Genomic DNA, 57,671 nt, shown 5'->3' on the forward strand with positions numbered 1-57,671 from the left:
CAGGCCCGCCTGAGCCAAGGGACCCAGCCCCTGAGTCACGCTCATCAGCATAGGGAAGAAAATCGCGGCCGCGCTGCACATGAAAAAGGTGTTGCTGAGCCGGTAATGCAAAGATCGGTGACGATACACTTCCTCCAGATCGGCTTCACACATCATGCCCCAGCGATCCGGCGAGCCCGGCAGTTGAAAAGTCACCCCTTTGCCAATCACTGGAATGTGGCGATAGTCTGAATAGCCGGGATAGGACACGAACAGATTTTGTCCGTGCCGGATTGTCTCCCTGACCCCCGGATGCAGCTCTCCGGTGGCCGGATCGGTAAAGCGGATCTCAAACTCAGTATGCCGGTTGACCCTGACCGTGCCGTACTGGGTATGAATACCGGATTTCAGATTTTCGCCGTGGGAGAAGGTATCGTCTTCAAAACGTGAGCGTGACAGAGCCGTACCCGGCAGCAGTTGCGGATCAAACGCAGACTCCACCATGAAAATATAGTTATCGCCCGATTCAGGATAGATGTGTCCGGCTTCGCGCTGAATTAAATCACTGATGACATCATTTGGCAGCCTGGCACACAAGCACCCCTGAACCTGTGTGGTACCGTCTGCCAGCGTGACAGTTACCGGCTGATAGAACATCAGGGTCACTGCGTCATGAAAAGAAGAGGTGGTGCGACCCAGCCGCTCTGTCACTGGATCAACATAAGGGCCGTGCAGAAAACGCGCCCTGAGCCCGTTCTGCAGCGCCTTCTGCGCCACCAGTGTTTGCCCTTTGTGGCCCTGATGGGTCGAGGTGCTGACAAGGCCATGACTGTCAGTGATAAACAACTCAGAAAAGTGCGCCGCCCGTCCTTTAAGCCTGCGCAACGCGTCATCGCGTTCATCCTCGGGTTTGGTGGCCAGATACAAGGCCGCATCCTGTAAGAACAGCCATTGGTTCTCCACCCAGGTTTCTAAAATTCTCACCCGTGTCTGTGCCACACTGGTAAAGGTTTGTTGCAAATCATCCTGACGCTTGCGGTTGAGCCAGCAAGCCCGTCGCATTGCCAGTTTTCCCGAACGCCCCCAAACGGGTAACCAACGTTTTTCCTGAGCGGACAAATCCATGGTGCAAACTCCCTGCATCTTGTCTTTTTGTGTCGTGTCTGTCGTAACTTATTGTTGTTTATATCAACAGATTGCAATTTCAGTGCCACTGAAATTGATTGTTACAGAGGGGAATTGCTCGATATTTGCACGAACAATGCACCAATACAGTTCAACAAGAACAGCTGTGCATCTTTAGGGTGCAATACAATGATTTTATGGGGGAAAGGAAAAGGCAGACTCACTGAGTCTGCCTTGGGTCTTACACAGGTTAAAAGAAACGTGTGACTGCTAGAGAATTTTTGACAGAAATTGCGCCAGCCGCGGATGCTTGGGCGAATCAAAAAAGTTCTCGGGCGAGTCACTGACCAGCAACTCACCGTCTTCCATAAACAGCACCCGATCGGCCACTTCACGGGCAAAGCCCATCTCGTGCGTCACCACTACCATGGTCATGCCTTCTGCGGCCAGATCCTTCATCACATCCAGCACCTCGCCGACCATTTCAGGATCGAGCGCAGAGGTGGGTTCGTCGAACAGCATCACGTCCGGCCGCATAGCCAGAGCCCGGGCAATAGCGACGCGTTGTTGCTGACCACCGGATAACTGCGACGGATAGACATTCATTTTATCCGCCAGACCGACCCGCCTAAGCAGTTTTTCGGCTTCCGGCTCTACATCCGCTTTCGTGCGCCCCCTGACTTTCTGCGGTGCCAGCATCACATTGCCTTTTACCGTTTTATGGGGAAACAGATTAAACGACTGGAATACCATGCCAACGTTCGCACGCAATTCATTGATATTGGTGCTTTTGGCGTACATGTTCATGCCATCAATCTGAATCTGACCTGAGGTAATCACTTCCAGCTGGTTCAGCGTGCGCAGAAAGGTGGATTTACCCGAGCCAGACGGCCCGATGATGACCACCACCTCGCCACGTTTCACCGTTGCACTGACATCTTTCAGTGCATGGCACAGATTGGGGTAAATTTTATTGACCTTGTCGGCGACTATCATGTCATCGCCCTGATATGTATTAGTCACTGCTCGCCAACCTCTTCTCAATTCGCTGCACGGCCCACGACAGGCTGGTCGTCAGGAGCAAATACAGTCCTGCCACCACAAACCACACCTCAAACGTGGCGAAACTGCCGCTGATGACCTCGCGGCCGGCCTTGGTCAAATCGGTGATAGAAATAACCGACACCAGCGATGAATCTTTGATCAGCGTAATTAACTGACCCGCCATTGGTGGCAAAGTGCGTTTAAAGGCCTGCGGCAGGATGACATACATCATTGCCTTAGGGTAACTCATGCCCAGAGAGCGGGCTGCTTCCATCTGCCCCGGCGGAATCGACTGAATACCGGCCCGGATAATTTCCGCAATGTAAGCGCCGGTGAAAATGGACAGCGCCACCACACCCGCGGTAAAACGTTCCAGATCGAAAATCGTACCCAGGAAAAAGTACACGATGAAAATTTGCACCAGTAACGGTGTGCCGCGGATAATTTCGACGTACAGGAAAGCCAGATTTTTGGTTACAGGATTATGCGATATCCGCATCAATCCGGCCATCAGGCCCAGAATAATGGCGAAGAACAGTGACAGAACCGAGATTTTGAGGGTCACCCACAAGCCAAGAGTGACAGGACCAATGGTCCACTGATCGCTGCTGGCAATCACATCACCTTCAAAAACCAAATCGCCCTGTTGCACCAGGCGGGCATCATAAGCTGGGATCTGCTGAGGCACATTACTGTAGTCAAGGTTGATGGTAATTGAGTTATCAGCGTTAATTTGAACGGTACCATCCCCCTGCGCCCTGAACTCTTTAGGGGTGGTATCCACGATGAATGGCAAAACACGGTGCCATTGCCAGTTGTAATTGATGCTTTGCGAAGCCTGATACAGCCCCGTCATCAGCAGCGCCAGGATGACGACAAATACAGTTTGCCAGAGCCACCGGTTAGACGTCCTAATCATATACTTCTTCCTTAGGCGTGTCGGAATGAGAAAACAGCGGGAACGCACGGCTGGCCCAGCGGCCAGCCGTTATCAGGTTTTATTGCACCTGGCTCAGCCAGCTGTTGTCTTTAAACCACTTGTCGTAGATTCGCTCATAGGTTCCGTCGCCTTTGATCTGGCGCAGGAAGTTATTAAGGAAGTTCAGCATGTCCATATCGCCCTGGGCGACTGCCCAGCCTAATGGCTCATAGGTGAATGGCTGCTCAAGGTGAACCACTTTGCCTGAGTTCTGCGAGGCATAAATGGCGTTAAACGGCATGTCGTAAATAAAGGCATCCGCTTTGCCGTTTGCCACTTCCAGCACAGCATCAGACTGGGTTTCAAACACATTGAGCTTAGCTTTGCTGATCATACGCTTGATCGCTTGCTCACCTGTAGTGCCAAGCTTAGTCGCAATGGTGTACTTGCTGTCGTTCAGGTCTTTATAACTTTTGATCTTACCTTCAAGCTCAGGATTGAGCAGAATAGTCTGACCCACAATGATGTAGGGTTCTGCGAAGTTTACGCGCATATTACGTTGCGCGTTAATGGTCATACCCGCATTAATGATGTGACACTTACCGGTCAGAAGAGTGGGGATAATACCGTCCCAGGCGGTGTTGACCGGCACATATTTCACCCCCATCTGGCGGGCCATCATTTTACCGATATCAATATCAAAACCAACAAAAGAGCCGTTTTTGCTTTTCATTTCAAACGGCATATAACCTGCGTCAAAACACACGCGAAGTTCGCCGGTTTTCACAATATCGTCCATTACCGGGCCAGCAGTGGCAGACACTGACGTGCCTAACAATGCACAAGCTGCCACAATACCGCTTACGAATTTACGCATAGACATCCTTGTATCCTTATCGTTATCAAAATGCTGATGTATCGAACTAATACGAGGATGGTTATAGCAAATTAAATCTTGCAAACTCAATTGAGATTGAACAGAAAACAATCAGGGCAAATATCAGGATTCTGCCACTTTATGGCATAAACAAACGCAAATATGGCATTAATCAGCACTAAGTCACGACTGAAATCTGGAAAGGCAGCACAGATCGCGGAAGTCACAGCCAATCACAATGGATGATATTTTAGTTGATTATTTGACAGTGGGCTCATTATTAACAAATTTAACACCACAGATGACAGGAAAACCTAACGATACGGCAGACACATAAATAAGAATATTATAAATCCAGATATGTGACACACAGTTCATTAATATCAATACTGTCAGGCATTTCATTCAGCGTTTTAGCTACAGCTCTGTCCTGTATGCCTTCAATAATACGCAGACCCGAACCTTCATCCGCCCTCAGCGCATTCACACTGTCGTCACTTAAAAACAGCAGCCATAAAATACCATAGAATGTATGAATACGACTGACATCTTCTCTGGTATAAACCTCTTTACCCTCACCTTCAATCGTGACTTTACTGCGCACTTCAGACAGCCAGTAGGTCGGAAATAATCCTAAGGTATAAGTCGAAATAATACCGGAAATATTTTCATCAGCGTAGTCATTGACTGCGTCGGTATACACTTTCATTTCATAATAGGCCGGCGTATACCGGCATTGATCAATATAGGTATCAACAACGACATCTTCCAGGTCGCCTCCTACATAGCCGGCACAACCCTGAAGCATGAATAAAGTAGTGAGGCTGGACAGGGTCTTTTTCATATTAACTCTTCCCAACAGAAGCCGGGTCAGCAGATAAAAGTGTGTTGCATATCTTAACGATAGTTAAAAGCAGTGCAAATAAAAGCAGGTATGCTGGGAGGTTGTTCAAAAAAAAGCCGCATAACAACAGTGTCCGACATTCAGGAGCACCTCTTGCTGCGGCTTTTTCCAACAATAATGAGAAACTTACTTCTCTACACGGTTCATATATTTGTGTTCCAGTGTATTCACACGAATGCGATCACCGGTAGCAATATACTCTGGCACTTGAACCGATAAGCCAGTGCTCAGCACAGCAGGTTTTGTCCGGGCGCTGGCAGAAGCTCCTTTGATTGAAGGGTCGGTTTCTACAATTTCCAAATCGACTGTAGACGGCAATTCCAGCGCAACCGGCGCGCCATTGACCACCAACACATGCAGTCCCTGAATGTCTTCAGTAATGAACAGCAACTCTTCTTCAATCACATCTTTGTGGAAGTGATACGGGGTGTAATCCTCATTGTCCATGAAGACATACTCTTCACCGTCAATGTAAGAGAAAGACGCGGCATGGCGACTAAAGTCTGCCAGTGTGATGATGTCATCGGCTTTGAAGCTCACATCCGCTTTCGCGTTGGTTGCCACATCATACATACGCATACGGTAAAGGCTGCTACCTGCGCGGCCACTCGGTGTTAACTTGCTAATGTCTTTAACAAAGTACACCTTACCTTCGTGTTCAATAGCTGCAGACTTTTTAATATCACTTGCCTTTGGCATAGTCATAAACTCCAGATAGACATTTGTCGCGAGAAAATAGCACGAAACGGCATGAAGACAAGTAGGCAACGCAGAAAAAAGAGGAGCTTTTCAAAGAAAAATAGCCGCTTTGCCTGAGGGGAAAGCAAAGCGGCCGGTTAACCCTGTTATTGCTGAGCGCTTACGCCAGATTCATCACAATCCGGCCTGTGATTTCGCCTTTCACCATGTCGTCAAAAATCTCGTTAATGTCTTCCAGCGCCTTCACTTCAGTAATGGCTTTCACCTTGCCTTCCGCGGCAAATTGCAGGCATTCCTGTAAGTCCTGACGCGTGCCGACAATCGAGCCAATCACTTTAATGCCATTCAGTACGGTATCAAAGATAGGTATCGGCATGTCTTCAGGCGGCAGGCCCACCAGCACACAGCTGCCACCGCGGCGCACCGAACGGTAAGCTTCTTCAAACGCAGGCTTGGACACTGCCGTACACACAACACCATGCGCGCCTCCCACCAGTCGGTGAATCGCTTCGGACGGTTTTTCTTGCATAAAATCGATACAGTGCACAGCACCCAGTTCTTTCGCCAGCGCCATTTTCTCGGCGCCGGTATCCACCGCGATGACGTTCATTCCCATGGCTTTGGCATACTGAACCGCCAGATGACCTAAACCACCTACACCTATAATAGCAACCCACTGGCCAGGTTTGACCTCTGTCACTTTCAGCGCTTTGTAAGTGGTCACCCCCGCGCAGAACAAAGGCGCAGCATCAACATAAGACAGCCCGTCCGGAATTTTCACCACATACTCACCATGAGCCAGGCAGTACTCGGCATAGCCACCGTCGACAGAATAGCCGGCATTTTGCTGATCCAGGCATAAGGTTTCACGGCCAGATAAACAATACTCACAATGACCGCACGCCGAATACAGCCAGGGCACACCCACCCGATCACCTAACTTGAGATGATGAATTTCGCTGCCCACCTGGACAATTTCGCCGACCCCTTCATGGCCCGGCACCAGAGGCATTTTGGGTTTCACCGGCCAGTCGCCGTGACAGGCATGTAAATCGGTATGACACACCCCACAGGCATGAATTTTCACCAGTATGTCACGGGGTTTGACAGCAGGCAGGGGAATATCTTTGATTTCCAGTTTCCCTTTGAATTCATTCACAACAGCGGCTTTCATGACTGCGACTCCTTATGAGTGGTTAAGCAGCCATTGTTGGTGAAAAATTCACCCAGTTTATAGATCTGGATCAATATTCATCTAATTGAATAATGTTTTGTTGCCCAGGAGGACAAAAGTGTGAATGCTGACACCAGCTAATGAGCCCTGAACCGCGGTTTACTTTATTCCAGCTGATGACAAAAGTGTTTCAACGCGATACCGCAACATCATCAGGTTTTTGGTCTGTTTATCAGAACAAAACCCAAGCTTGCACGTGGGTTTCATCCCGCTATACCAACCCCGCTAACCCCCTGCTTTCAGTCATTACGTTGTAAATTTACAACAAACTGAATGACAGAGATCACAGCCGGCAACTCATATTGCCAGTTTTTTGTTTAACTTTCGGGTCAAATTTTCTTGTCTTGTAGGTCAGGTTTTGGTTAAATACTCTGGTTTTCGAGTTAATCTTAGTCATAGAGAAGTTGAATGTTGTCATTGAACCAAATTTCACATCTGAAGTTATTTTTCTTCACTGTGCTGATTAGCCTGTCATTCCCGATTGGCAGCTATATTATGGCTTCCATGGATCCACTTGTGGTGACTTGGGTACGTTACCTGCTGGCCAGCCTGCTGTTTGTCGGGTTTCTGGTCGCTAAAGGACAGTTCCGTATCCCCTCCGCGAAAGATTTGGGCCGATACACGCTGATCAGCTTGCCGCCACTGGGCTATTTTGTTGCCATGTTTATTGCTCTGCGCGACACCAGTCCGCTCGACGCCAGCGCCCTGTATACGACTGTGCCGTTAATGAGCGCCATTCTGGCTGCGTTCGTGTTCAAACGCAGTACCTCAATGTCTGTCACGCTGGCTTTGCTTGGCGGTATGCTGGGTGCCGGTCTGATTATTTTCCGTGGCGATCTGAGCGCTGCCGGTTCTATCGCGATGACAGCCTCTAACAAAATTTATCTGCTGGGCTGTCTGGGGATGGCGCTCAATCCGATCATTGTCAAAAAGTGTTACAGAGGCGAATCTTTCGTTCACCTGACCTGCTGGACACTGATCTGTGCAACAGGCTTGCTGACCGTCGCCACTGCGCCGCAACTGGTGCAAGTGCAATGGACACAAATTCCTGCTGATATCTGGCTGGGTATCGGGTATCTGGCGGTGTTCGCAACAGCTATCAGTTTCTTCCTGTTCCAGCAAGGCAGCGTTGCGCTGGCTCCCGAACAGGTATCGGCCTATACCTATCTGATCCCTGTGCTGGTACTACTGGTTAACCGATTCACCGGCAGCCTGGTTCCGTGGGAAGAAGTCAGCTATGGCGTGGTCACTGTCCTGCTATCAATGACGGTCATGATCCGCCGCGGCTCGCCCAGCACAAATGCAGTGGTTGCCAAACCCGAACAAGAAGCGCTGGCAAAATAATCTCAAGTAATCAAAAAATACCGCCTGAATGACTCGGGCGGTATTTTCATATCAAAGAATGCAAACTGATATTCCGGCTGCCGGGTGTCTGTTAACAGACCCGCTGCGGACTCAGTCTCAGCGCAACAAAATGCATCGGCATCGGCTTATTAAGCGCAAATGTGTCCCCTCAGCTAGATTTCTTTTGAGCATCAACAATACTGGTAATGGTATAGACGCTAATCCAGAAGAAGTTTATGACAACCCGACACGAGTTCCTGTGCCAACAAATCTGTCTTATTGATGGCGTAGTCCCCAACAGCGCTATTGTGCTCAACAAACACCAGAAAATGGCCTGGAGCCCGTTCCAGTTCTTCCGCGGCACCGCACAGCTGTTTTATGCCGATCTTGCTCAGGGGGTGTTGGTACTGCCCGACTTATTGCTGGCTAAACCCGGCCAGACTTTCATCATGGGTGACTGCCACCTGACTAACTTTGGCTTTCTGACCGAAGAAGGATCACAAGGTGATCAGGTTATCTTTTCTCCTGACGATTTTGATGATGCCTGTGTCGGGTATGGTGTCTGGGATCTGGCCCGCTACCTGACCAGCCTGGCACTGGCCAGCGATTTCGGCTGTGGGTTATTAGAAGGACGATATCTCACAGAAGAACTGGCTATCGACGACGATTTAAACGCAGTCAATAAAGACGACATCCATCAAGCTTGTGAAGCCTTCCTGTCGGCTTACTTAAAAACATTGCAGCTTGTCATTGAGGATAACGATGCCAGATACAATGTCCTGAAAAAATTCGATGATGATCATGTACTTGATAAATATTGCCGCAAAGCCACTAAGCGAGCCGCAGGCGGGAAAGACTTTCTGAGTAAAAGCCAGTTAGCCAAATCCACCACTTTTGAAGATGGCAGGCTTCGCTTTGCTGACAAGCCGTTAAAATACCAGCGCATTGATGCTGCTGACTATGAGGAGGCGGAGACAACATTCCGGCCTTATCTGGATGATGAGGTGCTGGATATAGTGATCCGTCTTGATGCCGGAACTGGCTCCAACAATGTCGGGCGTTATTATTTTCTGGTTGGCCCGAACGACGTCAGGAGTATCGATGACTTACCCCTGTGTCATATTGTTGAAGTGAAGCAGCAACGCCAAGCTGCCCCCATATTCGCGTTCCCTGAGGTCAGTCCCGTCAACTCGCTCAATCCGGCGCATCTGACCGCTGACTGCCAGCGTTTTATGCAACGTCGGCCTGATCTCATACTGGACGAGGTTATCTGGCGGGGTAAACACTGGCTGGTCCGTTCACGACACCATGCGCGTTTGTCGGTCAAACCCGAAGATCTGGTCTTAAATGACAAAGATCCCTGCTCCGCCTTTTGCCAGTATGCCTCCGCCTGCGGCGAGGCATTGGCGCTGGCCCATTCACGCGGCGACAGGCGCTCAGTGCGTTTCGAACAATTCATGAGCGAAAGCCTGCCCGGTAACGTGGACGCATTAATCACCGCCTGCCAGCAATACAGTGAGCAGGTTATTGAGGATTATAAAATCCATTGTGCGTTGCTCGAAAAATAAACACCATCATCACTCACAAATCAAACCCACACCAATGAGTCTGTAGCCTGCTCTCGCAGAAAAGAGAATACCTGAAACAGCCCCAGCACTTCACCTCCCCGACGGTATTTCAGTAGCAGTCCTCTGTCTCCCATTGACATAGCGCCATCAATATAAACCCGGTTACCGCTGACCTTAGGTTTCAGGCCTGACACTATATTGTGCCCCATCAACACCGCATCTATATGAGATACGACACTATGTTCATCCTGCGTGAAAACAGCCCGGTCCCAAACTGCAAAATGTTGATCTTCTTTGCTCAGAGTGTGCTCGTTACAGCACTGAGTGAACTGTTGCCAGTCATAGGGTGCTGGCACTGCGGCATGCACCAGGCCAATTCGGTGACCGTTGATCTGAAGGGTATAACAAAGTGGTAAACTTGCCGAAAAATTCAGCATTTTTCTGACCTCAGCAATGGCAACATCTTCATGCCAGCGGCCGCCATTCATGATCCATAAGGATCTGTCGGCATTATCCTCCAGGGCATTGAACGCCATTTGTTCATGGTTTCCCTGAATGGCATACATCGCCGGACAATCCTGCACGGTTTTTAATAACGCCATAGAATCCGGACCTCTATCTATCATATCGCCCAGAATAAACAGCCGATCCCGGATTTCACCATCAAGCGGGTAACGAAACCCCACCTCCTTGAGTACATCTTGCAGCAAAGCATTCTGTCCGTGCGGATCAGACAGAAAATAAATGTCGTAATGGGGGTCGAGCTGAAGGTATTCGTTCATGGAACCGCCCGGAATCATTGCCTGTTCTTAACTTAAGTTTAGCAAGGGACAATGTTGCCGGGCATAGTGCTTGCTTTGTCTTTTCTTTGCTCCCATGCCAAATCGTTACTTTTCTCGTTTTTCCGGCTCAGCATGATCAAGACAGCCTGCCAGCATAACGGTCGACACCTGAATGCAAAGAGTGGTCAGACAACTTACTGAGTCTGCTCCCCTTCCCGTGCAATCACTTTATAAATAGTTGCACCAATTACGGCTCCAACGATAGGTGCCAGCCAAAAGAGCCAAAGTTGCGCTATCGCCCAATCACCCACATAGACAGCAACCCCAGTACTTCGCGCAGGATTCACCGAGGTGTTAGTCACAGGAATAGAAATAAGATGAATCAAAGTCAGGCACAGCCCAATCGCAATGGGAGCAAAACCGGCCGGTGCACGTGAATCCGTCGCTCCCATAATGACAATCAGAAACATCATGGTCATCACCACTTCACAAACCAGTGCAGCTAGCAAAGAATATTGCCCGGGTGAATGATCACCATAACCGTTTGATGCGAAACCGGCAGATACATCGAAACCGGCCTGACCAGAGGCAATCACATATAGCACCCCACCTGCCACCAAGCCCCCCAAAACCTGAGCCACAATATAAGGTAATAGTTCAGTGGCAGGAAAACGCCCCCCAGCCCATAATCCGACAGACACAGCCGGGTTAAGATGGCAGCCTGATATATGACCAATCGCAAATGCCATGGTCAGCACCGTTAAACCAAATGCCAGAGAAACACCCAGTAAACCAATACCGACTTCTGGAAATGCAGCTGCCAAAACAGCGCTTCCGCAGCCGCCAAGCACCAGCCAAAAGGTACCGACAAACTCAGCCAAATACTTATTCATATCCTGTATCCTTCTTCTTTATTTACGATTTCTGAAGTTTATGCAGGTGTAAAAACAGATAACACAGCATGGGCTGTAAGCGGCATAAAGCACTGCAAACTGGATGGCTACCGGCTGCCGATTAATCACGTGCAGATTCTGTTTAAGGTTAAGTATATAAGAGTGCAGGAAAAAGAGGACTCAATGATCTTAGTTATCAATATTAAGTCAGGATCTTACTTGATAAGGTTATTCACCAGGACATTATCACGCTGAAAAAATAGCCTGCCGTCAAGTGATCAGCAAGCTATTTTCAGCAACATACACAATTAACGCCACATACGTGCCAGTACATCCTCATGGCTTTTACGGATACGGTGCCAGAACGCCATCACAATATGGCCAAGAGTAAAGGCCAGAAGCAGCCAGGCCAGCTCTCCGTGCAGCAAATTGCCCAGCCCAACCATCCACTCAATTTTTGCGCTGTCAAACCCGTCCATTAACGGTATTCCGAAGGGTGAAAAAGCACGGCCAGAACCATACTGCCGGATCAGAGCCAGAGTGGGGATGATAATCATCAGCGCATATAAGGCTTTATGGCCCAGTGCAGCGACACGGTTGATGGAGGCCGGACGGCGCGACAGATTAAGAACCGCCCACACAAGGCGTAGAGCAATGATAATGAACAACAGAAAACCCAGTGGCTTATGCGTTGCCCACATCAGTTCATCCAGCCACGAATCTTCAAGTAATGCGTGCGTTACTGCCGACAAAAACTGCCAAAGCAGTAGCAGTGCCACCCCCCAATGTAAAAACCGACTTATCACACCATAGCGCTGAGCATTATCCAGAACTGACATAACATTATCCTTATTGCTTCCTAATAAGCACGTTAGACGCTGATCTGCAGGAAAATATCCCGTGAAAGTGGCATATTTACATTTACTTACGTAAACAAGGCAGAAGGATTACCGGCAGACAGTGAAAAAAGCCACGCTGAAACGTGGCCCTGATACAAAGTTACATTGCCTCGGCTTCTGCAACCTGAGGATGGTTATCACGGAAATATTGCCATTGCTCAACGCGACGCCCGTCAGACAGAATACAATAAGTCACTCGCTTACCATCTTCAGTCACCATATCCAGCTTCCCGCCCTTCTGAACACAATACACGGCAGCCGGGTTCGCGGATCCCACCGGCTCGCTCTCTGGCTGACTCACACATCCGAACAGCAAAGTGGCTGCAGCCATTGAAACGAATACATACGCTTTATTCATTCTCATCTCCCAATTGATACGCTTTTATTATGGCAACCAGTATAAAGACAATAAGCCATTTCATGTCTTGCTCTTGTAAAAAGGTTTGTTAAAACGCTTGTCCGGTAAATAAGCTCCTCCGGCTAAACGTAAACCCCTACATTTACTGAGTGAAAGTATCTTATCACTGTTTACCGCAACCAAAAGCAATAAATAAAGCGTCGTGAGAATGAAAAACCACCACCTAATAGACCAGAAAAAACTTCAGGCTTGAATGCAACATTCAGCATTCAGTCACAATCAGACTGAAAACCAACGCCCGGTCGCATACCGCCTACTCAAGCAATATAAATGACCAGTAATGCCAGAATAATGCATGACAATAACAAACCAGCCCACCCCAACCTGACCGTCACTTCGGGCGGGAAGCGGGTACTCCAGTCAGGAAATAAAATGGCACAGAGCGAAGCAGCAGGGAGCAGCTCACAAATCAAACCTGCGCGCTTGATATGCAGGGGAAAGTCCGCAGAAAAATAAATATAAGCCGTGATATAAACAATCATCACCAGCACAGAAAGCAATGCGTCAAAATAAATAACATCCTCTTTGTTGAAGTAAAAATAAAATGTCACCAGACACAGCGCTATTATTGTTAATGCCATTATTATCTCTTGCGTTGTTTAGTGTTGATGTCGACGCCTTGCGCAATGCTTACAGCGCTTCACTTTCAAGATCCCGTGCCTTACCGGGATACACCCAGCATACATAAAATGGCAACCATCATGATCACAGGGTTTATCGTGGTCTCTGCCACAAACAACATACATAAGGTGTTGATGAACCCCACCAACACAATGCCTGTGGTTTGATAAGCGTTCAATTTTACCTGCCTGACTGGATCGTCAATGAGTAGGCGACAATGTCATGCAACATATGTAATACCCGGTTTTTCGCGCCTTAACGCAGATTTCAGATCACCGATTTGCCAAAACGCTATCGAATGTATATACATTGTATATGTGTGTGTAATAGTGAGCCGTCATGGTTAGTCGCAAGAAATCAAAAGCAATGAAGAAAGACAGTCAGTTAATCATCAGAATTAATGGTGAAGAACGTGATGCCTTTGTTGTTTTATGCGAAGAAATGGATACCAGCGCCGCACGTGAAGTGCGTCGGTTCATCCGTCAGTTTGTGAAAGAAAACGCACAACCACAGTGACCAGCGGCTTACCACATGCATGCGGCCAGAACGGCCAGGTTGATAGGTTAGGTGAAAGCTGTTCCTTTCATGTCAGCCATTTTTCCTCAAACGTTAATGAAACCGGAGAATGAAAATGGCAAAAGTGACCAAAAAAGCAAAAAAACTGCAAAAAGAAATCAAAGTGCGCAAAGCGAAAGTCGCCAAGCACGAAGGTAAACTTAAGAAACTGAAGAAAAAACTGAAAAAAGCCTGATTTTTCAGCGAAAAAAATCCGATGACGCCGCGTCATCGGATTTTTAAATGATTCGGGTTTTAATTTGTTTAAACGGTTAAACCCGCTGCTGTCATCAGTGCACGAAATAACCAGGAAATGCAGGTTAAAGCTGCCACACTGATGCTCCAGATCAGCACCATCCACCCATACTGTTTCAGAGTATCCGTCATCATCTTCATCCTCACCTCCTGTCAGTGATAGCTTTCCTGCGGATCCACTTTGCCGCTGAACACGGTGTAGCTCCAGAAGGTATACAACAGAATAAAAGGAATAATGAACAAAGCGCCCACCAGCATAAACCCTTGGCTCTGAGGCGGGGCTGCTGCCTGCCAGATTGACACGTCCGGCGGAATAATATTCGGCCACAAGCTGATTCCAAGCCCGCTGAATCCCAGAAAAATGATGCCAAGTGCAGCCACAAATGGCTGAATTTCCCTGCGTTTTTTCACTGAAATCACTAACAGTAATGCCAGTAACACGGTCAGCAGCGGCACTGGGGCAAAGTAAATTAAATTCGGCAAACTGAACCATCGGGCAGCAATTTCCGGGTACACCAAAGGCGTCCACACACTGACAACCCCAATGACCGCCAGCAGTTGCAACAAAATTTTTGGTGCCAGCTGGTACATAGTCGCTTGCAGTTCTCCTTCTGTTTTCATGGTCAGCCAGGTACATCCCAGTAATGCGTACGCAATGACCAGCCCCAGACCGCAAAACAGCGGAAACGGTGCCAGCCAGTCAAATGCGCCACCTGCAAATTGCCTGCCCTCAACCGGAAACCCTTCAATCACTGCACCAACCACGATTCCCTGGCAAAAAGTAGCAACCAGCGATCCCACCATGAAGGCTTTATCCCAAAAAACCTGATGCGAAGGCAATGCTTTAAAGCGGAACTCAAACGCCACTCCTCTGAAAATCAGTGCAATCAGCATCACAGTTAACGGGACTGTCAGGGCATCAATAATCACCGCATAAGCCAGCGGAAAAGCCCCGAATAAACTGGCTCCTCCCAGTACCAGCCAAGTTTCATTACCATCCCAGACTGGTGCCACTGAATTGACCATGACATCTTTTTGTTCATCACTTTTGATCAGAGGCATCAAAATACCGATCCCCAGATCAAAGCCATCCATAGTGATATACATCAGTGTGGCAAACACAATGATGCCAAACCACAATACCGATAAATCCACGCCCATCGCCGTGTCTCTCCTTCTTAATCATTCAACATTCATGGATTAAATCCGACCGGAAACTGTCGGCAGATCATGGGCGATGTCTTCATCACCCGGCTGCGGCCCTTTCTGAATCTGATGAACCATATAGTAATAACCAAATCCGAATACCAGGCTGTACACCACGAAGAACGTCAGCAGGCTGATACTCATATGCAAGTCGCCATGAGCAGACACTGCGGCATCCGTTCTCAGCAGCCCGTGAACCACCCAAGGCTGACGCCCTACTTCCGTGGTGATCCAGCCTGCCAGAATGGCAACCAGCCCGGCTGGCCCCATCCAGAGAGAAAACGTCAGGAATCCTTTATGCTGATACAGTCTGTTTTTCTTGCGCAGCCACACACTGACCAGCCCCTGCCCAATCATCAGCAACCCCAATGCCACCATGATGCGAAATGACCAAAAGATTAACGGTGAGTACGGACGTTCATCTGCCGGGAAATCCTTTAACGCCGGAATGGGTTCGGTCAGGCTGTGCTTCAAAATCAGGCTCGCCATAGCAGGAATTTCAATCGCATAATCGGTGCGCTCTGTCTCCATGTTCGGCAAACCGAACAGAATCAGCGGTGTCGGTTCTCCGGCGCTGTTATCCCAGTGCCCTTCAATTGCAGCGATTTTGGCCGGCTGATACTTCAGGGTATTCAGTCCATGCAGATCGCCGATAAATGCTTGAATGGGGGCCACGAAAACCAACATCCACATCGACATGGAAAACATAGTCCGCACCGCACTGCTTTGATTGCCCTTCAGCAGATGCCATGCCGCAGACGCGCCGACAAACAGGGCACAGCTCAGGAAAGCCGCTACGCCCATATGCATCAGCCGATACGGAAATGACGGGTTAAAGATCACCGCAAACCAGTCAACAGGCACCACTTGCCCGTCAATGATTTCGTGGCCCTGCGGCGTATGCATCCAGCTGTTCGACGCCAGAATCCAGAACGTCGAAATAATGGTGCCGAGCGCCACCATGCAGGTCGCAAAAAAGTGCAGATTATCCCCGACGCGCTTCCAGCCAAAAAGCATGACGCCCAGAAATCCGGCCTCCAGAAAAAATGCGGTCAGCACCTCGTAGGTCAGTAACGGCCCGGTTATGCTGCCGGCAAACTCAGAAAAGCCACTCCAGTTTGTGCCAAACTGGTAAGCCATGACTAACCCGGAAACCACACCCATACCGAAGTTCACGGCAAAAATTTTTGACCAAAAGTGGTACAGCGCTTTGTAATCTTGCTGACGGGTTTTCAACCAGAGACCTTCCAGAACCGCCAGATAGCTTGCCAATCCAATGGTGATGGCCGGGAATATGATGTGAAAAGAGACAGTAAATGCGAACTGTATTCGCGCGAGCATGAAAGCATCGAGTCCAAACATAAGCTTCCTATTGAGTCATTGAAAAGCACGCTTATATTGAAAGAACCCGACTGAAAAAAAAGATACAGAACCAGACTTAAAACCTATAACAGTTTTATTAAAGAATTGTTATATTTTCAGTAAATTCAACCACGGGATCTGAGGTTAAGATTGGCGAAGTATGAACAGTTGGCGTCTCAAATCCGCCAACAAATTGAATCTGGTATCTGGCGTGCCGGTGAAAAAATGCCATCGCTCCGGAAGCAGGCAGCGCACTCTGGTATGAGTTTGATGACCGTCATGCATGCTTATCAGCAGCTGGAATCTCAGGGCTGGCTGGTTGCGCACCCCCGTTCCGGTTATACGGTGGCCGAAAGCATCCGAATCAGCCCCCAGTCACACAACGTAGCAGTCGAAACCGCCGAAGCTGTCGACATCAACAGTTTCATTTTCGATGTTCTGCAAGCCTGCAGAAAGCCGTATATGATCAACTTTGCGTTTGCCTACCCGGACCCCAATCTGTATCCACGGCATCAGGTAAATAAATCCCTGATGCATGCCGCCCGCAGCATACCGGTTTCCAATGCACTGGATAACTTGCCGCCGGGCAATGACACTCTGCGCGCTATGATTGCTCAGCGCTACGCCGCAAAAGGCATCAGTATCGCCCCCGATGAAATCGTGATTACCGCGGGTGCGCTCGAAGCCCTGAACCTGAGCCTGCAGGCAGTAACCCGCCCCGGCGATTGGGTGGTGGTGGAATCTCCGACATTTTACGGTGCGCTTCAGTCGCTGGAACGTCTCGGGCTGAAAGCGCTGTCGGTGAGAACAGATCCCAAGACCGGCCTTGATTTAACCTCGCTTGAACGCGCGTTTCAGTCACATTCGGTCAAGGCCTGCTGGCTGATGACCAACCACCAAAACCCGCTCGGATTCACGCTGACAGAGCCAAAAAAGCGGCAGTTAATATCGCTGCTGAACAAATACCAGGTTGCGCTCATCGAAGATGACGTATACAGCGAACTCTACGCAGGCAATGAACAACCACTCCCGGCCAAAGCGTTTGATGCCAGTGGGAATGTGATGCTGTGCTCATCCTTTTCTAAGTCATTGGTCGCCGGCTTCAGAATCGGCTGGGTGGCCGCCGGGAAGCGGGCCACAGACATTCAAAAACTTCAACTGATGAGTACCCTGACCACCAGCGTACCCATTCAGCTCGCACTGGTTGATTACCTCAGTACCCGAAACTACGAGCACCATCTGAGACAGCTGAGGCGAACCCTAGACAAACGTAAAAAAGCCATGTGCAGGCTACTGACACAAATGCTTCCCCCTGACGTCGAAATCGAGCCTGCGGAAGGCAGTTATTTCGTTTGGCTGCGATTACCTGTCACCTCAGATACGATGGCAATTTACACCCAGGCACTGGCAGAAAACATTACGATCGCACCGGGAAAGATGTTTTCTCCCGGTAAACAATTTAACCACTGCCTGAGGCTGAATACTTCTTTTGAGCTGGATGAAAGTCACACAGATGCCATTCGACGGCTGGCGGAAATCATTAATCAACACCTGGAACAACAATAAATAGCAGGGTGGCGCTTCCCCTGCTTTGATTATCTGACGCATCGATGAAGATTTAACAGCGTCACGTTACCGGGAAATATTCCATCACTCATATTCTTAGGTGAATGACAGCACAGATTTCCTGCGCCAGCGATAGGCACCACCCCGCTTGGCACAAACCTCTGCCCTTTATTGAAAAAACCGATTGTTGTCATTGATAAAAACGTCTTTATCCGATTGCCAGTCGGTCTATATTCAAGTGTGTAACTGAGACACACCACACCCTACACTAATTCTCAAGGAGCAATGTATGAGCAACGGCAAAGGTACCACTACGGGTGGATGCCCAGTAATGCATGGCAGCAATACCAACCTTCGCGGCGCGGGGACAAGGAACGAAGATTGGTGGCCGAATCAGCTGAACCTCAAAATCCTCCATCAGAACGATAAAAAGTCAAACCCTCTGGGTGAAGGCTTCAACTATGCAGAAGAATTCAAAAAACTCGACCTGAAAGCCGTTAAGCAAGATATTGAGAACGTGTTGACCGACTCGCAGGATTGGTGGCCGGCAGACTACGGTCACTATGGCCCGCTCATGATACGTATGGCCTGGCACGCAGCAGGCACCTATCGTACCGGCGACGGCCGTGGCGGTGCATCAACCGGTAATCAGCGTTTCGCGCCATTAAACAGCTGGCCGGATAACGGCAACCTTGATAAAGCCCGCCGCTTACTGTGGCCGGTAAAACAAAAATACGGCAACAAACTCTCCTGGGCAGATCTCTTTATTCTTACCGGCAACGTTGCCCTTGAATCCATGGGATTCAAAACCTTTGGTTTTGGTGGCGGACGAGCGGATATCTGGGAGCCGGAAGAAGACATCTACTGGGGCGCTGAAGACGTCTGGCTTGATAACAAACGTTACAGCGGCGAGCGTGATCTAGAAAACCCGTTGGCCGCCGTGCAAATGGGCCTGATCTACGTTAACCCGGAAGGACCGGACGGCAACCCTGACCCATTGGGATCCGGCCGTGATGTCCGCGAAACGTTCGCCCGAATGGCGATGAACGATTATGAAACCGTCGCGCTGACGGCAGGTGGTCACACCTTTGGTAAATGCCATGGTGCCGGCGATGCGGCGCTGGTTGGTCCTGATCCTGAGGCAGCCCCTATTGAGCAGATGGGCCTCGGCTGGAAAAACACACATGGTAGAGGCAGGGGCCGTGATTCCATTACCAGCGGCCTGGAAGGTGCCTGGACACCGACACCAACCAAATGGGACAACACCTACTTCGAAATGCTGCTGGGTAATGAATGGGAACTGACAAAAAGCCCGGCTGGTGCCAACCAATGGAAAGTGAAAAACGTCACGGATAAAAACCAGGCACCCGATCCGGAAGATGCTTCACAACGCGTCAATATCATGATGACAACAGCGGATATGTCGATGCGCGAAGATCCTGAATATCGCAAGATTTCAGAGCACTTCCGTGCCAATCCTGAGGAATTTGCCGATGCCTTTGCCCGGGCCTGGTTCAAGCTGACTCACCGCGACATGGGCCCTAAAGCGCGCTATCTTGGCCCTGAAGTGCCCGCAGAAGAGCTGATCTGGCAAGATCCGGTACCCGCCGTCGATCACGATCTTATCAACGACAGTGACGTTTCTGCACTGAAGCAAACCATTCTCAACTCTGGCTTGAGTGTGACAGAACTGGTTTACACCGCCTGGTCATCAGCCGCCACATTCCGCGGTTCTGACTGCCGTGGTGGCGCAAATGGCGCCCGTATTCGTCTGTCACCGCAAAACGGCTGGGAAGTGAACCAACCCGGACAGTTGAAGAAAATCCTGAGCACCTTTGAAGGGATTCAGAAAGACTTCAACTCAGCACAGTCAGGTAACAAGGCTGTGTCACTGGCTGATCTGATAGTCCTTGGTGGCGATGCTGCTGTTGAGAAAGCCGCAAAAGACGCAGGTATCAGCGTGAGTGTGCCCTTCTCACCAGGCCGTACCGATGCCACCGATGATCAGACGGATGCAGAATCGTTCGATGTGCTCGAGCCTGTCGCTGATGGTTTCCGTAACTACATGAAAACCAAATACACAGTTTCGGCCGAAGAAATGCTGCTGGACCGTGCCCAGCTACTCACTCTGACTGCACCGGAAATGACAGTGCTGCTCGGGGGGATGCGTGCACTGAATGCCAACTTCGGTGGTTCGAAACACGGTGTATTCACCGACAAACCGGGCGTGCTGACAAACGACTTCTTTGTCAACCTGCTGGATATGAACACAGAGTGGCAACCCACCACAGAAGCCGCAGATGAATTCGAAGGCCGTGACCGGAAAACAGGCCAGGTGAAATGGACCGCAACCCGTGTCGATCTGGTGTTTGGAGCCAACTCGCAACTGCGTGCCATCTCGGAAGTGTATGGCGGCAGCGATGGCAAAGAGAAGTTCGTAAACGACTTTGTCAGCGCCTGGACCAAAGTCATGAACGCCGATCGATTTGATCTGAAATAAACCCTGACCATCCCCTCCCGATCCCGGGAGGGGATGTTATATCTTCAAAGACTTAACATCATTCTCAGATAAACGTCTTCTCTTTTCAGTCATTTTCTCAAGCATTCCCCGGCAAACGTTGCAATTGCAAATCAGTTGCAATACCAGCAAGCGTATCCTCCCGGCTTTACCCGTTAGGCAGAAAGTCAGAAATCCCAATGAACCTGTCATATACTTCAGAGAATAAGACTGAAAAATATCACGCTGACTATAGGGCTAATGCTTTGACACATGCATTTTCTGTAATTTAAACGATAGAAGAGGCTTATGATGATTGTAGGATATGCGAAATTTTCTAAAAGACACCCTTACTTTCATATATTTCTCATTTCATCTCTCACCCTGGCATTTTTAATTTCCGCTTTCATACTGATTGAATATGAAACCATTGAACTGGCAGGGGTGATTGTTTTAATTGGCAGTACCTTGCCCTTTTTTGCCAAAGCGTCTAAATACAAACAGCAATATTTATCTGATTAGTTTTCATGAAAAACAACCCGCTGAACATCATCAATGGGCTGTATTCCTGATACAGCCCATGACGTTATATCCCCCTGCTAGCTGAGGTCATAACCTTGTAAGTTATAGAGCTTCTTGAACTTTTCCTGTTCACCTTCTTGAGCTGGGTACAGCAACTGAATCGCAACGGGTAACTCTGTATCCGGGTTGATAAGGTAGTTCCCATCCTTAGGCGTTTTTAATTCAACCACACCTTCTGAACCATCAAGCACAACTTCCGGCCATGTAACACTCGCAATGGTTGTTCCTGGAGGCAAGTCGGAAAACGAGACTTTCCAATGTGTAATAGGATCAGATGAGGCTTTCAGCAATATTTCATAGCTATAGATGTAACCTTGTGATTCCCAGTCCTGCCAATATGATTTGAATTCTGCTCGACTTAATATTGGTTGCAGACCAGAAGCTGAACGTTTAAGTGTAATATCGAATCCTGGCCCCTTTATTCCTTCATGATTATAATAGTTTACCTGCCCGACAATAAACTCTTCTTCACCTGGTGGTATATCATCCACAAGTAGTGAAATTGTCCTGTTCCTTGTCCAACCAGCACTCTGTTCAGCCGTACTTGTAACAGAAGCTGTTTTCCCATCGGCAGAAATAAATAATTCAGATCCAGAACCAGGGTACGACATATGTGTAACACGCGCATTGCCTGTTAATGCAGCTTCAATTCTTGCGCCAGGTATTTCTGGCTCATTATTCGAATCAACGACAAAGTTCACGGTAACTGCAGAGCCTTCAGTCACATCAGGTATAAAATCTTGCTTAATCTCATGGATAATTGCAGCCATAGGTGTTCTCCATATTAAAAGTCATCATTACTTCCATACTGCCATCTGAGATTAGTTCAACCACACCTAATGACACAAACATCATTGCACAACCTTGAAATAAAAAGTAAATTTTTAATAACAGCAAAATCAAAATGATTTTTCAAAGTAACAATTAATAATTCAGCATCGAAAACCTATTGTGAGCAACAGGTACTAGCATCAAGCAAACAAAATAAAAATCACAACAGAATACACAGGCATCTGTCATTAAAATGATATTCATCAAAGATTATGGCGATAGCAGTGCAGCGTCTCATTGATAGTATTGAAGGACTGACAAACGGGATCGACCAAGACAGAAACAATGCAGGAAGTATTTCACACCCTGTTACTTTCAAATGAAAAGCATAGTATTCAGATGCACTGGGCTACACAGATTTACCGCCACCGTTGGCGTCACGGGAATTCGTACTACACTGAAAATAAGCCTCTCGTGACACCTCAGTAAAACGGGCTGCCAGTCATTCACGACGGCAGCCCGCCTGATAAGCCCTGTCTATCAATTCATCAGTCTGCTTTATTGGACTGGCACACAAAAACAGTATATTTTTTAGGGGTATATTTTACCTGGCTGTTATCACGATGAAACCGACTCCCCTTTGCTTTTCCGTACTCCTTCTTGCCGGCGGGCAAGGCTCCCGAATGGGAGGCAAAGACAAGGGGTTGGTTTCCTTTCGCGGCAGGCCGTTAATTGCCAGCCTGTTTGACGTTGTCAGACCGCTGACAGATGACCTTCTGATCTCCTGCAACCGCAATACCGAGCAGTATGCCACTTACTGTGACCATATACTGACTGACGATGTCAGCGGCTTTCCCGGCCCGTTAACCGGCATACTGAAAGGACTGACTGCGGCAAAACACGACTGGCTGCTGCTGTTTCCCTGCGATGCGCCCATGATAGACCAGTCCCTCGTCAGCCAGATGCTGGATGCCGCCTCGGCCGATACACCGCGGCCCGTCATGGTTCGGCAGGGCCAACAGTGGCAGCCAATGTTCAGCCTGATCCCCAAGCCTCTGCTCCCCGTATTGCAACAGGCCTGGCAGTCGGGCGAGCGCAGTCTGATGGCGATCCTGACCCGCCATGATACCGTGGCAGTAGACTGCGCGCTGAACGATCCCCGGCTGCAAAACATCAATACTCCGCAGCAATTACTTGATTTACACCATTATTGATAGATGCCGTTTTTAATTCAGACACACGCAGTTTCCCAAATAACACCAACCTGAGGGTGTGACTTATAACGCAACCAGAGTCAGGCGGCACAAACAATAGAAGGCAACAGATGGGCCTTATCGGTCCTTCAAAACAAGCCATTGGACTTCCGCCGGGCTGTTGAGTAGCCTGTCTGTATCAGCGTTTAAAACCGACGTCAGGCAATAAGATGAATGATATTGATAACAAACAATCTGAAATCGCAGATGTGAATGCGGCACCGCCTGCGCCTGATGCATTCCGTTATATTGAGCTGCACGATGACATTGCGCCTGACACCCCAATTGCACACAGTGCCGTGTTAGCCAGCGAAACTGCGCTGTCTATCAGTTATAACGGTATCAGCCAGGCCGTGATGATGGTGACACCGGGCAATATTGAAGATTTCGTCAAAGGCTTCAGCCTGAGTAACGATATTGTTCGCTCGGTGAGCGAAATCTACGACATCACCCTCACCGCCGGCTGCGATTCCCACCATGCCGAAGTCAAGATTTCAAACCGCGCTTTCTGGTCTCTGAAAAATCACCGCCGTCAACTGGCGGGCACCAGCGGCTGTGGCATTTGTGGTGTGGAAGCCATTGAACAGGCACTGCCGCCCTTAACCCCGCTGACACCGGTTCCGCCCCCGCAAGCCAGCCTGCTGCACAACCTGCGAGAGCGTATCACCGAGGCACAGGAAGTGGCCCGCAGCAGCGGCGCCCTGCACGCTGCGCTGTATGTCGATGCCGGAGGGAATATTCAGCTGTGCCGGGAAGATATCGGCCGCCATAACGCGCTGGACAAACTGATCGGCGCCATGGCCACAGCCCGCATCAATCCGCAGTCCGGTTTCGCCGTGATGACCAGCCGCTGCAGCCTGGAACTGATTCAGAAAGCTGTCCGGGCCAAGATCAGCACGCTGGTGACCCTGTCCGCCCCCACCGCCATGACAGTGCGCTGGGCGCGGCACAATAACCTGAATTTAATCCATGTGCCTCACCGCAGTGCGCCGAGGTTATATAGTGGTAAAGGCATTTAAGTCATCAGCGCAATTATGCTCTCTTACAGAGAAACATCAGCCATGCGGGGAAGCTAGTCCTTTACCTCATAAGTTTTCCGCCATACTCTCACTTGTTTCACTTGCGATGCGTCGCCGTAAAAAGTGAAGGCATATTTTTTCGCAGCTTCGTTGGGCACGATGAACTCAATCTGAAGCCCGTTTGACAGGGCATGAGAAAAGCCGTCTTTATCAATGGTCAGTAAAGCGCCTTCTTCACTCAGCCCTGTGATTTTCACCGGCTTGTGATGACGATTTTTGAAGCTGAGTTCGACAACCGTCTGATTCGAATCTTTCTTAGGAGACAAGCTCAACAAATCAATGTCGATATACTCAAGTGTCTCTTTTTCATTCGTCACGACAATGGAGCCATCGGAACTTTCTGTCGCGCTTCTTCCCTCTTTGAAACCCTCAGTGACACCACTTGAGATTTCTTTCGTAAATTTCACAAGTCCCTTTGTCATATCACTAATAGTGTCTTTAACTTCGGCATGAGCACTCATTGCGGAAAGCCCAAGAATGATCAGTAACGTTAGTTTTTTCATTTTCCTTTAATCCTTTCATGCCAACTGACAAGTATCATTGCTTTAATCCGGCCACAGACCCCAGCCGTCAACTCCCAGTACAGAATAGTACAGAATGCGACCTGCAGACATGGGATATGAAGCAACACTCCTCCGATGAAACTAAACATTCCGGCTTTCCGGACAAAATCAAATGTATTTCAAACAGTACCAGCCTAGAAATCCACCTTCAATGAAACCAAAAGCCGCACTTTGACTGAATATCAAAGATATTCTTTATTCGAATAATATAATACCTTAAAGGAAGATACAGACTCTAAAGAGCAATGTGAAACTTAGGATGATATGAAAACATATTTGAACATTGTATCTTTGCAATAAATAGATTTAATTTTAATTAAAAAATCAACACAATTATTTAACAATATAAAAACACCCCATGTCAGAGTATTGTCAAATAAAAAATTAAATGTATAATCTTCGCGCTTATTATCATTATTATCTATTGGATATCTCATGCAAGTATTGAAAAGCCTAGTTGTTGCAGGTGCGGCACTGACTGCTGTTGGTTGTTCAACAATTTTGACTGACGAAAATCAGCGCATTAATGTTGTTTCTTCTTCTGGTAAGAAATTCACCGTGGAAGTTGATGGCATCGAGCAAACTGCGCCGGGCATTATCACAGTGAAGAAAGAAAATAAAAACAAAACGCTGAAAGTAACTTCAGAACAATGTGAGCAACAAATCGCACTGAACAAAGAAGTTGAGCCTACTTTCTTTGTGAACATCCTGTCTGGTGGTGCATTCGGTTCAACAACCGACTTCGCTTCTGAAAAGATGTGGCGTTACCAGGATACCCTGCAAATTAACTGTAACTAAGTTTCAGCTAACCATGCAGTTTGATGAACAACTGATGTTGAGAAGCCTCTTCGGGGCTTCTTTTTTTTGTGTCTCGGCCTTCCAGCCTGCAGTAGCGTTAACCATTGTGCCTTCTGCCGCTGTGAGCGATGACGCCTTTGCCTTAGCCCAGTTCGCCACATTGCTTCACGTGAGTGATCAGTCACTCAATATAGACGACGCCAGTTTTTATTTCTCGTCCCAGCCAACAAATATTCAGGCAGAAATTGAAGCCAATTTAGCGCAACTAACAAACCCTGCAAAGGCTCAGGACTACACCTGTCGTTTTCCGGCCAGAGCACAATGGCTGACTGAATACAGCCCTCAGGTCGCCCCACTTGATTTTTCCCGCTGCCCTGAGCTACAGGAATTTTTAGATGCGGTATCTGCGAAGACAATCAGTCTTGCCTATGCCTCAGAAAACCTGATGAGCCCCAGCAGCTTCATGGGCCATACTTTTATCAAGCTCAGTAAGAATGAAAAAGATCCAGGCCATGCTGTCTCATTTTTTACGGAAGTAGATGGGTTCAATTTACCCAAAATCATGTTCGATTCTCTGGTCATAGGGAAAGAAAGCTATTTTATTGTTTCGCCCTACCAGGAAAGCCTGAATTTTTATAAAGACATCGAAGGCAGAAATGTATTTGAATACCAGCTGGATATTTCAGCAAAAAATAAAAAACTCATTCAACTACATTTGTGGGAGTTAAAAGACACCCGAGTTGATTATTTTTTCCACAACCAAAACTGTGCATCCATTACGCTGAATTTACTGGCGATTGCCAACCCGGAACTAATGAAACACCGCCGCGACTGGCTCAGTCCGCTGGATGTAATACAACTGGCGAGCCAGCATCACATGATTCAGCAAACCAGTATTACGCCTTCAACCGGCTGGAAGTTGCGTGCATATGGCGCCAATCAGCAAGATTCAACCAAGCAGTTGCTGCTGGATCAACTCAGTACAGGCGATTTACAAACCCGCTTCAGCGACACAGACGTTCCCGTCGAAGAGCAATTCCTTACCTGGGAATTCGCTCAGGCTATGAACCAATATTTGCTGGAGAATGAGAACATTACTCCTGAATCTTATACTGAAAACAACAGGAGACTGGCTGCCTATGAGGCACAGTTTACCTCCTACGCGGTCGACTTGAGTAATTTCAAGAATCCGATCAAGCGGAATAAAGATGCCCAATGGCAGATCGGAACACGCTGGTCGCCGGAAGGCGTTCCGGAATTAACAGGGACTTGGCTACCCGCCTCACATACCCTGATGGACGATAACCGTAATGCGTTCAGTGAATCATCGCTGGAGCTGCTCAAGATATCCGTTAGCGCAAGTAAACAGGAGCTTAATCTGGACAACTTCACCTTATATGGCATACACAGTTACCTGCCATATGATCCTCTGTTTGGCGGCCTGTCTGGTCATTTTTCCGTTCAATGGGATCGGGGGACTGATTTCACCGAACGGGATAATAAGCGCTTTTTTATCGCAGGCGGATTAGGACTGAGCCACCAGGTAAACAATGCGGTTAATATTTTTGCGACTTTCGGTACTGAGCTATCGATGAATACCGAAAAGGCATGGGGAGCATTCGCTATTGACATGGGCCTGTTCAGCTACTTCCGCCACGATATAAAAATGGCGCTGTCAGCGAACACCGTCTGGAACCAATATGCGAACAATGACTTCAAATATAAAGGCTCTGTCACGATGACGTATCTTGGCCTTGAAAACAGTGCTGTTGATCTTGGCGTTCAATATGCTGACATGGCGGGTCTGAGCGAAGGTCAGTTAAATGTGGTCTATCGCCACTTCTACTAGCTTTGACCTAGTCACTTATCCGCCCAACTGCCATGACTGTGCAAGCCACAATAACCTGAATTTAATCCATGTGCCGCACCGCAGTGCGCCGAGTTTGGGTTCAGTGTATATTTCAGTTGAGTTTGATTGTATGTCGCGCTTGAGTCCGGTGGTTTACTTGGCATGAACTGATGCGCGCCAGACACTCTTTGCTGGCTCAAAGAGTGCCCAGAAAAGCCTTTGATTTCGTTGGTGTTATCCGGGACGGTTGTAGGCGCTCCCGGCGCCGACAACCTAAAAATTCGTCCTGAATTTTTCCCTGTGGGAGTGGGTTTCTTGGATTCAAATATTGTTGTTGGGCAGAAACGATTTCAGGCATGCATCAATGACATCACCTCCGTCATTACCGCGCAGGCGGTAATCCATATAGCGAGTACCGTTAAAATTGCTATATCTGAGTTTGCTGGTATGTCGCGCTTGAGTCCGGTGGTTTATTTGGCATGAACTGATGCGCGCCAGACACTCTTTGCTGGCTCAAAGAGTGCCCAGAAAAGCCTTTGATTTCACTGATGTTGTCCGGGCCGGTTGTAGGCGCTCCCGGCGCCGACAACCTAAAAATTCGTCCTGAATTTTTCCCTGGAAAGATGGGACATTCTATTTTAAAACTCGTTTTTGGACAAAAGTGAATTAGCGAGATTGCGGGTTTATTAGACTTCGGATTAGTTGACATATTGGAAAAATAACGCCCGAATTTTCGGCTGGTTTGGAGCGTCCCGTAAAACCAATCCGACAACATGCGTTTTTTATGCATTGCTTGAGCTAATTATTTTGAAGAACTCAGAAGCTACCTGACTATCAGATAGTTCTTTGTGACAATTTTCTTTAACTTTTCTTCCATTTTTTTTGTATTCAATAATCCAACCATTCTTTTTGCGTTTCTTTTTAAGCTCATAGCTTTCGCCATTACTCCCAGTGCCCACCCATGAGTCATCATCAATTGGCCGCCAATCAATAGGAATGCCAATCTTTTCTATTGCTTGCCTGAACTCGCTTGCACTTTGAAACCGCTTTCTAAGATCATTGTTAATAGCTTTGTTTATAACCGTCTTTATTTTTCTTGGTATATGAGGCTGATAGCATCTTTCTGGATACTTATTGGCTTTTACAGTTGCATGCCACTCACCGACTGTTTTAAAGTTGAATTCAACCTCGGGAATATTGTTTATGAGTCGAAATAAAGTAATACCCATAGCGTATATATCGCTAAGTTTATCCATTGGATTACCTTCTATGACCTCTAGTGGCTGGTGAGGTCGATAACCCATCGTATCTGAAGGATCAACATGATAGTCGAGCGCCAACCCGAAGTCTGATAATTTCGCCTCCCCATTATCTCCGAACAAGATATTCCCAGGCTTAATATCTCTATGAAGCACATTGCTATTGTGGGCATGCTCTAACCCCAAAAGAGCTTCAGATACGATCCTCAGCGAATCTTGGATAGAAATAAATCGATTCTCTAAATGTTTTTGAATTGAGCCTTTCGCCAAATATTCCATAGCTATGTAAACGCATGGAGTTCCTTCATAGACGAAGACATCAACCTCTTTCACATCAACGATATGCTTGTGTCTACAAGCTTCCAGTGTTTGAGCTTCTTTAACGGCTTCCACAAATTTTTCAGGTTTTGGAACTTTTATTAGCTTTATTGCCCTGTCAGCTTTCAGGAGAGGATCATAGGCTTGAAATACAAAACCAAAATTCCCATTTCCTAAAAAATCAACAACATCAAATTTTCTAATCTTGTCAGGATTTTTCATAATAGGAACCATGCAACCAATGCCGCGTCTTTAGTCGCCTTATCCCAATATGGCGGATGCTGGCCAATGTGAGCATCTACATAGGCATAAACATCATCTTTTTTCGTAAGGCCAAATTTTGTTGCATTTATACCTTGACTGGTAAAATGACTGATTGAGATATTTTTCTTGTTGCAACACAGATTTAAAATCCCGAGTGGGAAGATAGAGTTCTGAATTGGCTTTGTTGAACTATGAGTTAATGGCAACTTATAACCAACTGCATTGGGAGTATGCCTATCCAGAAGCAGGCAAATCTGGGTTTCAAGCCACCCGGCGATAGATGCCACATCTAGTGCTTTAGGGTAACTGATCTTGTCTTTCTCAAGGAATTTGACAGCGGCTCCATTTTTCTCAAGAACGCAATATCTAAAGTCATTGGTTGTAAAATTAAATCCTATATTTTTCAACACATCTTCCTTCCAGTGTGATTTATGCATAACGTCCTGCGTAAGGTGCGGCTAACCCCATAGAACTCAAGTAAAACCATCGTAAACACCAAACTCAACCGAACAAGAAATGCCAAAGGTCCAGCATCACTCTAAAGCAATTTGTTATGCGTTCGAAAATTCATCCAGAGCATCAATTCGACCAACTCTTGAAGCCTTACCCGCACGATTTGCTCTACGAGCTGAAGTTGCAGGTGTCGCTGGTGTTGATCTCACTGCACGGGTTGCTGGTGTTGCCATTGATGTTCGTCTTAGAATGTAGTTTTCATTTTCTACTTCACCTAAAAAAGTACCATCTTTGCGCCACACTCTGCCGTCATCAGTAACCCAGCCTAGATATTGTGAACTTGCATTAAATAGTCGGTCATTTTTTATGAAGCCGAAGTATTGCCCATTCCATCGGTAAATCGGTGTCATTGTTTCTCCTTTATTCGAAATTTATGTTGTCTGTGCGAGTTTTAAGATTTCTCTTAGCGCATAACGCTTTATAGACAGAATTTTTCCGTGTTTGCATTCGGTTTATGTTGCTGTCATTCATTATGAAACTCAACTGGTATCAACCTGTTGTGTGATTCGACAGAGAGTTTAGTGGTAGAACTACGGAAAGTTTCCGTAAAAGTGCCCAAAGTACGGTTTAGATTAATTTGGTCTTCCGCAGTGCTGTTTAGATGGTCAGTGTATTGGTGTTGAGAAGGTTTGGGGCAAAGGCGTGTTAACGCCCTTCAGCTATAACACATCGCTGGACAACAACGCGCTAGCTAGATCAATTACTGGATTGCTAAATCAATAATAAAAACTAATGGATGTAGGCAGTTTTGTGATCGGGTCATGTTTATGTCATAGACCCTATTATCTCCTTGTGATTAAATCTATATATTTCTCAACCTATGATAACGTTTATCAAATGCAGCGGCTCCACCTTCCATAATATTACAAACATGATCGCGTACTGTTTGTTCACACAAACCGCCAGCTTCCAATACTTGCACTTGCCCTGCATGAAAATGAAGAACATTGACAAACTCAGCATCACCATTAACAACAATGTTAGGGTTATGTGTCACCAAAATTATTTGTCTTCGCTTTTTATTCTCATGTATTTGAGACACAATAAGCTGGTAAATTAGTGCATTATCTAGATCATCTTCAGGCTGATCGACAATAATAGGGTTATCACCATGGCTGAGTAAGAAAGCGAGAATTGCAGCAGCTTTTTGTCCTGCTGAACCTTTTTCAATATTTTCAAACTTACTTCTTTCAATGTCCTTTGCGTACTCCACAACAAGCTGATCGTCAGGCCACCAAGCCATCAAACGATCAAAAGCTTCAGGCTGTTGTGAACGCTTGTGTGCAAGTGAAGTCTTCAAGCGATTATCAACTCGAAATGGTGCGGCATCATCTCCAGAGGCTAAGGCTAGGATTACATCCTTTAACTTGTGGACCTCATTCGCAATGCCTTTCAGAGTTAACTCTCTTGAAAGTAGTTGAAACAGCAAGCTATTGGTTTGATCATTTTGGTAGATAGAAGTGGCAAAACTGCTCTCAACACCAATATGCTCTCTGAATTTTGTTTCGATTTTACTTTTGTTCGCAAATGGTAAAAGCTTCATTTTCACATAGCGATTACCACCAATTACTTTTTTAATAAAATTCTTCCGCTTTATCTGTAGTCTTCGCCTTAGTACATACAGCTTCTTAAGTGAGGAGTCACGCTGCTTTTCTTTACTTATTAAGTTAGTTTGTATTGTTTCCAAGTTTTCTAGTTGAGTGTTAATCTCATTTCGTCGAGCAAGCCAACCCTCGTATTGCTCGGGATCTAACTCTTCTCCCCTCTCAGCATATTCTTGTACTACTTGTTCATATTTTTGTGTGGTTTCTGCACCTTGTATGTACCAAATTGACTCACTAATTGCTTTTTCTCTATCTTGTTCAGCTTTGATTATTGATTCTTTTATCTTTGCCAATTCAGTTTGAACAGAAACTAAATCATCTTTAAACTTCGCCTGTATTTCTTCTAATTCAGTGACATAAGCAGGTTTATCAATACCTTCCTCTAACAAAATAAGCTCTGCAAACTCTTCAGATAACAAGCTGTCTATCGATTCAATCAGTCCAGCAGTTCCTGCAGCCTTATCAACCTTCTGTTTTTCAGTTGAAAGTGTCTGATACGCGTTAAATATAGCTTTATGACCGCCATTCTCGAAACTTTCTATATCACTATTTAAATCATCTTTTTGAGACTCAAGATTCCCCTTATTATTTAAGTGCTCTTGTTGCTGTCGCACTTCCCGACAAAGGCCTAAAAAATTGTTCAGTTCTGCATCAAAATGATATTTCCATGCTGAATAATTAACTTCTTTAGAACGGTCGATAATCTCTAACAAACTATTAGTATTGCTGGCCAGTGCATTAATTTGCTTTTGACTATATAAGCTTACATGAAAACGTTCTTCCGGTTGCCCGTTATCGAGAGACCAAGAATTTTCTTGCCATTTATTGATATAGGGTGTTGTATTATGTTTCCAAATCGATTGGTACAATTCATTTCTTCTTTGTAACTCAACAAAAATCTCGGTATCAGCTTTGGTTACACCATTCTTGAAAGAACAAACATCATCATAAATTTGATCTAGGTCTGATACTTCACTTTCACGTCCTAATGCCAATCGAACCGACTCAATGAACGTAGACTTACCTGAACCACGTCCACCAATAACAGCATTAAAGAGAGGGTGTAGATTAAACACTGCAGGGTGACCCGGAATGCGGCCGCAATGCATCATCTGAGATATATTTAGACTTTTTAAGAAAATGTCAGGGGTGGAATTAGGATCATCCATACTGTTATCAACACAAAAGTCATGATCATGGAGAGCAAGCTTAAGTCCGTCTATTGATGGTTTGCTCATTTTAATCCACGAATATCTTTTACCTAAGCGACTACATTCATGAGCATCAGAACCTTGAAGTCTAGCTAAGTGTTCCGCCGCTTTTGATAACTCAGGGTTAACCGCATTAAGAAAGGTCAAATTCACAAATTCAGCTGCTTCAATTTTATTAAGCCAAGAATTAATTTCATGATTTGTATTAATTATTCCATTTAATAGCCCCTTAGGGCCATCGATATGTGCAGGTATAGCCACCCCTTCCGCATCTTTTATAATAGATATAACTTTATCGACAGACTCTGTTGCACAGGTTTCTACTGCATCACCATGCCCTTCCGTAATACCACATTGACCCAATACGGCTGATATTTTTGCAGAGTTACAGGAAGGGTCAAAAATAGCCAAAATATGTACACGAGATTGCGCAGTACTTACTGTGATTTCACAACCGGGAAACAGATGAAGTGGACGATACCATTCGGCGGTCTCATCGAGTTCTGCATAGGTTGCTTTTAAGCGATCAATCCAATTACCAGACACATGGTCTGTGATAGCTACACAATCGACCTTTTCCAGCATCAACGCCTTCAGCCAGTCGCTTTCATTTTCTTCAGGCTTTTTGTAATCGGAAGAGGCTGGGGTATGAGTATGAAAGTCAAATTTATACCAGCGACTACCAAATGATACTTGACTCATAGATCTATATTTCCTGAGATTAGTCTTGGGGTAGCTATTTGGAACACATTAGACAGGAGCAAAGAACACTGTCGGTAACTTGCTTTCTTAAAGTACCTGATCAGATGGGTGCTCCTAAATCCGGCGTCAAGCACCTAACTGAGATTCCGTAAGCCAAAGTAGCACAGTCACTTTTATGCGGACTGAGTTGAGAAAATCCGGTGTAAGCTACCGCCCTCACGTTCGCAAAATTCCGTGCCCTCATCAACCCAGCATAGCTGCACGCAGAACTGTACACACAGTGCAATCACATAGATGTGAGTTCATTAACAGAATTAAGGGAAAACGAAGTGATTAGAACTCTGTAGAGTTGCGGCTCTAACAAACTTAGGGGTAAAAACGAGTTTCGAGCCAAACTATTTCCTCATCCCCGAGGGAAAATTCAGGACGAATTTTTAGGTTGTCGGCGCCGGGAGCGCCTACAACCGACCCGGACCACACCAAAGAACAAAAAGGGCTTTTCTGGACAATCTTGGAGCCAGCAAAGAGTGCCTGGCGCGCTGCATACCATGCCAAAAGAAATACTAAACTCAAGCGCGACATACCTTCATATCTCACTTGAAGCACTTACCCTCAACACCCAAAAACGCCAAAGAAAACCACTCCCCAAGGGAAAAATACATGGATGTATTTTCAGGTTGTCGGCGCCGGGAGCGCCTACAACCGACCCGGACCACACCAAAGAACGAAAAGGGCTTTCTGGGCACTCTTTGGCCCGACAAAGAGTGTCTGGCGCGCGTCACACCATGCCGAAAGAACCACCGAACCCAAGCGCGACATACCTTCATTTCTCACTTGAAGCACTTCCCCCCCCCAAAAAAAACGCCAAAGAAACCCACTCCCCAAGGGAAAAATTCAGGACGAATTTTCAGGTTGTCGGCGCCGGGAGCGCCTACAACCGCCCCGGACCACGCCAAAGAACAAAAAGGGCTTTCTGGGCACTCTTTGGCCCGACAAAGAGTGTCTGGCGCGCGTCACACCATGCCGAAAGAGACACCGGACTCAAGCGCGACATACCTTCATATCTCACTTGAAGCACTTACCCTCAACACCCCAAAAACGCCAAAGAAACCCACTCCCCAAGGGAAAAATACATGGATGTATTTTCAGGTTGTCGGCGCCGGGAGCGCCTACAACCGACCCGGACCACACCAAAGAACAAAAAGGGCTTTCCGGGCACTCTTCGGCACGACAAAGAGTGCCTGGCGCACATCAGACAATGCCGAGAGAAACACCGAACTCAAGCGCGACATACCTTCATATCTCACTTGAAGCACTTACCCTCAACACCCAAAAACGCCAAAGAAAACCACTCCCCAAGGGAAAAATACATGGATGTATTTTCAGGTTGTCGGCGCCGGGAGCGCCTACAACCGACCCGGACCACACCAAAGAACGAAAAGGGCTTTCTGGGCACTCTTTGGCCCGACAAAGAGTGTCTGGCGCGCGTCACACCATGCCGAAAGAACCACCGAACCCAAGCGCGACATACCTTCATTTCTCACTTGAAGCACTTCCCCCCCCCCAAAAAAACGCCAAAGAAACCCACTCCCCAAGGGAAAAATTCAGGACGAATTTTCAGGTTGTCGGCGCCGGGAGCGCCTACAACTGGCCCGGACCACACCAAAGAACAAAAAGGGCTTTCTGGGCACTCTTTGGCCCGACAAAGAGTGTCTGGCGCGCAGCATACCATGCCAAAAGAAATACTAAACTCAAGCGCGACATACCTTCATATCTCACTTGAAGCACTTACCCTCAACACCCCAAAAACGCCAAAGAAACCCACTCCCCGAGGGACAAAATACATGGATGTATTTTCAGGTTGTCGGCCCCGGGAGCGCCTACAACCGGCCCGGACCACACCAAAGAACGAAAAGGGCTTTCTGGGCACTCTTTGGCCCGACAAAGAGTGTCTGGCGCGCATCACACCATGCCGAAAGAAACACCGAACTCAAGCGCGACATACCTTCAACTCTACTGATATCTCGGTACACACCCTCCCCTATCCCAAAACTCACCTTTGAAAATACCACTCACTGACATATAACTATCAGACTGTGCTCAAAATTCGCCCACCACGCCAGTCAAAAGGAAGTAACCATGACGGAATATCTCATCTATGCCTTTATCTATCTGATTGCAGCCGTGATTGCCGTGCCGCTGGCGCAGCGCTTTGGCCTCGGTTCCGTGCTTGGTTATCTGATTGCCGGGGTGGTTATCGGGCCAGTCATCGGCTTAGTGGGTGAAGAAACCACCTCTATTCAGCACTTTGCCGAATTTGGTGTGGTCATCATGCTGTTTCTGGTCGGCCTTGAACTGGAGCCAAAATCGCTCTGGGCCATGCGGCACCGGCTCATCGGGCTGGGCGGGTTACAAATCGGTCTGACTGCCCTTGCTTTTACCGGCGCGGGACTGCTTTTCGAATTGCCCTGGACGCTGGCACTGGCAATTGGCCTGATTCTGGCGATGTCCTCGACCGCCATTGTACTGCAAACCTTCAATGAAAAAGGACTCGGCCGGACCGAAGGCGGTAAAAATGCATTTTCTGTGTTGCTGTTTCAGGACATAGCCGTCATCCCCATGCTGGCGCTGCTACCACTGCTGGCATTGCCCGAGTTGATTGCGCAGGCACAATCAGTGACAGCGGCGGCGGCCGAACATCATGAAGAACTCAGTCTGGTAGCGGGATTGCCCGGTTGGGCTTATGGTCTGGTGATCACCGCCTCCATTGCCTTTGTGGTGGTCGGCGGTCATTTTCTCAGTCGCCCTTTGTTCCGCTTTGTTGCCGCTTCAGGTTTACGGGAAATTTTCACCGCCACCGCCCTGATGCTGGTGCTGGGTGTCTCTATCCTGATGAGTCTGGTGGGTTTATCGCCGGCGCTGGGCACTTTTCTTGCCGGTGTGGTACTGGCAAACAGTGAATTTCGTCATGAATTGGAATCCAACATCGATCCTTTTAAAGGGCTGCTACTGGGCTTGTTCTTTATAACAGTTGGTGCCGGTATCAATTTCAACATTCTGTTCAGTGAATTCTTTACTGTGATTGGGCTGACACTGGGCATCATGCTGGTAAAAGCGCTGGTGCTCTTCCTGCTGGCGTTGATTTTCCGGATTCGCAACAGTAACCGCTGGCTGTTTGCCCTGAGTCTGGCCCAGGCCGGTGAGTTCGGGTTCGTTCTCATCAGTTTCACCGTCCAGAATCATGTTCTGCCCCCGGCTCTGGCACAAACCTTGTCTTTGGTGGTTGCGCTGTCGATGATGTTCACCCCCGGACTGTTCATTTTCTACGACAAAGTCATATTGCCGCGCTTTGAGCATTCCTCCAATGAGCGCGAAGCCGATACCATTGATGAACAGGGCACAGTAATCATTGCCGGAATCGGCCGCTTCGGGCAAATCGTTAACCGCCTGCTGATCGCCAACGGCATCAAAACCGTGGTGCTGGATCACCAGTCGACCATCATAGATACCATGCGACGCATCAATACCAAGGCCTATTTTGGTGATGCCACCCGCCCGGACCTGCTGCACACAGCAGGAATAGAGCAGGCCGCCATGGTGGTGGTTGCGATGGACACCCCGGAAAGCAGCATTATGCTGGTCAAACATATCAAGCACACTTACCCTAACGTCAAAATCCTGGCCCGCGCCTACGACCGTGGCCACAGTTACCGGCTCCGTCAGGCAGGTGCTGATGTGATTGAATCTGAAACCTACCATTCCGCGCTGGAAATCGGCGCCGCTGCCCTGCGGGAATTGGGTCTCCCGCCTCGCCTGGCACAGCAACAGAAATCCGCGTACAAACGTGTGGATGATGAGCTGTCTGCCGGTCTCTATCAGGCCTGGCTGGGCGAGTCGAACGAAGGCGAGCGGTTTGATAATAACTACCTCAAACTCTTCAGGCAGTTTGAAGACAGAATCCACGAAGAAATGGCATTTGAGCGCTCAAATCATGATACTGAAGAAAACCACAAAGCATGAGTCGCGCTTATTATGACACGTAAAGATTCTCAGGTGTGCCATGGCACTATTGCCCGTGTCGTCGCACATCTGAATCCAAGCCCGTTTCAATTGAGCTTACCAATTTCGCGCAATGCGTCGCTTAGCGTTCAGAAAGTCAGTTATTTTCCATGAGTTTCAGTGTAGTCATGGGCCGGTTACAGGACATGTCCGTGGGCAGAAGAAGCGACATAGCGGTATTTTTCATTAGACCATAGATTCCAAAATGGAATAATATTCACTTTCCCTATAAATATTATTCTCCTTTTACACTCTTCTCTCGAAAAAATAACCATTAGTAACAATTAAAACAATAAAGTTTTTTATTACTGGATAACTCAATAACAATTAATAAATGAGTTTTAACTCGAAGAAAAATGTACGTCATATGAATGAAACATAGCCAGTGTTGCGATGAAATTCATACAGAAAACAAATACCATTTTACATTCCCATAGTTACTGTTACTCTCGCGAAAATTATCAAGGTCACAAACCAGATAATATTAATGATTTTTATTCCATATTTTACGCTTCATCAATAGCAACTAAATCAGCACTTTATTGTCGAGGTAGTCAGTTTGAAATGGTATGAAATTGAAGCTCAGAAGATTCATAGTAACGTTCCATCTGATAAAGAAATCAATATAAGCGCAGGATTCGGTCCTACCGGACTTCCTCATATTGGTACTTTATGTGAAATAATAAGAACAAACTTCCTGAAAAAATCCCTAGAAAAACTAGGGAGAAAAGTGCATTTCCACTTGATCTCAGATGACTTAGACCCCTTTCGAAAAATTCCGTTAAATCTTCCAAATCAGGGTTTATTAAAAGAATTCTTAGGAAAATCAATCAACCAAGTCCCAGATCCATTTCAAATGAAAAATAGCTTCTCAGAAATGGTTGAAGATAAGCTTGTAGAACATATAAATCGATACAATATTGACTGTAATTTAGTACAAAACTCCATAAGTTATCAGTCAGGTGAATACAATGCGGAAATTTTAAACTTCCTCCACAACTATGAGGTAGTGAATAACATCTGCAAAGAATCAGTAGGCCCATTAAGAAATAGGACCTATAGTATATTCATGCCTATATCGCCTACAAGTGGCAGAGTTATAGAACATATTAATTTAATTGATATAGATTCTGATACAGGGGAAATTACTTACATAATACCTGCCGATGAAATAATTAATAAACCGGGTAGTGAATACGGAATAGAGTTAAAAGATTTCTACTCGACGGAAATTCTCAATGAGCCAATTACGACATCTGTACTTGATGGTAATTGTAAATTACAGTGGAAAGCTGACTGGGCTATGCGCCTTCTGGCTCGAGATATTAGATTTGAAATGCATGGTGAAGATCTCACTAGCTCTGCAAATATCGCTATAAAAATAGCCACTTCTCTTGAAAGAGAAGCACCAAGACTGTATAAATATGGTTTATTTTTAGACGATAATTACAAGAAGATTTCAAAATCTAAAGGTAATGGATTCTCTTTAGAGAAATCAATGGATTTGCTAACCGACAAGGCATTAATTAATTATCTTGAAAAAAAACCAAAACGTAATTCTAAATTTCATGTAAACTTGTCACCCAGATTAAATGATCTAGCTCTCACCAAGAATGAGTTGTCTGTTTCTTATACCAAAGCACAAAGAATACTTAGTGCTTCGCAGCCTCACAATTTACAGTCAGCTATTGAATTTTTAAGGAGATACTCATTTTCCATGAGTAATGAGGCCATTAAATATTCATACAATTATTTCCTTGAAACAAAATCTACGTCGAAATCACCTAAATTAAAACTTTCTGAGAAAGAGAAAAAATTCGTTGGATTATTATCATTTTGCTTAGAAGAAATTAGTGCTGAAAAAACTCAAGATATAAATCTCTACCTTACTGTCCATGATTGTTATAAGAACACATTTGATAAACATTCCAAAGAACATCCATGGGAGATAATTTACAAATCATTATTTAACAATAATTACGGGCCAAGACTTTCTACCTGGCTAGAGATTTCAGGTTACAACGAGTTTATTAGAAGATTAAAGGATTCTGTTGAAATGTCAGAGACTACTTTTATAAAAGAGCTAGACCTGGACAAGGCTAGCAGTGATGAAGAAACAAAAATTGCCAGCAAGCTCACTTATACGACTGAATACATTAGGCCAAATTATTTAGAAGCTATCTCCTTTGATTTAGTAAAGGAAAAGTGTTTGAAGCTAGCACTGGCATTAAAGAACAAACGCGATGAGATAATTCAATCAGTTTCAAGTTATCAATGCAGGAATGTCACAGATGATGAAATTTCAAGATCACTTGATCTCCTTTTAAACATTCAAGAGAACCAAGAATATTTTAAGCTTAAGGTTCAAGGTGTTACTTCTTTCTTACCATTAAATCAACCTATTTATGCGACAGTGTGTTTTGGTTTCATCCCTTCACTTATGTCCAAAGATACCTGCATTCGCCCCCCCACAGCAATGCATTCACACTATCAAAAGTTAATTAAAGCTATAGACTTTACATATTTTTCAAATAGCTTATCCATCTCTTTTGAAGATAAAGAAAGTTTTATAAGTAAACGTATTCAAGTAACGGATGCTGTCATATTTACCGGAACTCCAGAAAATGCATTGAAAGTTAGGAAACATTTCAGAAAAAAAACGCTATTTATTTTAAACGGTGCTGGGCACAATCCATTAGTTATAAGTAAAGATGCAAATATAGATCAAGCAGTTGAAAGTGCGATGCGCGTCGTATTATATAATCAAGGTCAAGACTGTGCGGGACCAAATTCAATACTAATTCATCAAGATTCATACAGTATATTCAGACAAAAATTAGTGAATGAATTAGAAAAAATTAAAAATAAAGTTGGCCTTTATGATGACCCTGATAATATTGTTGGCCCCAATAGTGATGTTGACCACTCAATTAAACTAGCGACTATTTTCAAACAATATCGTGAATATTGTACGTATGGTGGAGAGATAAACATAATAAATGGTTTAATAAGACCAACTATTTTTGAAAAACCACTATCTCTTGGTGGTAATTACAAAGAGTTTTTTGCCCCCATATTCTTCCTTCAAGAATATAGATGTGATGAAGAACTTGAAAGTTATTTCTTTCAACCACAATATTCTAAAAATGCAATGTATATTTCTCTTTTTGGATCCAGCGACTATATCAACAATGAAATTAATGAAAACATCCATTTAAAAGATAGTATATTAATCAATACAGATTTACACCTCGTCGAGCGTGGAACAACGCCGTACGGCGGCCAAGGCATAGCAGCTTCATGCATTTACTTTAATGGAGAAGTCATCAAAGGTAATACATTGCCGCAAAGAGACATTTACAATCACTTGGTGCTAAACACCTAAATCATTAACCAACACAAAAAGTTTTATATTTAACATATAAAAAAACCGGATACTATATGAGCCAAAGTTCAAGTTTTTACCTCTCTATTTTCGCTGTAGTATTGAGTTCTTCACTTATTGGCTCATTACTCGGTTATTTCATTCCCTTTCAAGCTTTGCGGCTAAACAATGCTGGAGGAGACATTGACCTAATCGGGTTAATGTCTTCTGCTCCGGCTCTTGGAATGTTTTTATCGTCATTAATAACACCTCGTATTAATCACCGCTTCCCTATTAAGATAGCAATGACAATATCTTTGTTATTGATACTGATAACAATTAATATATCTATTTTGCAAACTGATCTAAAAATTGTTTTTTTATTCAGTTTGATTATGGGGATGTGCTGTGGAGTAATCGTTATACTAGGAGAAACTTGGGTTGCTGAAAGTAGCCCTAGCACACACAAAGGTAGATTTATCGGTTTTTACACCACATGCTATACTGGAAGCCAACTCTGTGGTCCTTTATTGATATCATTTTTTGGTTTTAATGATTTAATCCCAAGAAGCATTATATCCACACTATTGATTATATCTTCAATTTTCATAGTTATTTCAAGTATAGCACTCACTAGCAGAAATATTATCCATATTCGGTCATCATTTAATATTTTAAAAATAACACCCGCTTTGTTTATGGCTGTTTTTTGTTTTTCATTCTTTGATAGTTCTATCCTATCTCTATTTCCGATATATTCAGTTAAAAACGGTCATCTTGAATCATCTGCTGCATTGTTAATAACTTTAATTTTTGTTGGTGATGCTTTACTGCAAATTCCAATCGGATGGTTATCTGATAAGTTTGGAAGTAAAAAAATACATAAGTTATGTGGTTTCGCATCTTTAATATTAATCCTATTTATTCCGTACACAATAAACACACCGTTAATTTGGATTCACATGATAATACTGGGTGGTACTGCAGGTGGTATTTATACCATAGCCTTAGTAAGGGCTAGCGAAATATTTAGCGGTAGCAAGCTCATATTAACTAACTCACTATTTGGGATTCTATGGGGTGTAGGAAGTACTTTTGGCCCCATCATCAGTGGTACTTTTATGAAAATTTTCTCTCAAAACGGGATTATTCTTTCACTCTCACTGACAACTGCAATATTTTTAATTTTTACATTATATAAACCTTACGTTATGAAATTAGGAAAATCACATTGATGTTAATGAATATGTGCATTATCAGTTGATAAATATCAATTAAGCGTTTGATATGCTTATATTTTAAGTTTTCTTAGCTAAAACATATTCACTCACAAAGCAGTTTTCTGTCTGTTTACCAGTCTGTAATAAACAGGCATAGTCAGGCAATCATTCATTGTTGATATGAAAGAAGGGTCCATGACGCTACCGCCTCGCTCAATTTTAGATTTAGCCCCTGTTGCTGAAGGGGCCGATTTTTCGTCCACTTATGCGCGCTCTGTATCGCTGGCGCAACACGCTGAAAAATGGGGTTACAAGCGGTTCTGGCTGGCAGAACACCACAATATGCCCGATATTGCCAGTGCTGCCACCTCTGTGCTGCTCAGCCATATAGGTGCGCACACCTCTTCCATCCGGCTGGGTTCGGGCGGGGTGATGCTGCCCAATCATGCACCATTAGTGATTGCCGAGCAGTTCGGCACCTTGGAAGCGCTGTATCCCAATCGCATCGATCTCGGTCTGGGCCGAGCACCTGGCACCGACTATCCCACCATGCATGCGCTGCGCCGCGATCCGGAGCGCATGGATCCCAACTTTGATGAACTGCTGGAAGAGCTGCAGTTTTTCATGGGGCCGGTGTCACCCAATCAGCCGGTCAAAGCGTATCCTGGTTCGGACTCTTCAGTCCCCATCTGGCTGTTAGGTTCCAGCACTTACAGTGCCCGACTGGCCGGTGTTAAAGGTCTGCCGTTTGCTTTTGCCTCTCACTTCGCGCCGGATGCCATGGTGAACGCAATACAGATCTACCGTGAGCATTTCCAGCCTTCAGAGCAGTTGGATAAGCCGTATGTGATGATAGGCGTGAATATCATAGTGGCGGATACTAATGACGAAGCGCAGTATCTGGGTACCACGGAAAAGCAGAAGTTTCTTAATATGATCCGCGGAGTCCAGGGCAAAATCCCGCCACCGGTCTGGAGTATGGAGTCAATTTGGCTGCCTCATGAGAAGTACCAGATCGAAAAACAACTGCGGGAATCCATTCACGGTGATCAGGACACAGTCCGGACCCGATTGATCGAATTGACAGAACGTACACAAGCCGATGAAATCATGGCTAACGCCCTGATCTTCGACCATGAGAAAAAGCTGCGTTCCTACGAGCTGCTGGCGGGGCTGTAATAATGGCCGGGAGTGGTGACACTCCCAGCTCTTGAAGCCGACATGAGTTTATACCGCCTGCGTCGCTTTCCTGAATACCGGCAGCCTTGGCACCAGTAACCCCAGAATCACAATCGCAATCCCGACCAGTTGCAGCTGCGTCACGGCCTGCCCCATCAAGTACGCAGTCAGCACGGCAAAGACAGGCACAAAATTAAAGAACAATGCCGCCGTAGGCGACCCCAGCTCCCGGACACCGTTCAGCCACAGCAGATAACCCGCCACAGTGCCGAACAAACCGATGTACGCCACTTCAATCAGTCCGACTGACGAGCTGCCCAGCAACTCGGCAAAGGGTTTCACCTCGGGTGTCGCCAGACACATCAGGCCAATCACAGCCGCCCCGCTGACCATGCCGACAAGCGTATAGGGGATCACAGGTATCCAGCGGCTGATTCCCTGGCTGCAGTAGGTGTAAAAGCTCCATGCCAGCATGCCGGAGAAAATCATCTTATCGCCCTGATTAAACGCCATGTTCAGTAGCGCTTCCAGATGGCCATTAGTGATCACCATCAGCACGCCAGACAAGCTGACAACAAGGCTGAAGCATTGCGGCAAGGTAGGTAAAGTCCGCCTTGCTACACAGGCTATCAGCGCCGTCATCAGAGGACTGAGGGCCATAATCAGCGAACCGTTGGTGGCCTCCGTGTGCTCCAGCCCGGTGAACAGGCCCAGGTTCAGGCCACCGACACCCACTGCACTGACCCCAATCACCCAGCACCATTGCTTCACCGTTAACACAAAACGTTCTGATCCAATCAGTTTCAGATAGATCGCAAGACAAATTGCCGCGATCACAAAACGCCAGAACACCAGCGTGAGTGCATGCACTTCGTTAAGTGCATGTTTACCAATTGGAAAGCAGCTGCCCCAAAAGAAGGTACAGATAATGAGCAGAACAACGGCTTTCGTTGTTGATGAAGCATTCATAGTCACTCCAGATGACTTGTCACATGATAACCGCTAGTCTATTGGTTTCATGATCTGAATAAACAGGCATTATCAGCATGGTAAATCCCAAAAATGAAATCTAACTACTCTCTCGACGATCTGCGCTGTTTTTGTACCGTCGCCCGGCTGGGCAGCTTTAAAACAGCCGCTGAACATTTAAGTATGCCACTGTCGACACTCAGCCGGCGGATTCGTCAGTTAGAAACAGACCTGCAGTTGCGATTGCTGAACCGGGATGCCCATAGGGTTTCGCTGACCCATACCGGTCAGCAATATTTTGAACGCTCCAGCACACTGTTTGATGAGCTGAGTGATATCGGGGAAGATCTGCACAGAGACAAGCATGAGCCGAAAGGAAAAATTCGTATCAGTGCGCCGATCAATGCAGGCTCCCAGTTTCTGCGTGATATCTTTTTCGACTTTTTGCTGCAGTATCCTGATATTCAGTTAGATCTGCAGTTTTCCAACACTCTGATTGATATTGAAGCACAGGCGATGGATGTGGTCTTTCGTGTCGGCACCCCTGCGGTAGAAAACTGGATAGCCCGTCCGCTCAAAGATATTCACTTCATTGTCTGTGCTCATCCCGGGTATCCGGTGCAGTCCATCACTCACCCGGAGATGCTGAGCGACCATCCGTCGATCCTCTGTCATCCCATGTCGCTCTGGCAACTGGTGCATTCAGAAACAGGCACGGAATATGATCACCAACCCGTCAAAGGCCTGCGTCTGGAAGTCGATGAAATCCGCTTGCTGACCCATGCCATCCAGTCTGGCCTGGGGATAGGTTATATTCCTGACTATTTTGCCCTTCCTATGATCGCAAATGGCGAACTCAACAGAGTCCTCCCGGACTGGTGCAGCAAACCCCGCACCCTGTTTATGCTCTATCGCGACCGCGATCATCTGCCAATGCGGGTACGGCTGTTCGTTGAGTTCGTCATGACACGGTTTGAGGCGATAGCATGATCCGTTACCGGCTCTCGCACCACGGTCCCTGCTTACGCAACAAAAAGTTAGCGCCTGAGAACCTGTTCAAGCATAGAGGTGGCTTTCACTGACAGGCTCAGCAAAGCCATCAAAACGGCAATGATGATATGAAACCCACTGAACTCTGCTGTCATACCTGCGACAGACAAGCCCACGCCGATTAGCAGATAGTACTGAAGCCCAAACAGCGCCCCCGCTGACCCGGCCTGCGCCTGATACGCCTGCAAAGACTGGCTCAGGATGTTCGGAATGCCCATGCCGTACCCCACCACAATCAGCAGCATGGGTAGCAGAAACCACAGGCTATCCTGCAAGATAACGACACCGGCTGCACCAGCCAGAGCAAGCCCCGAGGCAACCTGAATCAACACGTTCTGAGAACGCCCTTTGTGCAACCATTGCTTGTTGAGAAAACTGCCAACTACGGTTCCGGCTGCCAGAACAAGGCCGCTGTAACCAAACACCTGCGGACTGTACCCCAACCGCGCAAACACAAAAGGCCCCTGCAGATAATAAGAAAACAACAGCACATTGAATCCTGCCACCAGTATTGCATGCCGCCAGAGATGAGTATCAACAACCATTCGTTTGCCCAGCACCAGCAATGAAGCTCTGGCGACTTCCCGCGGCCTGGTCTCAGGTAAGCCCAGCAGACAAAGCAGCCATAAAACACCCGCCAGCAGACTCAGCACAGCAAAAACAGCCGGGTATCCACCATACTCAGTCAGCACCCCACCCGCCAGCATGCCAATCACCGGGCTGACAGAAACACCCATACCCACATAAGAGAACGCTTTGGCAAGCGAGGCGCGGTCACAGCTGTCCCTGAGCATGGTTTGTGTTACCACAGAGCCGACGGCTGCCCCAAAAGCCGTCAGCACCCGACACAGCAACAATGCTTCAAACTGTTGCGCCTGCATCGCGGCCAGTGCTGCAACGCCGTAAACCGTCAGCCCGGCCAGCATGGTTTTACGGCGGCCAATCCAGTCTGACATGACTCCCCAGAACACAACACCTATCGCAAACGCAGTGAAGTAGACAGACAATGTCTGGCTGGCAACAGGTACCGACACACCAAAACCGGACGCAATATCCGGTAACGCCGGGCTGTAAATGGTCTCGACAATCTGGGGGAACATAATCAAAACCACCATCAGCCACAAAGAAGGAGATGGATTCATTATTTCTGCACTCATCTGAATAAAAGATGCGCACAGTCTACTCAAACCTGTTACTGTCCTAATAACAATACCAAGACAAAAAACATCGAAATAAAGACACATGGCTTTGATCAAACAATCCACCTACTTCGATGCCGATGATATTGAAACCGACGTGATCGGCATTGCCGCCCGGCTGGGAAAACATGACTCAGGGATGCACCGGCATCAGAAAGCACAGTTGCTCTATGCCCCGCAGGGATGCATGAACATTACCCTGAGCGGGATGCGCTGTGTGCTACCGCCGACCCGTGCGGCATGGATTCCGGCCGGTACACTTCACTGTGCGGAAATGTATCAGGTGGTGGAGTATCGTTCGCTCTATTTTGATCCCAGGCTCACTGCCCACATTGAAGACAGGGTGAAAATTATTGAGGTTAATCCACTGCTGCAGGCCCTGATTGAACGAATGGCTTTCTGGCGTTGGGACAAGCCAACTGACAGCATGCAGCTGACACACGCGTTATTTTTTGAGGAGCTGCAAGATGCCCGTGAAACCTGTTTATCCCTGCCTTTACCATCAGACAGACGCCTGTCTGCATGGCTCAATGCACTGCACCTGGATCAGCAAAATGCCCCGTCACTGAAAGTGTTAAGTGAACAGGTTGGCGCCAGCAGTAAAACCATCAGCCGGCTGTTTATACGGGAAACCGGGATGCCTTATCAGGACTGGCGCCAGCAATGGCGGTTACTGAAAGCCATCGAGCTGTTATCTGCCGGGCTTCAGGTTAATGATGCAGCGTACCGGCTTGAATTTTCCAGCGACAGTGCCTTTATCGCGTTTTTCAAGCAGCAAACCGGCCAAACCCCGCTGTACTATATTCGGGGTGGACACTGAGCCTCCGGCAAAAAGTCAGAGCTCAGACGGCTCGATCTGCCAGATGATCTGCCCGCCCTGCTCACCCCGGCAAAGGCCCATAATCACAGTCTCTTTCAAACCGGCCGTCTGCTCAGGCAAGCTGGTCAAAACGGCCGGATTCAACAGATGCTGCCAGGCCTCCCCATTGTATTGCGAAGCCTCCCGAGAGGCCTGAAACAGCCTCTCGGGTGACAGTGAACTGTTAAGCACAGGAGAGAAGCTGACCGCACTGTACAGCAGTATGCCGACGCATGTGTCCTGCCAGATATCACTCATGATGCCTCTTGAACGCTTTCCAACGTGGGTGGCTCTGTTGTCGCCGGGGCTTTCTGCTGTCCGCGTTTTGCCAGCAGGTAATAAAACAGCGGTGTCAGCAACAGACCAAACACAGTCACACCTATCATGCCCGAGAAGACCGCCACGCCCATGGCCTGACGCATCTCGGCGCCCGCGCCGGTGGAATACACCAATGGCGCCACACCCATAATAAATGCAATAGACGTCATCAGAATCGGACGCAGTCGCAACCGGCTGGCTTCCAGAATCGCGTCTTTCACCGAATAGCCTCGATCCTGCAGCTCTTTGGCGAACTCCACGATCAGAATCGCATTCTTGGTTGCCAGCCCGACCAGTACGATAAAGCCGATCTGGGTCAGGATATTGTTATCCCCGCCGTAGAGCACCACGCCACTGAGCGCAGAAAGCAAAGTGAGCGGAATAATCAGAATGATCGCCAGCGGCAGGCGGACACTTTCATACTGCGCCGCCAGTACCATGAACACCAGCAGGATCACCAAGGGATACACATACAGGTTTGAATCCCCGGTGATCATCTGCTGATAGGTCAGCTCGGTCCACTCATAGCTCATGCCCCGCGGCAGGGTGTCAGCCAGTATTTTCTCAATGGCCGCCTGCGCTTCCCCGGAGCTGTAGCCGGGAGCCGGTCCGCCGTTGATTTCCGCCGTCATAAAGCCGTTGTAGTGCATCACGCGATCCGGTCCGGCGCTGTCTTTCACATGGATGAAAGAGTCAATCGGCACCATGTCCCCCTGCGCATTGCGGACTTTGATCTGGCCCACCTGCGCGGCATCCTGACGATATGCCTGATCCGCCTGCATATTAACCTGATAAGTGCGGCCAAACAGGTTCAGATCATTGACGTACGTTGAGCTGAGATACCCTTGCAGCGTCTGGAAAAGCACATCCAGGTTCACGCCCTGCTGCATGGCCTTAGTGCGGTCGACCTCGATATCCAGTTGCGGTACGTTGACCTGATAGCCGGAAAAGACCCCGGCCAGCTCAGGGATCGCAGCTGCCTTTTGCATCACCGTCATGGTTGCCTGATGCAAGGCCTCAAAACCCAGCCCGTTTCTGTCTTCAATCTGCAGCCGGAATCCGCCGATAGTGCCCAGGCCCATCACAGGTGGCGGCGGGAAGACAGCAACGAACGCCTCTTCAATGCCGGCATACTGCTGATTCAGCCGGGCAGCAATCGCGTTGGCACTGGCTGCCGGATCCTGACGTTTGTCGAAATCATCCAGCGTCACAAACACGATGCCGCTGTTGGACGCATTGGTAAAACCATTGATGCTCAGTCCGGGGAAACCCAGAGTCTTGGTGACACCAGCCTGCGCCAGCGCCAGATCGGACATCTTTTCCAGCACCGCATCGGTGCGATCCAGCGACGCGGCATTCGGCAATTGCGCAAAGGCAATCAGGTACTGCTTGTCCTGCGCCGGAATATAGCCGGTTGGCGTGGTGGCAAACTGATAGCCCGTGAAACCCAGCAAGGCAACATAAGCCACCGATGCAATGGCACCGGCCCGGATGACTTTGCGCACTACCACGCCATAACCGCCCGACAAGGCACTGAAAAAACGGTTAAACGGATTGAACAGCCAGCGGCCGAACAGCCGGTCCATACCTCGGGTCAGCCAGTCTTTCGGCGCATCATGGCCTTTGAGCAACAGCGCCGATAACGCCGGGCTCAGGGTCAGCGAATTGATCGCGGAAATAAAAGTAGAAATGGTAATGGTGAGTGCAAACTGCTTGTAAAACTGGCCGGTCAGTCCGGTCATAAAGGCCGTCGGAATAAACACCGCCGCCAGCACCAGTGTGGTGGCCACAATCGGCCCGGTCACTTCGCGCATGGCTTTCACCGTCGCATCGACCGGGGACAATCCTTCACTGATGTTCCGCTCGACGTTTTCCACCACCACGATGGCATCATCCACTACGATGCCGATTGCCAGCACCAGGCCAAAGAGCGACAGCGCATTGAGGGAGAATCCCATCAGCAGCATAAAGGCGAAGGTACCAATCAGCGAGACAGGCACCGCCACCAGCGGAATAATTGACGCCCGCCAGGTTTGCAGGAACAGCACCACCACGGCAACCACCAGCAGCACTGCTTCCAGCAGGGTCTGAATGACCGCTTCAATTGATCCGCGCACAAAGACAGTCGGGTCATAAGCGATCTCATAAGACACGCCTTCCGGGAAGTCTTGCGCCAGACGCGCCATGGTCGCGCGCACATCATTAGAGATTTGAATCGCATTCGAACCCGCGGCCTGGAAAATACCTATGGCGGCGGCATCCTGATTATCCAGGGTGGAGCGCAACGCGTAGGAATCGGCACCCAGCTCAATCCGCGCCACATCTTTCAGGCGGCTGATTTCACCCTGCTCCCCGACACGGATGATGATGTTTTCAAATTCCTCAACCGTCGACAGACGCCCTTTGACATTGATCAGTAACTGATAATCCGAATGGCTTGCCGGCTGGGTACCCAGACTGCCTGCCACAGCCTGCTGGTTCTGCTGGCGGATCGCCTCGGCAATATCGGACGGCGTGAGGTTCAGCGCGGCGACCTGATTGGGATCCAGCCAGACCCGCATGCTGAAGTTGCCGGCACCAAAGGAGCGTACTGAGCCGACACCGCTGACTTTCGCCAGCTCATCTTTGACCTTGAGATTGGCAAAGTTGGACAGATACAGCATGTCATAGCGGTCGTCAGGCGAGAACAGATGCACCACCATGGTCAGGTTCGGCGAAGATTTTTCCGTCACCACGCCCAGCCGCTGCACCTGCTGTGGCAGACGCGGCAACGCCCGGTCAACCCGGCTTTGTACCTGCGAGACGGCGAGATCTACATCTGTGCCGATGGCAAAAGTGATGGTCAGTGTCATCATGCCATCTGCGGTGGACTGCGAAGACATGTACAGCATGTTCTCCACACCATTGATTTCCTGCTCCAGCGGCGAAGCCACTGTCTGGGCAATCACGCCCGGATTAGCACCGGGATAATTGGCCGTGACCACCACTGTCGGCGGCACCACTTCCGGATATTCAGTCACCGGCAACTGCCAGACCGCAATACTGCCGACAATGACAAACAGCAGCGACAACACAGAAGCAAATACCGGTCTGCGGATAAAAAATTGTGAAAACATAGTCTGTCCTGATTACTGTGCGTCGGTTGATTGGCGGGCGGTCAGCACACCGCTTCCTTCCACACTGTTGTCTTCTGTGTGCCACTGCTGATAGCGGTGAATATCGACCAGTTGCTCTGTCGTGGCCATTTCCACAACTTTCGGCGCAACCTGCATACTCGGCCGGATCTTCTGCAGCCCGCTGACCACAATTCTGTCCTCTGTCGTCAGGCCGGATTGCACCACACGCAAACCGGCGACTTTCTCACCCAGGGTCACTGGCTGGTAAGTCACCACGTTGGCATCATCGAGCTTAAGGACATACTTCCGGTTAAGATCGGTGCCGACGGCTTTTTCATCAATCAGAATCGCGTCATAAGGTTTGCTGGCGATCAACCGTAAGCGGGCAAACAGGCCGGGCATCAGCATCTGGGCTTTATTCTCAAAGGTGGCCCGCATCCGAATCGAGCCGGTCTGCTGATTGACACTGTTATTGATAAAATCGATATGGCCCTGATATGAAAATCCGGCATCGCCGGACAGTGCCATCATCACAGGACTGGAATCACGGGTTTCCGACACACGCACCAGATGGTTGCGGACATAATTGAGATAGGTTTGCTCATCGACATCAAACCAGGCGTACATCTGTTCGGTCGACACTATGGTCGTCAGCTCGCTCTGGCCACTGGTGACATAATTGCCCTGCGTGACCTGCGCGTGTGAAACTCTGCCGTCAATCGGCGACACCACCTTGGTGAATGACAACTGCAAGCGCGCGTGCTTGAGCGAAGCTTTCAGCGCATCCAGCTCGGCCCTGGCCTGCTGTAATGCCGCCTGACGGTTGTCATAGACATCGGCAGAAATGGCTTTGGTGGCGTTCAGTCGTTTGGCGCGGACAAACTCACTCTCGGCCAGTTTTAACTGACTCTGCAAACTGGCCTGCTGCGCTTCCAGCCGTTCAACTTCGGCGCGAAACAGGCGATCGTCAATACTGAACAGCACATCACCCTGATGAACCAGATCGCCTTCGCGGTAAGCCACTTCAGTCACGTAACCGGAAACGCGGGGTTTGAGCACCACTGTCTCGGGTGCCTGCAAACGGCCTGTGTATTCATCCCACTCAGTGATACGTTCACTGAGCACCGTCGCCACACTGATGGCAGGCAGCGGCGGTGATGCCGGAGATTCATTGCCGATAGCTGTCCCGGAGGCGGACACCAGAAAGACAGACATGCCACCAAGAAGCTGTTTCCTGAACACGTTTCTGAATGGGGTGAATAGGGTCATCAGGCAATCCTCTCTGACTTTGATACGCGAAATTCGATAAATGCAATGTCTTATCCGAACCACTAAAGAGGGATCGGATTTCACCTTGTCATTCTATGTTCCATTCAGCGTATTGATATTGTCGAAAGCTCGGAGAAGATTGCCTATTTCTACAAACAAATCAATTCAGCAAGTAATCACACCAGTAGCGATAAAGATTACAGACTCTTGAGTCTGTAAAAGACAGAAACGCGCCACAGCTGATATCTTGCCTTTTCCTACACAATCCTTGCCTAATCCTCTAATTGTCATTATGAGATAAAACAGTAGCAGTACGCTTGCCTTATACTCTATAGTCGTATGTGGATGAGAAAATGGTGAGTGACACTATGACGGGTACCCAACAAGAATTAATCAACCTGGTGAATCGGCATATTGACGGGCCGGGACTGACCGAAACGGCGTTGCCGGAGATTAAGCTGGTGCACAGCACGGAAAATACCTCCTGCTCACCCACCATCTACAGCCCTATGCTGTGTTTGCTGCTGCAGGGCGAAAAGCGCATTACGGCCGGGGCGCGTGAATTGTTACTGAAAGAAGGCGATTTATTACTGGTGCCTGTAATGATGCCTGTTGTCGGCGAGATCCTTCGCGCTTCAGAAGAGCAGCCTTACATCGGTATCAGTATTTCGCTGGATCTCAAGGAACTGACAGATTTACTGATCACCATGAACGAGCCACCCGAAGCCATTACCAAGTGTCCTTACTGCATCAGAACCGTGGCATCTGATGACGATATACTGTCGGTGTTCAAACGTTTTCTGGCCTTACTCGACCATCCGGAAGATGTCCCCGTTATGTTGCCGCTGCTTAAACGGGAACTCATGTTCAGACTGCTGAAAAGCCCGGTAGGGGTTCAGCTTCGCCAGTTTTTGTTACGGGATACCCAGGCCAACCGCATCAGTAAAGTCGTCGAGCTGATCCAGCAGCGCTTTAAAGAGCCAATCCGGGTACAGGAGCTGGCCGATATGGTTCATATGAGTCAATCTTCGCTGTTCAATGCCTTCAAAGCCGTGACATCCATGACGCCGTTGCAGTTTCAGAAACAACTCCGGCTCAATGAAGCGCGCCGGATCATGCTACAGGACGGCATAGACGCCTCCGCCGCCAGCTACAGAGTCGGCTATGAAAGCCCTTCCCATTTCAACCGCGAATACAGCCGGCTGTTTGGCATACCACCGATGACGGACATCAGCCGCCTGAGAGGCCACAAGCCAATGGTCGATGACAGGGTTCAAATGTAGTTCAGAGCTTTACCAACCCACTGAGTAAAAGCGCAGTAATGAGATTGCAGTGATCCTTTGAAGTAATCCTCACCGCCATAGGCGGTGGTTTAGGGATGACAATAAAAAGTGGCAGACGACGCTGCCACTTCTAAGCCTGTTGCTTACAACTACTGAAAAACGAGTGCTGAATAAATCAGGGCTTCAGTTTGAGCACAGCATCAATATCTGCGGCGCTGTGTCGCTCAGGGAGCACTTCCCATTCTTCACCGGACGTTCTGTTCACAATACGACCGCGCTGTACCGCCGGACGTTCAAGAATCGCTTTCGCCCACCGCTGCACATGCTGATAACTGCCGGCATCCAGAAACTCTGCCGCATCATAGGCATAGCCCAGTACCAGATTGCCGTACCAGGGCCAGATCGCCATATCAGCAATGCTGTATTCTTCACCGGCAATAAAGGTATGGTTTGCCAGTTGCTTATCCAGCACATCCAGCTGGCGTTTGGCTTCCATGGTGAAGCGATTGATCGGGTATTCGAACTTCTCCGGCGCATAGGCATAAAAATGCCCGAAGCCGCCGCCCAGATAAGGCGCAGAGCCTTGCAGCCAGAACAGCCAGTTCAGTACCCGGGTACGCTCGGCAATGTCGACCGGTAAAAAGTAGCCGAATTTTTCCGCCAGATAGACCAGAATAGAACCCGACTCAAACACATTGACAGGTGCGGGGCCGGATTGATCCACCAGCGCCGGAATTTTTGAATTCGGATTAACCGCCACAAAGCCCGAGGAGAACTGATCGCCATCGCCTATGTTAATCAGGTGCGCATCATACTCGGCATCGGTAACACCCAGCGCCAGCAGCTCTTCAAGCATAATAGTAATCTTCTGGCCATTTGGCGTGGCCAGAGAATAAAGCTGTAATGGATGGGCACCCACAGGCAATGCCTGCTGATGTCTGGCACCGGAGTCGGGACGGTTGATACTTGCCCACTCACCGCCGTTTTCAGCATCCATAGTCCAGACTTTCGGTGGTACGTATTCATTTGCCATTCTGTTACCCTCATTGAATAAATTCGACCCTGACTGATACATATTGGGCCATTCTCTGCCAAATCACGGCCTCAAACGCTTGCGAGTTAGAACCCTTTACTATTAACAAGTTTCACAAATTATATAGGCCTGAATGACAAGGCAGCCTGAGACGCTTTTGCCTGTCCCGTCAGAGCAATACACACTTGGCTGCATAATTCAGCCCGCCCAGGCGCTTTGACTCTTTCACAAACCCTGCGCATTAACCCTTGCATAAACCCTGCGCATTAACAAAGAAAGACCGATGCACAATCAGAATATTGCAAAACCTGTGAAACCATCAGGGTGTATTCTTCATTATTTGTCCTTTTCAGATATATCTCTGCATCAAGGCACAAAAACACACACACTTTTACTTAGCATCAGGCACCTTATTATAAATAAGCTGCTTTACTTATTACCCCCATTTCCTGCTATGACTACTCTTGGCTTGTGTTTACCCTCTGTGAACAATAAACCAAAGCGTTAAAACGCCAGTGGCTAAAAATAGCCACATAATCATAAAAAATAACCGCAACAATCAGTAATAAACATTAAATTAATAATGGCTGTTAGTTCCATGCTTCAGATGAGAAAATTAATTTAATTAATCGTTCAATTAAAAACAAATCATTGTTACCACTCTCTTAAACAAAGCCAACAAAAACAATGTCAACCTTTGTATGGATATTATTTATCACATTAAAAACCCTGACAAATAATCGTGACTCAAGTCACATCAGAAGACATTCCATCGACGAATTACTTTAATAAAAACAATAATATTGTCAGGGTATTAAAGGACTGACACTGAAAATCGCCACTATTCAACCGGATAAAAACCGCAATTAACCGTGCATTAAAACATCACGGATTAATTATTGTTGTCTGAAATGGCTTTAACGCATTCCAACAAGGAGGGACGTGATGTTTATTCACCGTCATATCAAGCAAATTGCTGCAATGTCTTGTGTTGCTGCAACTTTAGGATTTTCCACTCTGGCTAATGCAGATACCTGGCGTTACGCTCACGAAGAATATGAAGGCGATGTACAAGACGTTTATGCCCACAAATTTAAAGATTATATTGAAGAGCACTCTGACCATAATCTGAAAATATACCGCTTTGGTGAGCTGGGCGAATCAGACGATATTATGGAGCAAACCCAGGCAGGAATTCTGCAGTTTGTTAACCAGTCACCCGGCTTTACCGGCTCGCTCATTCCTGAGGCACAAATTTTCTTCATCCCTTACCTGATGCCAACAGACATGAAGGCGGTAATCAATTTCTTCAAAACCAGTAAAGCAGTGAACAACAACTTCCCTGCACTGTATGAAGAACAAGGCTTAGAGCTGCTCAAGATGTACCCTGAAGGCGAAATGGTGATGACGGTTGATGAACCTATTACCTCTCCGGAAGAGTTAAAAGGCAAAAAAATCCGAGTCATGACTAACCCTCTGCTGTCCTCCACCTATGAAGCCTTTGGCGCTACCCCGACCCCGCTGCCCTGGGGTGAAGTATACGGTGCCCTGCAGACCAACATGATTCAGGGCCAGGAAAACCCTATCTTCTGGATTGAGTCCGGCGGTTTGTACGAAGTCTCGCCAAACCTGATCTTTACGCACCACGGCTGGTTCACCACAGCTTCAATGGCCAACAAGAAGTTCTTTGATGGCCTGTCAGACGAAGACCAGGAAATGGTAAGGCAAGCGGCGGAATACGCGTTCAGCGAGACCATGAAACACATTACGGGTCTGGCTGAGAAGTCTCTCGCTAAAATCGAGCAATCCAGTGACGATGTCACGGTAACGCGCTTATCTGCCGAGCAAATTGCAAAATTCAAAGAGCGTGCACCCCAGGTAGAAAAAACCTTTATTGAAATGACAGGGTCGGACGGTCAGAAACTGCTGGATCAGTTCAAAGCTGACTTAAAAGCTGCTCAACAATAATAAAGTCGTACGAGGTACCGCCTGACAGGCGGTACCTTACTGTTTGAGGAAGTTGTTATGTCCGATTCCGAATCATTGGAATACCACTCGGAATTGCCCGGTGTGCTCGGCAAAGTCGATACACTGATCAGTAAAATTGAATCCTTCATGCTTGCTACTGGCGTGCTGCTCATGGCCCTGAACACCTGCGTAAACGTAGTAGCGCGGTTCGGTTTTGGCCAGGGCCTGTTTTTCTCCGGCGAAATCAATCGCATACTTATTATTCTGATTACTTTTGCCGGCATCGGTTATGCTGCCCGCCATGGCCGCCACATCCGTATGTCTGCGTTCTATGACATGCTGCCTTTCAAAGGCCGGAAAATCGTCATGATCCTGATTTCAGTCATCACTGCCGCGATCATGTTCCTGCTGGCTTATTTTTCCTACCAGTATGTGCTGTCTGTTTTTGAACGCGGCCGTATTTTGCCAGCATTAGGTTTTGAGATTTGGTGGATATATATCTGGGTTCCCCTGGGGTTTGCCGTCACTGGTGTGCAGTACTTGCTGACTGCCTATAAAAATGCGACCAGCCCGGAAATCTACCTGTCCACCGGTGTGCTTGACGAGTACACAGATACCAAAAATAAAGCATAAAAAATGAAGTACAGAAGGTATTCACCATGGCAATGACCTTAATGCTGATCATGATAGTGATGCTGTTGATCGGCTTCCCTATGATGATCCCTCTGATTACCGCCGCCCTGACCGGTTTCTACATGATGTTTGGCGGTATGGGACAAATGGATACTTTTATCCAGCAGGTGCTGGGTGGGATCCGGCCGGCCTCTCTGATAGCCGTCCCTATGTTTATTCTGGCCGCTGATATTATGACCCGCGGCCACTCTGCTGATCGCCTGATCAATATGGTGATGACTTTTATCGGCCATATCCGGGGGGGGCTTGCCATCAGTACCGCCGCTTCCTGCACCCTGTTTGGCGCAGTTTCGGGCTCTACTCAGGCTACCGTTGTCGCCGTGGGTTCCACGCTGCGCCCCAAGTTGCTCAAAGCCGGTTACAGCGATTCTTTCTCGCTGGCTCTGATTATCAATGCCAGTGATATCGCCTTTTTGATCCCGCCCAGTATCGGGATGATCATCTATGGTGTCATTTCGGAAACCTCTATCGCTGAGCTTTTCATTGCTGGCGTCGGCCCCGGTCTGATGATTCTGCTGTTCTTTTCTCTGTATTGTCTGGCTTACGCCACCATCAATAAGGTACCGACAGAAGAACGCG

The 57,671-nt window shown here is 47.6% G+C and carries 48 protein-coding genes (2 of these 48 cut by a window edge); 20 read left to right on the plus strand and 28 right to left on the minus strand.

Annotated elements, in window-relative coordinates:
• The 7 genes from KCG43_RS06525 to adhP all read right to left on the minus strand — a co-directional run.
• Positions 1–1,104: the 5' portion of a methyl-accepting chemotaxis protein gene (locus KCG43_RS06525; protein ID WP_218383959.1), read on the minus strand. 1,083 nt of this gene lie to the left of the window's left edge; 1,104 of the gene's 2,187 nt are visible here — the first part of the coding sequence; its start codon is at positions 1,102–1,104; its stop codon lies off the left edge, out of view.
• 270 nt (positions 1,105–1,374) lie between these two features.
• Positions 1,375–2,100, minus strand: coding sequence for an amino acid ABC transporter ATP-binding protein (locus KCG43_RS06530; RefSeq protein WP_218384184.1), 726 nt, complete (start codon positions 2,098–2,100; stop codon positions 1,375–1,377).
• Between the two features lie 19 nt (positions 2,101–2,119).
• Positions 2,120–3,067 carry an amino acid ABC transporter permease gene (locus KCG43_RS06535; protein ID WP_218383961.1) on the minus strand — a complete coding sequence of 316 codons (948 nt, stop codon included), beginning with the start codon at positions 3,065–3,067 and terminating at the stop codon, positions 2,120–2,122.
• Positions 3,068–3,146: 79 nt separating this feature from the next.
• Positions 3,147–3,944 carry a transporter substrate-binding domain-containing protein gene (locus KCG43_RS06540; protein ID WP_218383963.1) on the minus strand — a complete coding sequence of 266 codons (798 nt, stop codon included), beginning with the start codon at positions 3,942–3,944 and terminating at the stop codon, positions 3,147–3,149.
• 346 nt (positions 3,945–4,290) lie between these two features.
• Positions 4,291–4,788, minus strand: coding sequence for a hypothetical protein (locus KCG43_RS06545; protein ID WP_218383964.1), 498 nt, complete (start codon positions 4,786–4,788; stop codon positions 4,291–4,293).
• Between the two features lie 186 nt (positions 4,789–4,974).
• Positions 4,975–5,547, minus strand: coding sequence for an elongation factor P-like protein YeiP (gene yeiP, locus KCG43_RS06550; RefSeq protein ID WP_218383965.1), 573 nt, complete (start codon positions 5,545–5,547; stop codon positions 4,975–4,977).
• A gap of 160 nt (positions 5,548–5,707) precedes the next feature.
• The gene (gene adhP, locus KCG43_RS06555) at positions 5,708–6,721 is read right to left on the minus strand and encodes an alcohol dehydrogenase AdhP (RefSeq protein ID WP_218383967.1); all 1,014 of its coding nucleotides are present in this window, start codon (positions 6,719–6,721) and stop codon (positions 5,708–5,710) included.
• Between the two features lie 468 nt (positions 6,722–7,189).
• Between adhP and KCG43_RS06560 the strand changes: the two genes are divergently transcribed.
• Both KCG43_RS06560 and KCG43_RS06565 read left to right on the plus strand, forming a co-directional pair.
• Positions 7,190–8,125: a DMT family transporter gene (locus KCG43_RS06560; protein ID WP_255557886.1), complete on the plus strand. Its 936-nt coding sequence runs from the start codon at positions 7,190–7,192 to the stop codon at positions 8,123–8,125.
• A gap of 236 nt (positions 8,126–8,361) precedes the next feature.
• Positions 8,362–9,693, plus strand: a complete 1,332-nt coding sequence (locus KCG43_RS06565) for a DUF2252 family protein (RefSeq protein WP_218383971.1) — start codon at positions 8,362–8,364, stop codon at positions 9,691–9,693.
• A 20-nt stretch (positions 9,694–9,713) separates the two neighbouring features.
• Here the strand turns inward: KCG43_RS06565 and KCG43_RS06570 are convergent, their stop codons facing one another.
• The 6 genes from KCG43_RS06570 to KCG43_RS06595 all read right to left on the minus strand — a co-directional run bounded on the left by KCG43_RS06570 (position 9,714) and on the right by KCG43_RS06595 (position 13,484).
• Entirely contained in the window at positions 9,714–10,475 is a 762-nt protein-coding gene (locus KCG43_RS06570) for a metallophosphoesterase (RefSeq protein ID WP_218383973.1), read from the minus strand.
• A gap of 194 nt (positions 10,476–10,669) precedes the next feature.
• The gene (aqpZ, locus tag KCG43_RS06575; protein WP_218383975.1) at positions 10,670–11,368 is read right to left on the minus strand and encodes an aquaporin Z; all 699 of its coding nucleotides are present in this window, start codon (positions 11,366–11,368) and stop codon (positions 10,670–10,672) included.
• A gap of 308 nt (positions 11,369–11,676) precedes the next feature.
• Entirely contained in the window at positions 11,677–12,207 is a 531-nt protein-coding gene (locus KCG43_RS06580) for a cytochrome b (RefSeq protein WP_192014942.1), read from the minus strand.
• 160 nt (positions 12,208–12,367) lie between these two features.
• On the minus strand, positions 12,368–12,625 hold the full coding sequence (locus KCG43_RS06585) for a DUF333 domain-containing protein (RefSeq protein WP_192014941.1): 258 nt from the start codon (positions 12,623–12,625) through the stop codon (positions 12,368–12,370).
• 317 nt (positions 12,626–12,942) lie between these two features.
• Positions 12,943–13,266 (minus strand): hypothetical protein, encoded by a 324-nt coding sequence (locus KCG43_RS06590; protein WP_218383976.1) that lies wholly within the window; start codon positions 13,264–13,266, stop codon positions 12,943–12,945.
• Between the two features lie 80 nt (positions 13,267–13,346).
• Positions 13,347–13,484: a hypothetical protein gene (locus tag KCG43_RS06595; RefSeq protein ID WP_218383987.1), complete on the minus strand. Its 138-nt coding sequence runs from the start codon at positions 13,482–13,484 to the stop codon at positions 13,347–13,349.
• A 161-nt stretch (positions 13,485–13,645) separates the two neighbouring features.
• Between KCG43_RS06595 and KCG43_RS06600 the strand changes: the two genes are divergently transcribed.
• Positions 13,646–13,822 (plus strand): hypothetical protein, encoded by a 177-nt coding sequence (locus tag KCG43_RS06600; protein ID WP_192014938.1) that lies wholly within the window; start codon positions 13,646–13,648, stop codon positions 13,820–13,822.
• A gap of 303 nt (positions 13,823–14,125) precedes the next feature.
• On the opposite strand, the gene KCG43_RS06605 is transcribed toward KCG43_RS06600, so the two are convergent.
• From KCG43_RS06605 to KCG43_RS06615, 3 genes are read right to left on the minus strand one after another with little or no spacing between them, the layout of a single operon-like run.
• Complete coding sequence (locus KCG43_RS06605) at positions 14,126–14,257, minus strand: DUF2474 domain-containing protein (RefSeq protein ID WP_218383989.1); 132 nt, start codon at positions 14,255–14,257, stop codon at positions 14,126–14,128.
• A gap of 12 nt (positions 14,258–14,269) precedes the next feature.
• Entirely contained in the window at positions 14,270–15,277 is a 1,008-nt protein-coding gene (cydB, locus tag KCG43_RS06610) for a cytochrome d ubiquinol oxidase subunit II (protein WP_218383993.1), read from the minus strand.
• A gap of 39 nt (positions 15,278–15,316) precedes the next feature.
• Entirely contained in the window at positions 15,317–16,684 is a 1,368-nt protein-coding gene (locus tag KCG43_RS06615) for a cytochrome ubiquinol oxidase subunit I (RefSeq protein ID WP_218383994.1), read from the minus strand.
• 150 nt (positions 16,685–16,834) lie between these two features.
• On the opposite strand from KCG43_RS06615, the gene KCG43_RS06620 reads away from it, so the two are divergent.
• From KCG43_RS06620 to KCG43_RS06630, 3 genes are all read left to right on the plus strand, one after another.
• Positions 16,835–18,250, plus strand: a complete 1,416-nt coding sequence (locus KCG43_RS06620) for a PLP-dependent aminotransferase family protein (RefSeq protein WP_218383996.1) — start codon at positions 16,835–16,837, stop codon at positions 18,248–18,250.
• Between the two features lie 289 nt (positions 18,251–18,539).
• Positions 18,540–20,750 carry a catalase/peroxidase HPI gene (gene katG / locus KCG43_RS06625; RefSeq protein WP_218384001.1) on the plus strand — a complete coding sequence of 737 codons (2,211 nt, stop codon included), beginning with the start codon at positions 18,540–18,542 and terminating at the stop codon, positions 20,748–20,750.
• 306 nt (positions 20,751–21,056) lie between these two features.
• Positions 21,057–21,269 carry a hypothetical protein gene (locus tag KCG43_RS06630; RefSeq protein ID WP_218384003.1) on the plus strand — a complete coding sequence of 71 codons (213 nt, stop codon included), beginning with the start codon at positions 21,057–21,059 and terminating at the stop codon, positions 21,267–21,269.
• Between the two features lie 77 nt (positions 21,270–21,346).
• Here the strand turns inward: KCG43_RS06630 and KCG43_RS06635 are convergent, their stop codons facing one another.
• Entirely contained in the window at positions 21,347–22,099 is a 753-nt protein-coding gene (locus tag KCG43_RS06635) for a hypothetical protein (RefSeq protein ID WP_218384006.1), read from the minus strand.
• Positions 22,100–22,723: 624 nt separating this feature from the next.
• Here KCG43_RS06635 and mobA point away from each other — a divergent pair.
• Together mobA and fdhD are read left to right on the plus strand one after the other, a co-directional pair.
• Positions 22,724–23,314: a molybdenum cofactor guanylyltransferase MobA gene (gene mobA / locus KCG43_RS06640; RefSeq protein ID WP_218384017.1), complete on the plus strand. Its 591-nt coding sequence runs from the start codon at positions 22,724–22,726 to the stop codon at positions 23,312–23,314.
• Positions 23,315–23,523: 209 nt separating this feature from the next.
• Complete coding sequence (gene fdhD / locus KCG43_RS06645) at positions 23,524–24,372, plus strand: formate dehydrogenase accessory sulfurtransferase FdhD (RefSeq protein ID WP_218384019.1); 849 nt, start codon at positions 23,524–23,526, stop codon at positions 24,370–24,372.
• A 53-nt stretch (positions 24,373–24,425) separates the two neighbouring features.
• Here the strand turns inward: fdhD and KCG43_RS06650 are convergent, their stop codons facing one another.
• Positions 24,426–24,935, minus strand: coding sequence for a hypothetical protein (locus tag KCG43_RS06650; protein WP_192014928.1), 510 nt, complete (start codon positions 24,933–24,935; stop codon positions 24,426–24,428).
• Between the two features lie 495 nt (positions 24,936–25,430).
• On the opposite strand from KCG43_RS06650, the gene KCG43_RS06655 reads away from it, so the two are divergent.
• Positions 25,431–25,793, plus strand: coding sequence for an adenosine deaminase (locus KCG43_RS06655; RefSeq protein WP_218384021.1), 363 nt, complete (start codon positions 25,431–25,433; stop codon positions 25,791–25,793).
• A 34-nt stretch (positions 25,794–25,827) separates the two neighbouring features.
• On the plus strand, positions 25,828–27,642 hold the full coding sequence (locus KCG43_RS06660; RefSeq protein WP_218384023.1) for a DUF4105 domain-containing protein: 1,815 nt from the start codon (positions 25,828–25,830) through the stop codon (positions 27,640–27,642).
• A gap of 782 nt (positions 27,643–28,424) precedes the next feature.
• Here the strand turns inward: KCG43_RS06660 and KCG43_RS06665 are convergent.
• The 4 genes from KCG43_RS06665 to KCG43_RS06680 all read right to left on the minus strand — a co-directional run bounded on the left by KCG43_RS06665 (position 28,425) and on the right by KCG43_RS06680 (position 33,513).
• Complete coding sequence (locus KCG43_RS06665) at positions 28,425–29,441, minus strand: serine/threonine-protein kinase (protein ID WP_218384025.1); 1,017 nt, start codon at positions 29,439–29,441, stop codon at positions 28,425–28,427.
• On the minus strand, positions 29,438–29,920 hold the full coding sequence (locus tag KCG43_RS06670; protein ID WP_218384028.1) for a hypothetical protein: 483 nt from the start codon (positions 29,918–29,920) through the stop codon (positions 29,438–29,440). Before KCG43_RS06670 ends, KCG43_RS06665 begins: the two co-directional genes overlap by 4 nt.
• A gap of 114 nt (positions 29,921–30,034) precedes the next feature.
• Positions 30,035–30,346 (minus strand): 4-fold beta flower protein, encoded by a 312-nt coding sequence (locus KCG43_RS06675; protein ID WP_218384030.1) that lies wholly within the window; start codon positions 30,344–30,346, stop codon positions 30,035–30,037.
• Positions 30,347–30,798: 452 nt separating this feature from the next.
• Positions 30,799–33,513, minus strand: a complete 2,715-nt coding sequence (locus KCG43_RS06680; protein ID WP_218384032.1) for a TrlF family AAA-like ATPase — start codon at positions 33,511–33,513, stop codon at positions 30,799–30,801.
• 2,139 nt (positions 33,514–35,652) lie between these two features.
• Here KCG43_RS06680 and KCG43_RS06685 point away from each other — a divergent pair.
• The 4 genes from KCG43_RS06685 (at position 35,653) to KCG43_RS06700 (ending at position 43,335) form a co-directional block, all read left to right on the plus strand.
• The gene (locus KCG43_RS06685; protein ID WP_218384034.1) at positions 35,653–37,533 is read left to right on the plus strand and encodes a monovalent cation:proton antiporter-2 (CPA2) family protein; all 1,881 of its coding nucleotides are present in this window, start codon (positions 35,653–35,655) and stop codon (positions 37,531–37,533) included.
• 598 nt (positions 37,534–38,131) lie between these two features.
• A complete protein-coding gene (locus KCG43_RS06690) occupies positions 38,132–40,957 on the plus strand; it encodes an aldehyde dehydrogenase family protein (RefSeq protein WP_218384036.1) in 2,826 nt (941 codons plus the stop codon).
• A 56-nt stretch (positions 40,958–41,013) separates the two neighbouring features.
• Positions 41,014–42,171: an MFS transporter gene (locus KCG43_RS06695; protein ID WP_218384038.1), complete on the plus strand. Its 1,158-nt coding sequence runs from the start codon at positions 41,014–41,016 to the stop codon at positions 42,169–42,171.
• Positions 42,172–42,351: 180 nt separating this feature from the next.
• Positions 42,352–43,335 (plus strand): LLM class flavin-dependent oxidoreductase, encoded by a 984-nt coding sequence (locus KCG43_RS06700; RefSeq protein WP_218384039.1) that lies wholly within the window; start codon positions 42,352–42,354, stop codon positions 43,333–43,335.
• Between the two features lie 48 nt (positions 43,336–43,383).
• On the opposite strand, the gene KCG43_RS06705 is transcribed toward KCG43_RS06700, so the two are convergent.
• Positions 43,384–44,304: a DMT family transporter gene (locus KCG43_RS06705; protein ID WP_218384040.1), complete on the minus strand. Its 921-nt coding sequence runs from the start codon at positions 44,302–44,304 to the stop codon at positions 43,384–43,386.
• Positions 44,305–44,397: 93 nt separating this feature from the next.
• On the opposite strand from KCG43_RS06705, the gene KCG43_RS06710 reads away from it, so the two are divergent.
• Positions 44,398–45,294, plus strand: a complete 897-nt coding sequence (locus KCG43_RS06710; RefSeq protein ID WP_192014920.1) for a LysR family transcriptional regulator — start codon at positions 44,398–44,400, stop codon at positions 45,292–45,294.
• 47 nt (positions 45,295–45,341) lie between these two features.
• Here KCG43_RS06710 and KCG43_RS06715 read toward each other — a convergent pair whose 3' ends face one another.
• Positions 45,342–46,496 (minus strand): multidrug effflux MFS transporter, encoded by a 1,155-nt coding sequence (locus KCG43_RS06715; RefSeq protein ID WP_218384041.1) that lies wholly within the window; start codon positions 46,494–46,496, stop codon positions 45,342–45,344.
• A gap of 100 nt (positions 46,497–46,596) precedes the next feature.
• On the opposite strand from KCG43_RS06715, the gene KCG43_RS06720 reads away from it, so the two are divergent.
• Positions 46,597–47,373 (plus strand): helix-turn-helix domain-containing protein, encoded by a 777-nt coding sequence (locus KCG43_RS06720; protein WP_192014918.1) that lies wholly within the window; start codon positions 46,597–46,599, stop codon positions 47,371–47,373.
• Between the two features lie 15 nt (positions 47,374–47,388).
• Here the strand turns inward: KCG43_RS06720 and KCG43_RS06725 are convergent, their stop codons facing one another.
• Genes KCG43_RS06725 through KCG43_RS06735 form a run of 3 tightly spaced genes read right to left on the minus strand, consistent with a single transcriptional unit; the run spans position 47,389 to position 52,115 of the window.
• Positions 47,389–47,670 (minus strand): hypothetical protein, encoded by a 282-nt coding sequence (locus KCG43_RS06725; RefSeq protein WP_192014917.1) that lies wholly within the window; start codon positions 47,668–47,670, stop codon positions 47,389–47,391.
• Positions 47,667–50,846 (minus strand): efflux RND transporter permease subunit, encoded by a 3,180-nt coding sequence (locus tag KCG43_RS06730; protein WP_218384042.1) that lies wholly within the window; start codon positions 50,844–50,846, stop codon positions 47,667–47,669. The genes KCG43_RS06725 and KCG43_RS06730 overlap by 4 nt, the downstream gene beginning before the upstream one ends.
• Positions 50,847–50,858: 12 nt before the next feature.
• The gene (locus tag KCG43_RS06735; protein WP_218384043.1) at positions 50,859–52,115 is read right to left on the minus strand and encodes an efflux RND transporter periplasmic adaptor subunit; all 1,257 of its coding nucleotides are present in this window, start codon (positions 52,113–52,115) and stop codon (positions 50,859–50,861) included.
• Positions 52,116–52,468: 353 nt separating this feature from the next.
• Here KCG43_RS06735 and KCG43_RS06740 point away from each other — a divergent pair, with 353 nt between their 5' ends.
• Positions 52,469–53,398, plus strand: coding sequence for an AraC family transcriptional regulator (locus KCG43_RS06740; protein ID WP_218384045.1), 930 nt, complete (start codon positions 52,469–52,471; stop codon positions 53,396–53,398).
• A 175-nt stretch (positions 53,399–53,573) separates the two neighbouring features.
• Here KCG43_RS06740 and yghU read toward each other — a convergent pair whose 3' ends face one another.
• The gene (gene yghU / locus KCG43_RS06745; RefSeq protein WP_218384048.1) at positions 53,574–54,431 is read right to left on the minus strand and encodes a glutathione-dependent disulfide-bond oxidoreductase; all 858 of its coding nucleotides are present in this window, start codon (positions 54,429–54,431) and stop codon (positions 53,574–53,576) included.
• A gap of 945 nt (positions 54,432–55,376) precedes the next feature.
• Between yghU and dctP the strand changes: the two genes are divergently transcribed.
• The 3 genes in view from dctP to KCG43_RS06760 are tightly spaced (at most 57 nt apart) and all read left to right on the plus strand, a layout consistent with a single transcriptional unit that may run on beyond the window.
• Positions 55,377–56,399, plus strand: coding sequence for a TRAP transporter substrate-binding protein DctP (dctP, locus tag KCG43_RS06750; RefSeq protein ID WP_218384051.1), 1,023 nt, complete (start codon positions 55,377–55,379; stop codon positions 56,397–56,399).
• 57 nt (positions 56,400–56,456) lie between these two features.
• Positions 56,457–57,032, plus strand: a complete 576-nt coding sequence (locus KCG43_RS06755) for a TRAP transporter small permease (RefSeq protein ID WP_192014912.1) — start codon at positions 56,457–56,459, stop codon at positions 57,030–57,032.
• Between the two features lie 26 nt (positions 57,033–57,058).
• Positions 57,059–57,671: the 5' portion of a TRAP transporter large permease gene (locus KCG43_RS06760; RefSeq protein WP_192014911.1), read on the plus strand. It continues 674 nt past the right edge of the window; the window shows 613 of its 1,287 coding nt (coding positions 1–613); its start codon is at positions 57,059–57,061; the stop codon falls past the right edge of the window.

This window comes from Photobacterium sp. WH24 (assembly GCF_019204055.1).
GTDB lineage: Bacteria > Pseudomonadota > Gammaproteobacteria > Enterobacterales > Vibrionaceae > Photobacterium > Photobacterium arenosum.

Bases quoted from the DNA above. Each gene is read 5' to 3' on its own strand.
- KCG43_RS06530 (WP_218384184.1), bottom strand. From the start codon at position 2,100: ATGATAGTCGCCGACAAGGTCAATAAAATTTACCCCAATCTGTGCCAT.
- KCG43_RS06535 (WP_218383961.1), bottom strand. From the start codon at position 3,067: ATGATTAGGACGTCTAACCGGTGGCTCTGGCAAACTGTATTTGTCGTC.
- KCG43_RS06540 (WP_218383963.1), bottom strand. From the start codon at position 3,944: ATGCGTAAATTCGTAAGCGGTATTGTGGCAGCTTGTGCATTGTTAGGC.
- KCG43_RS06545 (WP_218383964.1), bottom strand. From the start codon at position 4,788: ATGAAAAAGACCCTGTCCAGCCTCACTACTTTATTCATGCTTCAGGGT.
- yeiP (WP_218383965.1), bottom strand. From the start codon at position 5,547: ATGCCAAAGGCAAGTGATATTAAAAAGTCTGCAGCTATTGAACACGAA.
- adhP (WP_218383967.1), bottom strand. From the start codon at position 6,721: ATGAAAGCCGCTGTTGTGAATGAATTCAAAGGGAAACTGGAAATCAAA.
- KCG43_RS06560 (WP_255557886.1), top strand. From the start codon at position 7,190: ATGTTGTCATTGAACCAAATTTCACATCTGAAGTTATTTTTCTTCACT.
- KCG43_RS06565 (WP_218383971.1), top strand. From the start codon at position 8,362: ATGACAACCCGACACGAGTTCCTGTGCCAACAAATCTGTCTTATTGAT.
- KCG43_RS06570 (WP_218383973.1), bottom strand. From the start codon at position 10,475: ATGAACGAATACCTTCAGCTCGACCCCCATTACGACATTTATTTTCTG.
- aqpZ (WP_218383975.1), bottom strand. From the start codon at position 11,368: ATGAATAAGTATTTGGCTGAGTTTGTCGGTACCTTTTGGCTGGTGCTT.
- KCG43_RS06580 (WP_192014942.1), bottom strand. From the start codon at position 12,207: ATGTCAGTTCTGGATAATGCTCAGCGCTATGGTGTGATAAGTCGGTTT.
- KCG43_RS06585 (WP_192014941.1), bottom strand. From the start codon at position 12,625: ATGAATAAAGCGTATGTATTCGTTTCAATGGCTGCAGCCACTTTGCTG.
- KCG43_RS06590 (WP_218383976.1), bottom strand. From the start codon at position 13,266: ATGGCATTAACAATAATAGCGCTGTGTCTGGTGACATTTTATTTTTAC.
- KCG43_RS06600 (WP_192014938.1), top strand. From the start codon at position 13,646: ATGGTTAGTCGCAAGAAATCAAAAGCAATGAAGAAAGACAGTCAGTTA.
- KCG43_RS06605 (WP_218383989.1), bottom strand. From the start codon at position 14,257: ATGAAGATGATGACGGATACTCTGAAACAGTATGGGTGGATGGTGCTG.
- cydB (WP_218383993.1), bottom strand. From the start codon at position 15,277: ATGGGCGTGGATTTATCGGTATTGTGGTTTGGCATCATTGTGTTTGCC.
- KCG43_RS06615 (WP_218383994.1), bottom strand. From the start codon at position 16,684: ATGTTTGGACTCGATGCTTTCATGCTCGCGCGAATACAGTTCGCATTT.
- katG (WP_218384001.1), top strand. From the start codon at position 18,540: ATGAGCAACGGCAAAGGTACCACTACGGGTGGATGCCCAGTAATGCAT.
- KCG43_RS06630 (WP_218384003.1), top strand. From the start codon at position 21,057: ATGATGATTGTAGGATATGCGAAATTTTCTAAAAGACACCCTTACTTT.
- KCG43_RS06635 (WP_218384006.1), bottom strand. From the start codon at position 22,099: ATGGCTGCAATTATCCATGAGATTAAGCAAGATTTTATACCTGATGTG.
- mobA (WP_218384017.1), top strand. From the start codon at position 22,724: ATGAAACCGACTCCCCTTTGCTTTTCCGTACTCCTTCTTGCCGGCGGG.
- fdhD (WP_218384019.1), top strand. From the start codon at position 23,524: ATGAATGATATTGATAACAAACAATCTGAAATCGCAGATGTGAATGCG.
- KCG43_RS06650 (WP_192014928.1), bottom strand. From the start codon at position 24,935: ATGAAAAAACTAACGTTACTGATCATTCTTGGGCTTTCCGCAATGAGT.
- KCG43_RS06655 (WP_218384021.1), top strand. From the start codon at position 25,431: ATGCAAGTATTGAAAAGCCTAGTTGTTGCAGGTGCGGCACTGACTGCT.
- KCG43_RS06660 (WP_218384023.1), top strand. From the start codon at position 25,828: ATGTTGAGAAGCCTCTTCGGGGCTTCTTTTTTTTGTGTCTCGGCCTTC.
- KCG43_RS06665 (WP_218384025.1), bottom strand. From the start codon at position 29,441: ATGAAAAATCCTGACAAGATTAGAAAATTTGATGTTGTTGATTTTTTA.
- KCG43_RS06670 (WP_218384028.1), bottom strand. From the start codon at position 29,920: ATGCATAAATCACACTGGAAGGAAGATGTGTTGAAAAATATAGGATTT.
- KCG43_RS06675 (WP_218384030.1), bottom strand. From the start codon at position 30,346: ATGACACCGATTTACCGATGGAATGGGCAATACTTCGGCTTCATAAAA.
- KCG43_RS06680 (WP_218384032.1), bottom strand. From the start codon at position 33,513: ATGAGTCAAGTATCATTTGGTAGTCGCTGGTATAAATTTGACTTTCAT.
- KCG43_RS06685 (WP_218384034.1), top strand. From the start codon at position 35,653: ATGACGGAATATCTCATCTATGCCTTTATCTATCTGATTGCAGCCGTG.
- KCG43_RS06695 (WP_218384038.1), top strand. From the start codon at position 41,014: ATGAGCCAAAGTTCAAGTTTTTACCTCTCTATTTTCGCTGTAGTATTG.
- KCG43_RS06700 (WP_218384039.1), top strand. From the start codon at position 42,352: ATGACGCTACCGCCTCGCTCAATTTTAGATTTAGCCCCTGTTGCTGAA.
- KCG43_RS06705 (WP_218384040.1), bottom strand. From the start codon at position 44,304: ATGAATGCTTCATCAACAACGAAAGCCGTTGTTCTGCTCATTATCTGT.
- KCG43_RS06710 (WP_192014920.1), top strand. From the start codon at position 44,398: ATGAAATCTAACTACTCTCTCGACGATCTGCGCTGTTTTTGTACCGTC.
- KCG43_RS06715 (WP_218384041.1), bottom strand. From the start codon at position 46,496: ATGAATCCATCTCCTTCTTTGTGGCTGATGGTGGTTTTGATTATGTTC.
- KCG43_RS06720 (WP_192014918.1), top strand. From the start codon at position 46,597: ATGGCTTTGATCAAACAATCCACCTACTTCGATGCCGATGATATTGAA.
- KCG43_RS06725 (WP_192014917.1), bottom strand. From the start codon at position 47,670: ATGAGTGATATCTGGCAGGACACATGCGTCGGCATACTGCTGTACAGT.
- KCG43_RS06730 (WP_218384042.1), bottom strand. From the start codon at position 50,846: ATGTTTTCACAATTTTTTATCCGCAGACCGGTATTTGCTTCTGTGTTG.
- KCG43_RS06735 (WP_218384043.1), bottom strand. From the start codon at position 52,115: ATGACCCTATTCACCCCATTCAGAAACGTGTTCAGGAAACAGCTTCTT.
- KCG43_RS06740 (WP_218384045.1), top strand. From the start codon at position 52,469: ATGGTGAGTGACACTATGACGGGTACCCAACAAGAATTAATCAACCTG.
- yghU (WP_218384048.1), bottom strand. From the start codon at position 54,431: ATGGCAAATGAATACGTACCACCGAAAGTCTGGACTATGGATGCTGAA.
- dctP (WP_218384051.1), top strand. From the start codon at position 55,377: ATGTTTATTCACCGTCATATCAAGCAAATTGCTGCAATGTCTTGTGTT.
- KCG43_RS06755 (WP_192014912.1), top strand. From the start codon at position 56,457: ATGTCCGATTCCGAATCATTGGAATACCACTCGGAATTGCCCGGTGTG.